General features: G+C 71.8%; 53 protein-coding genes and 2 pseudogenes (1 of these 55 cut by a window edge). 23 read left to right on the top strand and 32 right to left on the bottom strand.

What is annotated here, in order from left to right; translation table 11 throughout:
* The 6 genes from ACWD3C_RS03335 to ACWD3C_RS03310 all read right to left on the bottom strand — a co-directional run.
* Positions 1-349 carry the 5' portion of a succinylglutamate desuccinylase/aspartoacylase family protein gene (locus ACWD3C_RS03335; RefSeq protein WP_451139524.1) on the bottom strand. The gene continues 605 nt to the left of window position 1, outside the view, so 349 of the gene's 954 nt are visible here — the first part of the coding sequence; its start codon is at positions 347-349; the stop codon falls past the left edge of the window.
* Positions 350-420: 71 nt separating this feature from the next.
* Positions 421-1,824, bottom strand: a complete 1,404-nt coding sequence (locus ACWD3C_RS03330; protein WP_451139522.1) for an aminotransferase class III-fold pyridoxal phosphate-dependent enzyme — start codon at positions 1,822-1,824, stop codon at positions 421-423.
* Entirely contained in the window at positions 1,821-2,687 is an 867-nt protein-coding gene (locus ACWD3C_RS03325) for an ABC transporter permease (RefSeq protein WP_451139520.1), read from the bottom strand. The genes ACWD3C_RS03330 and ACWD3C_RS03325 overlap by 4 nt, the downstream gene beginning before the upstream one ends.
* The gene (locus ACWD3C_RS03320; protein WP_451139518.1) at positions 2,684-3,616 is read right to left on the bottom strand and encodes an ABC transporter permease; all 933 of its coding nucleotides are present in this window, start codon (positions 3,614-3,616) and stop codon (positions 2,684-2,686) included. Before ACWD3C_RS03320 ends, ACWD3C_RS03325 begins: the two co-directional genes overlap by 4 nt.
* A 3-nt stretch (positions 3,617-3,619) precedes the next feature.
* Positions 3,620-4,771 (bottom strand): ABC transporter ATP-binding protein, encoded by a 1,152-nt coding sequence (locus tag ACWD3C_RS03315; protein ID WP_451139516.1) that lies wholly within the window; start codon positions 4,769-4,771, stop codon positions 3,620-3,622.
* A complete protein-coding gene (locus tag ACWD3C_RS03310) occupies positions 4,764-5,741 on the bottom strand; it encodes an extracellular solute-binding protein (protein ID WP_451139514.1) in 978 nt (325 codons plus the stop codon). The genes ACWD3C_RS03315 and ACWD3C_RS03310 overlap by 8 nt, the downstream gene beginning before the upstream one ends.
* A 129-nt stretch (positions 5,742-5,870) precedes the next feature.
* On the opposite strand from ACWD3C_RS03310, the gene ACWD3C_RS03305 reads away from it, so the two are divergent.
* Positions 5,871-6,617, top strand: a complete 747-nt coding sequence (locus ACWD3C_RS03305) for an IclR family transcriptional regulator (RefSeq protein WP_451139512.1) — start codon at positions 5,871-5,873, stop codon at positions 6,615-6,617.
* A gap of 159 nt (positions 6,618-6,776) precedes the next feature.
* On the opposite strand, the gene ACWD3C_RS03300 is transcribed toward ACWD3C_RS03305, so the two are convergent.
* From ACWD3C_RS03300 to ACWD3C_RS03290, 3 genes are read right to left on the bottom strand one after another with little or no spacing between them, the layout of a single operon-like run.
* Positions 6,777-8,216 carry an NAD-dependent succinate-semialdehyde dehydrogenase gene (locus tag ACWD3C_RS03300; protein ID WP_451139510.1) on the bottom strand — a complete coding sequence of 480 codons (1,440 nt, stop codon included), beginning with the start codon at positions 8,214-8,216 and terminating at the stop codon, positions 6,777-6,779.
* Entirely contained in the window at positions 8,213-11,107 is a 2,895-nt protein-coding gene (locus tag ACWD3C_RS03295) for an FAD-binding and (Fe-S)-binding domain-containing protein (RefSeq protein WP_451139508.1), read from the bottom strand. The genes ACWD3C_RS03300 and ACWD3C_RS03295 overlap by 4 nt, the downstream gene beginning before the upstream one ends.
* Positions 11,107-12,372, bottom strand: a complete 1,266-nt coding sequence (locus ACWD3C_RS03290; protein WP_451139506.1) for an aspartate aminotransferase family protein — start codon at positions 12,370-12,372, stop codon at positions 11,107-11,109. The genes ACWD3C_RS03295 and ACWD3C_RS03290 overlap by 1 nt, the downstream gene beginning before the upstream one ends.
* Here ACWD3C_RS03290 and ACWD3C_RS03285 point away from each other — a divergent pair.
* From ACWD3C_RS03285 to ACWD3C_RS03260, 6 genes are all read left to right on the top strand, one after another.
* On the top strand, positions 12,371-12,505 hold the full coding sequence (locus tag ACWD3C_RS03285; protein ID WP_451139504.1) for a hypothetical protein: 135 nt from the start codon (positions 12,371-12,373) through the stop codon (positions 12,503-12,505). The genes ACWD3C_RS03290 and ACWD3C_RS03285 overlap by 2 nt on opposite strands.
* 146 nt (positions 12,506-12,651) lie before the next feature.
* A complete protein-coding gene (locus ACWD3C_RS03280; RefSeq protein ID WP_451139502.1) occupies positions 12,652-14,334 on the top strand; it encodes a PucR family transcriptional regulator in 1,683 nt (560 codons plus the stop codon).
* A gap of 100 nt (positions 14,335-14,434) precedes the next feature.
* Entirely contained in the window at positions 14,435-14,788 is a 354-nt protein-coding gene (locus tag ACWD3C_RS03275; protein ID WP_451139500.1) for a transcriptional repressor, read from the top strand.
* Entirely contained in the window at positions 14,700-15,179 is a 480-nt protein-coding gene (locus ACWD3C_RS03270; protein WP_451139498.1) for an ROK family protein, read from the top strand. Before ACWD3C_RS03275 ends, ACWD3C_RS03270 begins: the two co-directional genes overlap by 89 nt.
* 247 nt (positions 15,180-15,426) lie before the next feature.
* Positions 15,427-16,656 carry a PP2C family protein-serine/threonine phosphatase gene (locus tag ACWD3C_RS03265; protein ID WP_451139496.1) on the top strand — a complete coding sequence of 410 codons (1,230 nt, stop codon included), beginning with the start codon at positions 15,427-15,429 and terminating at the stop codon, positions 16,654-16,656.
* Between the two features lie 390 nt (positions 16,657-17,046).
* The gene (locus tag ACWD3C_RS03260) at positions 17,047-17,502 is read left to right on the top strand and encodes a tellurite resistance TerB family protein (RefSeq protein WP_451139494.1); all 456 of its coding nucleotides are present in this window, start codon (positions 17,047-17,049) and stop codon (positions 17,500-17,502) included.
* Between the two features lie 208 nt (positions 17,503-17,710).
* Here ACWD3C_RS03260 and ACWD3C_RS03255 read toward each other — a convergent pair.
* Both ACWD3C_RS03255 and ACWD3C_RS03250 read right to left on the bottom strand, forming a co-directional pair.
* Positions 17,711-18,707, bottom strand: a pseudogene (locus ACWD3C_RS03255) (M56 family metallopeptidase).
* Between the two features lie 6 nt (positions 18,708-18,713).
* The gene (locus ACWD3C_RS03250) at positions 18,714-19,103 is read right to left on the bottom strand and encodes a BlaI/MecI/CopY family transcriptional regulator (RefSeq protein ID WP_451139492.1); all 390 of its coding nucleotides are present in this window, start codon (positions 19,101-19,103) and stop codon (positions 18,714-18,716) included.
* 413 nt (positions 19,104-19,516) lie between these two features.
* Between ACWD3C_RS03250 and ACWD3C_RS03245 the strand changes: the two genes are divergently transcribed.
* From ACWD3C_RS03245 to ACWD3C_RS03235, 3 genes and pseudogenes are all read left to right on the top strand, one after another.
* Positions 19,517-19,882, top strand: a complete 366-nt coding sequence (locus ACWD3C_RS03245) for a hypothetical protein (RefSeq protein WP_451139490.1) — start codon at positions 19,517-19,519, stop codon at positions 19,880-19,882.
* Positions 19,879-20,540, top strand: a pseudogene (locus tag ACWD3C_RS03240) (response regulator transcription factor). Before ACWD3C_RS03245 ends, ACWD3C_RS03240 begins: the two are co-directional and overlap by 4 nt.
* A gap of 61 nt (positions 20,541-20,601) precedes the next feature.
* Positions 20,602-20,889, top strand: coding sequence for a metal-sensitive transcriptional regulator (locus ACWD3C_RS03235; RefSeq protein ID WP_451139488.1), 288 nt, complete (start codon positions 20,602-20,604; stop codon positions 20,887-20,889).
* A gap of 115 nt (positions 20,890-21,004) precedes the next feature.
* Here the strand turns inward: ACWD3C_RS03235 and ACWD3C_RS03230 are convergent, their stop codons facing one another.
* Complete coding sequence (locus ACWD3C_RS03230; RefSeq protein WP_451139486.1) at positions 21,005-21,649, bottom strand: class I SAM-dependent methyltransferase; 645 nt, start codon at positions 21,647-21,649, stop codon at positions 21,005-21,007.
* A gap of 113 nt (positions 21,650-21,762) precedes the next feature.
* On the opposite strand from ACWD3C_RS03230, the gene ACWD3C_RS03225 reads away from it, so the two are divergent.
* From ACWD3C_RS03225 to ACWD3C_RS03205, 5 genes are read left to right on the top strand one after another with little or no spacing between them, the layout of a single operon-like run.
* On the top strand, positions 21,763-22,860 hold the full coding sequence (locus ACWD3C_RS03225; protein WP_451139484.1) for a radical SAM protein: 1,098 nt from the start codon (positions 21,763-21,765) through the stop codon (positions 22,858-22,860).
* Positions 22,861-22,873: 13 nt separating this feature from the next.
* Positions 22,874-23,833, top strand: coding sequence for an Rv1678 family membrane protein (locus ACWD3C_RS03220; RefSeq protein WP_451139482.1), 960 nt, complete (start codon positions 22,874-22,876; stop codon positions 23,831-23,833).
* A 45-nt stretch (positions 23,834-23,878) separates the two neighbouring features.
* Positions 23,879-24,805, top strand: coding sequence for a putative selenate ABC transporter substrate-binding protein (locus ACWD3C_RS03215; protein ID WP_451139480.1), 927 nt, complete (start codon positions 23,879-23,881; stop codon positions 24,803-24,805).
* Positions 24,802-25,548: a phosphonate ABC transporter ATP-binding protein gene (locus ACWD3C_RS03210; RefSeq protein ID WP_451139478.1), complete on the top strand. Its 747-nt coding sequence runs from the start codon at positions 24,802-24,804 to the stop codon at positions 25,546-25,548. Before ACWD3C_RS03215 ends, ACWD3C_RS03210 begins: the two co-directional genes overlap by 4 nt.
* Positions 25,545-27,287 carry a PhnE/PtxC family ABC transporter permease gene (locus ACWD3C_RS03205; RefSeq protein WP_451139476.1) on the top strand — a complete coding sequence of 581 codons (1,743 nt, stop codon included), beginning with the start codon at positions 25,545-25,547 and terminating at the stop codon, positions 27,285-27,287. Before ACWD3C_RS03210 ends, ACWD3C_RS03205 begins: the two co-directional genes overlap by 4 nt.
* 76 nt (positions 27,288-27,363) lie before the next feature.
* On the opposite strand, the gene ACWD3C_RS03200 is transcribed toward ACWD3C_RS03205, so the two are convergent.
* Positions 27,364-27,744 carry a spore germination protein GerW family protein gene (locus ACWD3C_RS03200; protein WP_451139474.1) on the bottom strand — a complete coding sequence of 127 codons (381 nt, stop codon included), beginning with the start codon at positions 27,742-27,744 and terminating at the stop codon, positions 27,364-27,366.
* A gap of 175 nt (positions 27,745-27,919) precedes the next feature.
* Here ACWD3C_RS03200 and ACWD3C_RS03195 point away from each other — a divergent pair, with 175 nt between their 5' ends.
* The 3 genes from ACWD3C_RS03195 to ACWD3C_RS03185 all read left to right on the top strand — a co-directional run bounded on the left by ACWD3C_RS03195 (position 27,920) and on the right by ACWD3C_RS03185 (position 29,671).
* Positions 27,920-28,168 (top strand): twin-arginine translocase TatA/TatE family subunit, encoded by a 249-nt coding sequence (locus ACWD3C_RS03195; RefSeq protein WP_451139472.1) that lies wholly within the window; start codon positions 27,920-27,922, stop codon positions 28,166-28,168.
* A 66-nt stretch (positions 28,169-28,234) separates the two neighbouring features.
* Complete coding sequence (locus ACWD3C_RS03190; protein ID WP_451139470.1) at positions 28,235-28,834, top strand: hypothetical protein; 600 nt, start codon at positions 28,235-28,237, stop codon at positions 28,832-28,834.
* A gap of 90 nt (positions 28,835-28,924) precedes the next feature.
* Entirely contained in the window at positions 28,925-29,671 is a 747-nt protein-coding gene (locus tag ACWD3C_RS03185) for a DUF1775 domain-containing protein (RefSeq protein ID WP_451139468.1), read from the top strand.
* Positions 29,672-29,716: 45 nt separating this feature from the next.
* On the opposite strand, the gene ACWD3C_RS03180 is transcribed toward ACWD3C_RS03185, so the two are convergent.
* The 12 genes from ACWD3C_RS03180 to ACWD3C_RS03125 form a co-directional block, all read right to left on the bottom strand.
* Positions 29,717-30,334 carry a sigma-70 family RNA polymerase sigma factor gene (locus ACWD3C_RS03180; protein ID WP_451139621.1) on the bottom strand — a complete coding sequence of 206 codons (618 nt, stop codon included), beginning with the start codon at positions 30,332-30,334 and terminating at the stop codon, positions 29,717-29,719.
* A gap of 187 nt (positions 30,335-30,521) precedes the next feature.
* The gene (locus ACWD3C_RS03175) at positions 30,522-31,199 is read right to left on the bottom strand and encodes a hypothetical protein (protein ID WP_451139466.1); all 678 of its coding nucleotides are present in this window, start codon (positions 31,197-31,199) and stop codon (positions 30,522-30,524) included.
* Positions 31,200-31,265: 66 nt separating this feature from the next.
* A complete protein-coding gene (locus tag ACWD3C_RS03170; RefSeq protein ID WP_451139464.1) occupies positions 31,266-32,918 on the bottom strand; it encodes a thiamine pyrophosphate-dependent enzyme in 1,653 nt (550 codons plus the stop codon).
* Positions 32,919-32,950: 32 nt separating this feature from the next.
* Positions 32,951-34,228 carry a cation:proton antiporter gene (locus ACWD3C_RS03165; RefSeq protein WP_451139462.1) on the bottom strand — a complete coding sequence of 426 codons (1,278 nt, stop codon included), beginning with the start codon at positions 34,226-34,228 and terminating at the stop codon, positions 32,951-32,953.
* Between the two features lie 15 nt (positions 34,229-34,243).
* Positions 34,244-35,644, bottom strand: coding sequence for a cytochrome P450 (locus tag ACWD3C_RS03160; RefSeq protein WP_451139460.1), 1,401 nt, complete (start codon positions 35,642-35,644; stop codon positions 34,244-34,246).
* On the bottom strand, positions 35,641-36,729 hold the full coding sequence (locus ACWD3C_RS03155) for an alpha-hydroxy acid oxidase (RefSeq protein ID WP_451139619.1): 1,089 nt from the start codon (positions 36,727-36,729) through the stop codon (positions 35,641-35,643). Before ACWD3C_RS03155 ends, ACWD3C_RS03160 begins: the two co-directional genes overlap by 4 nt.
* A 10-nt stretch (positions 36,730-36,739) precedes the next feature.
* Positions 36,740-38,317 carry an NAD(P)-binding domain-containing protein gene (locus ACWD3C_RS03150; protein WP_451139458.1) on the bottom strand — a complete coding sequence of 526 codons (1,578 nt, stop codon included), beginning with the start codon at positions 38,315-38,317 and terminating at the stop codon, positions 36,740-36,742.
* Positions 38,318-38,578: 261 nt separating this feature from the next.
* The gene (locus ACWD3C_RS03145) at positions 38,579-41,266 is read right to left on the bottom strand and encodes an immunoglobulin I-set domain protein (RefSeq protein WP_451139456.1); all 2,688 of its coding nucleotides are present in this window, start codon (positions 41,264-41,266) and stop codon (positions 38,579-38,581) included.
* Between the two features lie 271 nt (positions 41,267-41,537).
* Positions 41,538-42,077 (bottom strand): hypothetical protein, encoded by a 540-nt coding sequence (locus tag ACWD3C_RS03140; RefSeq protein WP_451139454.1) that lies wholly within the window; start codon positions 42,075-42,077, stop codon positions 41,538-41,540.
* Between the two features lie 98 nt (positions 42,078-42,175).
* Positions 42,176-42,715 (bottom strand): hypothetical protein, encoded by a 540-nt coding sequence (locus ACWD3C_RS03135; RefSeq protein WP_451139452.1) that lies wholly within the window; start codon positions 42,713-42,715, stop codon positions 42,176-42,178.
* Positions 42,716-42,934: 219 nt separating this feature from the next.
* The gene (locus ACWD3C_RS03130; protein WP_451139450.1) at positions 42,935-43,927 is read right to left on the bottom strand and encodes an HtaA domain-containing protein; all 993 of its coding nucleotides are present in this window, start codon (positions 43,925-43,927) and stop codon (positions 42,935-42,937) included.
* A gap of 36 nt (positions 43,928-43,963) precedes the next feature.
* Entirely contained in the window at positions 43,964-44,764 is an 801-nt protein-coding gene (locus tag ACWD3C_RS03125) for a hypothetical protein (protein ID WP_451139448.1), read from the bottom strand.
* Positions 44,765-44,866: 102 nt separating this feature from the next.
* Here ACWD3C_RS03125 and ACWD3C_RS03120 point away from each other — a divergent pair, with 102 nt between their 5' ends.
* Positions 44,867-45,940, top strand: a complete 1,074-nt coding sequence (locus tag ACWD3C_RS03120; RefSeq protein WP_451139446.1) for a heme/hemin ABC transporter substrate-binding protein — start codon at positions 44,867-44,869, stop codon at positions 45,938-45,940.
* Between the two features lie 18 nt (positions 45,941-45,958).
* Here the strand turns inward: ACWD3C_RS03120 and ACWD3C_RS03115 are convergent, their stop codons facing one another.
* Positions 45,959-46,669 (bottom strand): alpha/beta fold hydrolase, encoded by a 711-nt coding sequence (locus ACWD3C_RS03115; protein WP_451139444.1) that lies wholly within the window; start codon positions 46,667-46,669, stop codon positions 45,959-45,961.
* Between the two features lie 94 nt (positions 46,670-46,763).
* Here ACWD3C_RS03115 and ACWD3C_RS03110 point away from each other — a divergent pair, with 94 nt between their 5' ends.
* Both ACWD3C_RS03110 and ACWD3C_RS03105 read left to right on the top strand, forming a co-directional pair.
* Positions 46,764-47,660 (top strand): polysaccharide pyruvyl transferase family protein, encoded by an 897-nt coding sequence (locus tag ACWD3C_RS03110; protein ID WP_451139442.1) that lies wholly within the window; start codon positions 46,764-46,766, stop codon positions 47,658-47,660.
* A 144-nt stretch (positions 47,661-47,804) separates the two neighbouring features.
* The gene (locus tag ACWD3C_RS03105; protein WP_451139440.1) at positions 47,805-48,113 is read left to right on the top strand and encodes a DUF3040 domain-containing protein; all 309 of its coding nucleotides are present in this window, start codon (positions 47,805-47,807) and stop codon (positions 48,111-48,113) included.
* 42 nt (positions 48,114-48,155) lie between these two features.
* Here the strand turns inward: ACWD3C_RS03105 and ACWD3C_RS03100 are convergent, their stop codons facing one another.
* From ACWD3C_RS03100 to ACWD3C_RS03085, 4 genes are read right to left on the bottom strand one after another with little or no spacing between them, the layout of a single operon-like run.
* On the bottom strand, positions 48,156-48,782 hold the full coding sequence (locus ACWD3C_RS03100) for a hypothetical protein (RefSeq protein WP_451139438.1): 627 nt from the start codon (positions 48,780-48,782) through the stop codon (positions 48,156-48,158).
* Between the two features lie 5 nt (positions 48,783-48,787).
* Positions 48,788-49,663 carry a carbohydrate ABC transporter permease gene (locus tag ACWD3C_RS03095; RefSeq protein ID WP_451139436.1) on the bottom strand — a complete coding sequence of 292 codons (876 nt, stop codon included), beginning with the start codon at positions 49,661-49,663 and terminating at the stop codon, positions 48,788-48,790.
* Positions 49,660-50,607, bottom strand: a complete 948-nt coding sequence (locus ACWD3C_RS03090) for a carbohydrate ABC transporter permease (RefSeq protein WP_451139434.1) — start codon at positions 50,605-50,607, stop codon at positions 49,660-49,662. The genes ACWD3C_RS03095 and ACWD3C_RS03090 overlap by 4 nt, the downstream gene beginning before the upstream one ends.
* Complete coding sequence (locus ACWD3C_RS03085; protein WP_451139432.1) at positions 50,604-51,914, bottom strand: ABC transporter substrate-binding protein; 1,311 nt, start codon at positions 51,912-51,914, stop codon at positions 50,604-50,606. The genes ACWD3C_RS03090 and ACWD3C_RS03085 overlap by 4 nt, the downstream gene beginning before the upstream one ends.
* Positions 51,915-52,041: 127 nt before the next feature.
* Between ACWD3C_RS03085 and ACWD3C_RS03080 the strand changes: the two genes are divergently transcribed.
* On the top strand, positions 52,042-53,376 hold the full coding sequence (locus tag ACWD3C_RS03080; protein ID WP_451139430.1) for a Gfo/Idh/MocA family protein: 1,335 nt from the start codon (positions 52,042-52,044) through the stop codon (positions 53,374-53,376).
* A gap of 60 nt (positions 53,377-53,436) precedes the next feature.
* A complete protein-coding gene (locus ACWD3C_RS03075) occupies positions 53,437-53,889 on the top strand; it encodes an SRPBCC family protein (RefSeq protein WP_451139428.1) in 453 nt (150 codons plus the stop codon).
* Positions 53,890-53,895: 6 nt separating this feature from the next.
* Here the strand turns inward: ACWD3C_RS03075 and ACWD3C_RS03070 are convergent, their stop codons facing one another.
* Together ACWD3C_RS03070 and ACWD3C_RS03065 are read right to left on the bottom strand one after the other, a co-directional pair.
* Positions 53,896-54,627, bottom strand: coding sequence for a class F sortase (locus ACWD3C_RS03070; protein WP_451139426.1), 732 nt, complete (start codon positions 54,625-54,627; stop codon positions 53,896-53,898).
* 115 nt (positions 54,628-54,742) lie between these two features.
* Positions 54,743-55,111: hypothetical protein (locus ACWD3C_RS03065; protein ID WP_451139424.1), on the bottom strand; the 369-nt coding region annotated here is incomplete at its 5' end.

Raw genomic sequence — 55,111 nt, 5'->3', positions numbered from 1 at the left:
AGTACGAGCCGTCCGCGTCACCCGGGAAGATGCGGTTGAGGTTCAGATAGTCCAGACCGCTCGTGCGGGCTGCCGCCTCGAAAGCGGGGGTGTTCATGCAGGGGATGCCGACGAGGGTGCCGCGCAGCGTGGCTGGGTCGGTCTCGGCGAGGACGCGGCGGATGGCCTCCTGGCCGTCGTACTCGTCGCCGTGCACGCCCGCGTCCACGCACAGCACCGGGCCGTCCTGGGTGCCGTTGACGACGATCAGCGGTATGCCGAGTTCCACGCCGTAGGTGCTGGTGCCGACCGGGATGAGGCCCTGGGCACGCCCGCCGGGGGCGACGGTCAGCGGACCGATGGAGTACATGGGGTGGTTCCTTTCGGAATATTCGAAATGCGTGAGTCGCGGGTACAGCGGGTGGATCACAGGCGGGTGGATCACAGGCGGGCGGACGCCTCGGCGAGGGTCTGCGCGAGGGTGTCGGCGATACGGTCGAGGAGTTGGCGGTCGCTGATCAGCGGAGGCGCGATCTGCACCAGCGGGGCGGCGCGGTTGTAGACACGGGCCAGGAGCCCGGCCTCCCGCAGCCGGCGCGGGATCAGGTCGCCGACGAGTGCCGCTCGCGCGGTGTCGCTGAAACCGCCGCCCTCCAGGTCGCCGACGAGTTCGCAGGCGTAGAAGAATCCGGCTCCCCGGACGTCGCCGACGATCGGCAGGTCGGCGAGGGACGCCATCCGCCCCGCGAGGTGCCCCTGGAGGCCCCGGACGTTCTCCAGGATCCGGTCCCGCTCCATGATCTCCAGGCTGCGCAGGGCGATGGCCGCGCTCAGCGGGTGCCCGGCGAAGGTGTAGCCGTGGTTGAGGACCGCGCCGGGCCGATTGATGACCTCGACAACGCGATTGCTGACCAGAGTTGCCCCCATGGGTGCGTATCCGGCGGTGATGCCCTTGGCGACGGTGACGATGTCCGGGCGGGCGCCGTAGCGGTCGCCGCCGAACCATTCGCCGAGCCGTCCGAAGGCGGTGATCACCTCGTCGGCGACGAGCAGGAGGCCGTAGCGGTCGGCCAGCGCCCGCAGCCCTGCCCAGTAGCCCTCGGGCGGGGTGATGCAGCCACCGCGGTTCTGCACCGGCTCGGCGATGAGCATGGCGACGGTCTCCGGGCCCTCCGCCAGGATCGCGGCCTCCAGCTCGGAGAGCAGGCGGGCGGTGAAGGTGGTGTCGTCGACGTACTCGGGGGCGAGGCCGAAGCGGTTGGTGTTGGACACGAACCGGGTGTCGATGGCCGGGGGGCCGTACGGCTCCTTCAGGCCGGGGTCGTCGGTGAGGGACAGGGCGCCGATGGTCAGGCCGTGGTAGGCGCCGCGCCGGGCGATGGCCTTGGTGCGGCCCGCCTCGCCGCGCAGGGCGTGGTACCTGCGGGCGATCTTCCAGGCGGTCTCCACGGCTTCGGCGCCGCCGCCGGAGAAGAAGGTGTGCTCGATGTCCACGGGGGCGATCCGGGACAGCCGTTCGGCGAGTTCGATGGCCGTCGGGTGCGCGGAGGAGGACCACAGCGGGCTGAAGCACAGCTCGCGCAGCTGCCGTTCGGCGGCCTCGGCGAACTCTGGGGCGTAGGAGTAGCCGAGCTGGCAGCAGTACAGGCCGGACAGGCCGTCGATGTAGCGTCGGCCGTCCGCGTCGTCCACGTACGGGCCCTCGCCGCGCTGGACGACGAAGAGGTTCTCGCCCTCGGGGCCCAGCGAGCCGTTGGGTGTCATGTTCAGGAGCAGGTGGCCGGCCGCGGAGGCGGACAGTTCACCGGCCGGGATGCGGGCGCTGGTGCTGGTGCTGGTGGTCATGAGGTCTCACTTCCGGCGGGGAGGCCCACGGTGGTGTCCGTCGGCAGCAGGCCGTCCTGCTTGCCGGAGCCGCTGAGCCGGCGCACCACGCCGACCAGTGCGAGGGCCACGACGGCGACCGCGATGAGGATCGCGCTGACGGCGGTCACCGACGGGTCGACGTCGAACTGGAGGACGTTGAACACCTGGACCGGCAGGGTCACCGTGTCCACGGAGGACAGGAACTGCGAGATGAAGAACTCGTCGAAGCTGGTGATGAAGGAGAAGATCGCGGCAGCGACCATGCCGGGCATCGCCAGCGGGAAGGTGATACGCCGGGCGACGGTGAGCCGGCTCGAGCCCATGCTGGCCGCCGCGTCCTCCAGCCGTTCGTCGATGCCCTTCAGCGTGGCCATGAGGATCATCACGGCGATCGGTGAGGCCAGCACGGTGTGGCCGAGGGCGATGGCGATCGGGCTGCCGAGCATCGCCGCCGGTTCGAACAAGAGGAACAGTCCGAGGGCGATGACGACCTGGGGGATCACGAGCGGTGCCAGGACGAGTCCGTAGACGGCCGTGCGCAGTGGCAGGTCGCTGCGGACCAGCGCCGTCGCCGCGGTCATGCCCAGCACGAGCGAGAACACGGTGGTCAGCGAGGCGACCAGGGCGCTCAGGGAGAGCGCGGCCGGCCACTTGCTGCCGTCGGCGAACAGCTGCTCGTACCAGCCCAGCGTCCAGGAGTCCGGCGGGAAGGCGCCGAAGGCGTCCTTGCCGAAGGAGGTGACGACGATGAGGATGATCGGCAGGGCGAGGAACAGCAGGGTCAGCGTGGAGAGGACGGTGAGGGTGATCCGCCCCGCCAGGGTCGAGCGGAGCCCGATCATGAGACACCTCGATTCCGTGCGGCCTCGCCGACGGCTTTGGCCAGCCGCAGCAGAAGCAGGCCCGCGAAGGTGAGCAGCAGGAGGATGATGCCCAGCGCGGCGGCGCCGTTCCACTGGTTCTGCTTCATGACCTGCTCGCTGATGAGCGAGGCGACCATGGTCTGCTTCGGGCCGCCCATGAGGGCGGGGGTGAGGTAGTAGCCGAGGCACAGGATGAAGCAGAGGATGCCCGCGTTGACCAGGCCGGGAGCGACCATCGGGAGGTAGACCCGGCGGAAGATCGTCAGCCGTCCCGCGCCCATGCTGGCCGCGGCGGCGAGCAGCCGCCGGTCGATGCCACGCATCACCGCGTACAGCAGCAGCACGGTGTAGGGCAGCATCACCGAGGTGGTGCCGATGACGACCCCGATCTCGTTGTAGAGCAACTGAAAGGGTGCGCCGGGGACGTGCATGCTCGTCAGGGCGTTGTTGATCACGCCGTGCTCACCGAGCAGGATGATCCAGCCGTATGTGCGTACCAGTGCGCTGATGAAGTGCGGGACGATGACGACCAGCATCACCAGCCCCGCCCACAGAGGTTTCAGCCGGGAGACGGCGGCGGCCAGCAGGAAGCCGACCACCAGGCTGAGCAGCGAGGTCTCCGCGGAGATCCGCAGGGTGGTGAGCAGGATCTCCAGGTTGGCCCCGCGCAGCGCGTCGGCGTACCAGTGCAGCGTCCAGCCGCCCTCCTCGCCCTTGAGGCTGAGGAGCAGGGTGCTGAAGATCGGGTAGATGAACAGGACCAGCAGGTAGACGACGACGGGCGCGGCGTTGAACAGCCCGAAGCGGCTACGGCGCTCGGACAGCATCCGGCGCAGCCGGTTCTTCCGTGGTGCGGGTGGGGGTGCGGTGGCGGGCGCCGGGTTCGGCGCCAGTACGGTTCCGGCCATGGCTCACGCCCCGTGTTCCGTGTCGGTGAGACCGTCAGGGAAGACACTGACGTTCTCGGGGTCGGCGGTCAGGCTGACCTGCTCGCCGATGACCGGGGCGCGGCCGGCCGGGAGTTCCAGCCGGACGAGGTCGGTGTCCGCGGCGCCGAGCGGGCGGACGGTGACGCGTACGAGCGTGCCGACGTAGGTGACCGTCTCGACGGTCCCGGTACAGAACCCGTCGTCCGGCGCCCCCAGCCCGAGCCGACCGGGCTGGACCGCGGCCCGTACCCGTGCCCCGTCCGGGGCCGCCTGCGGGCGGGCCTTCAGCAGACCGCCGGTGTCGAGCCGTACGAGGGTGTGGTCCGCCGTGCGCTCCTCCAGGCGGCCGGAGAGGAAGTTGGCGGCGCCGAGGAAGTCGGCGACGAACGGGGTGCGCGGGCGTTCGAAGAGCTCGCGCGGGGTGTCGAACTGGTCGATCCGCCCGTCCCGCATCACCGCGATCCGGTCGGAGAGGACCAGCGCCTCCTCCTGGTCGTGCGTCACATAGATGACGGTCAGGCCGAGTTCCTGCTGGATGCGCTTGATCTCGGTCTGCAGCTGGTCGCGCAGCTTCTTGTCGAGGGCGCCCAGCGGCTCGTCCATGAGGATCACCGGCGGCCGGTAGACCAGCGCCCGGCACAGTGCGACGCGCTGCTGCTGGCCGCCGGACAGCTCACGCGGCCGGCGCCGGGCCATGGCGGACAGTCCGGCCATCTCCAGGGTCTCGCCGACCCGGCGGCGCAGCTCCGCCTTGGGGATGTCGCGCAGTTGCAGCGGGAAGGCGACGTTCTCCCACACCGTCATGTGCGGGAAGAGCAGGTACTGCTGGAAGACGAAGCCGAGGCCGCGCTTCTGCGGGGCGAGCCGGGTCACGTCGCGGGCGCCGACGACGATGCTGCCGGAGTCGGGTTCGCAGAACCCGGCGATCATCATCAGGGTGGTGGTCTTGCCGGAGCCGGAGGACCCCAGGAAGGTGACGAACTCGCCCCCGGCGATCTCCATGGAGACCTCGTCGACGGCGGTGACCCCGTTGTACGTCTTGCGCAGTGCGGTCACCGAGAGGGGCTTTCCGGTGCTGGCGTCCGGCGCCGAGGAGACCATCGGGGGCCCGGATTTCACGTCGGTCTCAGGCATGCGTCCACTCCTGCCAGCGCTTGGACACGGCGTCCTGGTTCTTGATCCACCACTCGACGTCCAGGTCGAAGCCGGACTCCAGGTGCTCGGGGGAGCTGACCAGGTTCGCGGCGGTGGCCGAGGGGAGCTTCTCGTAGGCGGCGGGCACCGACGGGCCCATCGGGTAGATCTCGGCGTAGGCGGCCTGCACCTCGGGGCGCAGCGCGAAGTCGATGAGCTGGTAGGCGGCGTCGAGGTTCGCCGCGCCCTTGGGGATGCCGAGGGCGTTGCTCTGCCGGCGGGCGCCGTTCCACTGGTAGGCGAGCGGGGAGCCGCCCTCGATCAGGGCGTCGAGGCGGCCGTGCCAGACGCTGGAGGCGTCGACCTCCTGGCGGCCCAGGAGTACGCCGGGCAGTGCGCCGGTGTCCCAGAACTTCCGGATGGAGCCCTTGATCTCGCTGAGGGCCTTGAAGGCCCGTTCCACGTCGAGGGGGTAGAGCTGGTCCGGCGGTACGCCGTCGGCGAGGAGGGCGAACTCCAGTTCGGGCAGATCGGCGTCCAGGGCCTGCAGGGCGCGGTTGCCGGGGAACGCCTTGGTGTCCCAGAAGTCCGCCCAGGAGGAAGGTTTCCTCCCGTTGAAGACATCGGTGCGGTACGCCATCACGCTGGCCCAGTAGTTCTTGCCGACCGCGTTGGGGGCGACCAGGTTCTTGGCGATGCCCGCGTTCTGGAAGTTCTTCAGCCGGTCGTAGTCCAGTTCCTCGGTGGCGTCCTGCTGCGCGAAGAGCACGAAGTCGGCCATGGAGTCGTCGATGACGTCGAACTCCGACGCCGACGACGGCGACGCGCTTGCTGGCAGACACGGGGGTTCCTTTCGTCTACCGGGGCCCGGATGTCGGGCGCCCAGTGTGCGGATTCTGCGGTTCCGGATGTGTCGGCGGCTAGGGGCTTGCCTGCTCTGACTTCCCGGAGAGGGAGGGCTTCGGGTCACTTCCCGTGAGTCCGTGCCACATTGTGGAACGTCGTGCTAGAATCTGGCACGAGAATGGCAGTGAGCTTGGAGGGAGTCAAGAGGTGTACACATGGAATTCGCAGAGTTAACGGGGAGAATCCAATGGAAATGAAGAGTGTGACCAGGTCACTGCGGATCCTGGAGGCGGTCGCGCAGCACCAACCGGTGACCGTGGGGGAACTGACCAAGCTCTTCGGGCTGCCCAAGTCGACCGTGCAACGCACGCTGGTCACCCTGAACGAGGCCGGGTGGCTGCGGGCCAACCGCAAGGACACCACCCGCTGGGAGATCGGCGCCCGGGTGCTCGCCGTACGGCCGGCGGCGTTGCAGGGGTCGAGCCTGTTCGCCGCCGCACGGGAGCCCATGATCCGGCTCAGGGACGCGGTGAACGAGACCATCCACCTGTCGGTGCCGGACGCGCTGCAGTGCATGGTCGTCGTGGACCGCGTCGACTGCGATCACGCGGTACGGACGTTCCACACCATCGGCGACACCTCGCCGCTGCACGCCACCGCCACGGGGCGGGCCATCCTGGCCCACCTGCCGAAGGCCGACGTCGACGAGCTCGTCGAGCGTGGGCTGGAGCGGTTCAGCGAGTCCACGCCGACCGATGTCGGCGAACTGCGGGCCGCGCTGGACCGGGTGCGTGCCGACGGCTACTCGGTCAACCTCAACCAGTACCGCCCGGATGTGTGCGCGGTGGCCGCGCCCATCCTGGACGAGGACGGCACGCCGCTCGCCGCGGTGGCCGTCTCGATGCCGGACTCGCGGTTCGACGCCGGCCGGCTGCCCGAGCTGGGGCGCGTTGTCGCCGACACCGCCGAGGAGATCGCGGCGCGGCGCATCAGCGCGTAGGTGCTACCGGCGCACAGATGTTGGCGCGCAGGTGTTACGGGGGGAGCGGCCTTCCGCAGGCCGCTCCCCCCGTGCCCGGCCGGGGGGGGGAGACAGTCGGCCGGGCACGGGGTGGCCCACGCGGTGCGCGATGGGGCGTATGTCAGGGCAGGACACCCGTCATCGCACGGGCACCGCGAGGTACTGGAACTCCAGGAACTCGTCGATCCCGACCCGGCCGCCCTCGCGGCCGAGCCCGGACTGCTTCACACCGCCGAACGGCGCCGCGGGGTTGGAGACGAGCCCGGTGTTGAGCCCGACCATGCCCACTTCCAGCCGCTCGCTGACGCGCAGGGCGCGATCCAGACCCTCGGTGAACAGGTAGCCGACGAGCCCCCAGGGCGTGTCGTTGGCGCGGCGCAGGACCTCGTCCTCGTCGTCGAAGGTGAGGATCGCCGCGACCGGCCCGAAGATCTCCGTCTCCATCAGGCGGCTGCCCGGATCGACGTCCGTCAGCACGGTCGGCGGGTAGAAGCAGCCCGGCCCCTCGGGCGTACGGCCGCCGACGAGCACCCGGGCGCCCCGCTCCACCGCGTCGGCGACCAGCTCCTCGACCTTGGCCCGCCCCGCGGCATCGATCAGCGGACCGACATCGACCCCGTCCCGGGTACCGGGGCCCACGACGAGCGCCCCCATCCGACGGGCGAGGCGCTCGGCGAACTCCTCCGCCACCGACCGGTGGACGAAGAAGCGGTTCGCGGCCGTGCACGCCTCCCCCATGTTGCGCATCTTGGCGAGCATCGCGCCGTCCACGGCCACGTCCAGGCCGGCGTCCTCGAAGACGATGAAGGGCGCGTTGCCGCCCAGCTCCATCGAGGTGCGTACGACGGTGTCGGCGCACTGGGCCAGCAGCAGCCGCCCGACCTGCGTGGAGCCGGTGAAGGACAGCTTGCGGATACGGCCCCCGCGCAGCAGCGGTTCGCACACCTCCCCGGCGCGGGAGGTGGTGACGACGTTCAGCACGCCGTCCGGCAGTCCCGCCTCCTTGAGGATCCCGGCCAGCGCGAGGCTGGACAGCGGGGTCTGCGGGGCGGGCTTCAGCACCATCGTGCAGCCGGCCGCGATCGCCGGGCCGATCTTGCGGGTGCCCATGGCCAGCGGGAAGTTCCACGGGGTGATCAGCAGACAGGGGCCGACGGGGCGGCGGGTGAGCAGCATGCGGTTGCGGCCGTCGGGCAGGGTGCCGTAGCCGCCGTCGACGCGTACGGCCTCCTCGGAGAACCAGCGGAAGAACTCGGCCGCGTACGCCACCTCTCCCCTGGCCTCGGCGAGCGGCTTGCCCATCTCGGAGGTCATCAGGTGGGCGAGTTCGTCGGTGCGGTCGAGGATGATCTCGTGGGCGCGGCGCAGGATCTCGCTGCGCGCCCGGGGTGCCGTACGGGCCCACTCCTCCTGCGCCTGGACGGCGGCTTCCTCCGCGAGGCGGGCTTCCTTCGGGCCCGCGTCGGCGACGTGGCAGAGGATCTCGCCGGTCGCGGGGTCGTCCACGGGCATGGTGGCGCCGTCCGCGGCGTCCACCCAGGCACCGCCGATGAACAACTGCGTCGGTGTGTCGGTCATGAGGTCTCTCCTGGTCGGTCGGCGGCGGGGTCGAGCAGTTCCGCGAGGTGCAGGGCGCGGATGTCCCGGTCACCGGCGAGGTGGTCGATCTGTGTGGCGCAGCTGAAGCCGTCGGCCACGACGACGCTCGGCGTGTCCTGGTCGATGCCGTCGAGGCGGGGTTTCAGGGCCAGGTCGGCGACGGCCATCGAGGTGTCGTAGTGCTGCTTCTCGAAGCCGAAGTTTCCGGCGAGTCCGCAGCAGCCCTCGGCCTCGTCGACCTCGCGCACGCCGAGTTCGCGCAGCAGGTCGCGCGGGCGTTGACCGGCGAAGGCGGCGTACTCGTGGCAGTGGGTCTGCAGCACGACGCTCGTAGGCAGCGGCGGCGGGGTCCAGTCCGGCTCGGCCAGGTCGGTGAGGGCCCCGGTGAGGGTGTGGACGCGGGCCGCGACGCGCCGGGCGGCCTCGGTGCCGAGCAGCTCCGGTACGTCGCGCTTGAGGGCGGCGGCACAGCTGGGCTCGGCGACGATGACGGGCCGGTCGTCGCCGTTGTCGAGGCGAGCGACCGTACGGGCCATGATTCTGCGCGCGATGGACAGCTGGCCGGTGCTGACCCAGGTCAGACCGCAGCACAGACCGTCCTTCGCCGTACAGGGGATTCCGGCGTCGGCGAGCACGCGGCTCGCGGCTCCGGCCACCTCGGGGCGGAAGGCGCGCGCGAAACTGTCGACGAAGAGCAGCGCCTTCGACGGTTCGCCCGTCTTCGCCGCGCGCAGGACCTTGCGCAGGGCACGCCGGGAGGCGAAGGCCGGGACGGTGCGCTTGGTGGTCACGCCTCCGAGGCGGGCGAGCAACGTGCCCACCGGCCCGCGCAGCAGCGCGTTGAGGGGGCGGGCGGCGTATCCGGCGAGGGCGGAGGTCAGGGGCAGCCAGCCCAGCGAGTAGTGGGATCGTGGCCTGAGCCTTCCCTTGTAGTGCTGGTGCAGGAACTCCGCCTTGTAGGTCGCCATGTCGACGCCGACCGGGCAGTCGCTGGAGCACGCCTTGCAGGACAGGCACAGATCCAGCGCGTCCTTGACCTCGGTCGAGCGCCAGCCCTCCTGAACGGTCCCGCCCCGCACCATCTCCTGGAGCAGCCGGGCCCGGCCCCGGGTGGAGTCGTTCTCCTCCCCCGTGGCCCGGTAGCTGGGACACATCACACCGCCCGCGTCGCTGCGACAGCGGCCGACGCCGACGCAGCGGCGCACGGCGCCCGCGAAGCCGTCCTCGTCGTGCGGGAAGGAGAAGAGGGTCTCGACGGGCAGCACGTCAGAGGGCGTGTGCAGCGCCAGATCGGCGTCGAGTCGGGCCGGCGCCACAATGACGCCCGGGTTGAGCAGCCCCTCGGGGTCGAAGGTCTCCTTGAAGTCGGCGAACGCCTGGATCATCCGGTGGCTGTACATGACCTCCAGCAGTTCGCCGCGGGCCCGCCCGTCACCGTGCTCGCCCGACAGCGTTCCCCCGTGCTCGACGACCAGGGCGGCCGCCTCCGCCAGGAACCGGCGGGTGGCAGCCCGCCCGGTGTCCGTGGCGAGGTCGAAGTCGATGCGCACGTGGACACAGCCGGCACCGAAGTGCCCGTAGAGCACCCCGGTCAGCCCGTGGGTGGCCAGCAGCTTACGGAAGTCCCGCAGGTAGGCGGCCAGGTCCTCAGGGGCGACCGCCGCGTCCTCCCAGCCGGGCCAGGATTCCCCGCCGTCGACGAGACGGGCGGCGAGCCCTGCCCCGTCCTCGCGGACCCGCCACAGCGAGCGCCGCTCGGCCGTGCTCTCCACTACTCGTCCGCCGGTCGTCCGGCCCCGGGCCTTGAGCACGTCCAGCAGTTCGGCGGCGCGGGTGTTCACCGCGGCCTGGTCGTCGCCGTCGAGTTCCACGTACAGCCAGGCCCGCCCCTCGGGCAGTCCGGTGACGGAGTCCGGGCCGCGGCGGGCGCGCATGGTGGCGACGATCGCCTCGTCCATGCCCTCCACGGCGGTGGGATTCCAGCACAGGATCTCGGGTACGTCCTCGGCGGCGTCGACGACGTCGTCGTAGCCGAGGGTGAGCAGCGCCGAAGCCGGTGCGGTGGCCACCAGGCGGACCGTCGCGGCGGTGACGACCGCACAGGAGCCCTCGGTGCCGACCAGAGCGCGGGCCATGTCGAAGCCGTGCTCGGGCAGCAGATGGTGCAGCGAAAAGCCGGAGACCTGGCGCGGGATACGGCCCAGCTCGGTGCGGATCGGAGCCAGACTGCCGTCGATCAGCCGCCGTACGTCCGCTTCCAGCCGGGCTACGCGCTTCACGGCGTCCGTGTCGTCCGGGTCGGCGGCGCGCAGTCCGGTGCGGTCGGCGACGGCCCGCACGCCGTCGGCCGTCACGATCTCCAGTGCCTCGATGTGGCCACTGGTGCGACCGTGCCGCACCGATCGGTTGCCGCACGCGTCGTTGCCGATCATCCCGCCGAGGGTGCAGCGGCTGTGCGAGGACGGGTCGGGGCCGAAGGTCAGCCCGTGCGGAGCGGTCGCGCCGCGCAGCGCGTCAAGGATCACTCCCGCCTCGACGCGCGCGGTACGTGACCGCGGGTCGATGTCCAGGATCCGGTTCATGTACCGGGAGAAGTCCAGAACGACACCCGGCCCGATCGCATTGCCCGCCATGCTGGTGCCGCCGCCGCGCGCGGTGACCGGAACGCCCGCCTCCCGGCAGGCCCGTACCACCGCGACCACGTCGACCGCGGTACGGGGGAAGACCACGGCGCGGGGCGGCACGCGGTAGTTGGAGGCGTCGTAGGCAAAGAGGCCGGTGACGCCCGGGCCGGTCTCCACCCGCAGGCCGGGAGCCGTCTCGGCGAGCCGCGCGACCAGCGGCTCCAGGAGTGCGGTGGTGTCCGTCATCACCGCGCCGCTCCTGAAGTGCCGGCCTCCACCGCGGTCGCCCACGCCTGAAGGCCCTCGTCGACCTGCGTCTCGTCGATCACCAGCGCCGGGATCATGCGCACGACCTGGTTCCAGGCCCCGCACAGCAGCAGGAGCAGGCCCTCGTCGACGGCGGCGCGCTGCACTCGGGCGGCGGTCTCCGGGTCGGGGCTGCCGTCCTCGGTGACGAACTCGGTGGCCAGCATCAGCCCCAGGCCCCGCACGTCTCCGATGCCCGGAGTACGGTCCGCCACCGCCTCCAGGCCCTGGCGCAGCCGCGCGCCCATGGCCTCGGCGTTCTCCACGAGCTTCTCGTCCCGTACGACGTCGAGGGTGGCGCAGGCCGCGGCGCACGCGACGGCGTTGGCACCGTACGTGCCGCCCTGCGAACCCGGCCACGCCTTGCGCATCAGCTCCTCGGAGGCGGCGATGCCCGACAGCGGGAAGCCGCTGGCCAGGCCCTTGGCGGTGACGAGGATGTCCGGGGTGACGCCGAAGTGCTCGTGCCCCCAGAAGCGGCCGGTGCGGCCCACGCCGGTCTGCACCTCGTCCAGGATCAGCAGGAAGCCGTGCCGGTCCGCCCGCTCCCTCAGCCCCTCCAGGAAGGCGCGGTTCGCGGGCACGTACCCGCCCTCGCCGAGCACCGGCTCGACGATGACCGCGGCCGTGTCGGCGGGTGAGGAGATCGTCTGGAGGGTGTAGTCAAGTTCCTTGAGGGCAAAGCGGGTGGCCGTCTCCTCGTCCCAGCCGTAGCGGTAGGCCGTCGGGAAGGGGGTGACGACCACTCCGCTCATCAGCGGGGAGAAGCCGGACCGGAAGCGGGTGCCGGAGGTGGTCATGGAGGCGGCGGCCACCGTGCGGCCGTGGAAGCCGCCGTGGCAGACCAGGACATTCGGGCGGCCGGTGGCCTGCCGGGCCAGCCGCAGCGCGGCCTCGACGGCCTCGCTGCCGGAGTTGGTGAAGAACAGGCTGTCCAGTCCGGCCGGCAGCACCTCGCCGAGCTTGTCGACGAGCCGCCGCAAGGGCTGGTGCATGACGGTCGTGTACTGGCCGTGGACGAGTGTGCCCACCTGCTCCTGCGCCGCCGCCACGACCTTGGGGTGGCAGTGTCCGGTGCTGGTGACGCCGATGCCGGCGGTGAAGTCGAGGTAGCGGCGGCCGTCCTCACCGTAGAGGTGGACGCCTTCGCCCCGGGCCGCCACTACGGGAGTGGCCTGGCGAAGGTGCGGCGACAGTGCGGTCATGTTCGTCTCCCGGCCGTATGTCATGGTCTGCGCGATCTGCGTGGGCTGCGTGGGCTGCGTGGGCTGCGTGGGCTGCGTGGGCTGCTCCGGCATCCCGAGCATCCCGGCCGCCCAGGAGCGCGACAACACGTGATGTGTCCAGCGAGGACACGGTGTTCGGACGTTGTGTCAACCACAGGGCCGGAACGCGGCGCTCACCCCGCCCGTCCGCCGGGGTGGTACACCTCTTGCGCAGGTCAGCGGGGCTTGTCACAGTGACCGGGCACGTAGGGAGACACCGTGACCGACAACCATCAGACGGCGCTGCCGCCGGGCGGGGACGACCGGGACGGCGCCGCGCCCGGCCGCGCCCTCACCGTCTCCGACGTCCTGGCCCTCCCCGTCCTGGCCGCGGGACAGCCGCTGGTCGTCACCGGCGCGCCCCTCCTCGACCGGCCGGTGCGCTGGGTCCACATCACCGAGCTGACCGACCCCGCCTCCTTCCTCAAGGGCGGCGAACTCGTCCTGACCACCGGCATGCCCCTGCCCGAGGAGCCGACCGGCGTACGCCGCTACGTCGACGAACTCGCCGACATCGGCGCGGCGGCCCTGGTCATCGAACTGGTCCGCCGCTACCACCGCCCGCCCGCCGCCCTGGTCCACGCCTGCCAGGCCCGCGGCCTCCCTCTCGTCACCCTGGCCAAGGACGTCAACTTCCTGGAGGTCACCCAGGTCGTCCACGCCCTGATCCTCGGCAACCAGGCGGAGGTGATGCGCCGGACCCAGCGCATCCACGAGGCGTTCACCGCCCTGACGCTGCGCGGCGCGGGACCCGAGGACGTCGTACGCGCCGCCGCGGAGATGAGCGGCCGCACGGTCGTCCTGGAGAACCTGGTCCACCAGGCACTGGTCTGCGAGCCCTCCGGCGACACGGTCGAAGTGGCGCTCACCGACTGGGAACAGCGCTCCCGAGCGACCCCGCCCGCCGACCACACGGCCGTCTCCGGCCCCGACGGCTGGCTCGTGGCACCCGTGGAGTATCAGGGCGAACGCTGGGGCCGGGTGGCCATGCTCCCCGGCCCGCCCGGCCCGCCCGGCCCGCCCGGCCCGACCGATCCCCAGTCCTTCGGCCCCGAGGACGTCACGGTCCTGGAGAGAACCGCGATGGCCCTCACCATCGCCCGCCTCATCCATCCCACACCCTGGGAACGCACCGCACACCGCAACGTCCTGCGCGACCTCGCCGAACAGCGCCACCGCTCCCCCGCGGACACCGACGCCCGGGTGGCCGCGCTGGGCCTGCCCACGAAAGACTCACGCTTCGTCGCCGTGCTGACAGACGCACCTCACGAGGACGACACCACGAAGGCCGAAGCCCTCCTCTCCAAGGAGCTCAGCACGAAGGGAACACAGGCCCTCGTCGGCCTCCTCGGACCAACCCGCCTCGGCATCCTTCTGTCCCTGCGCCCCGACCAGCCGTGGCGGCCCGTGGCCGAGCACCTGAGCCGCACCACGCTGGACCTGGTACCAGGGGCGACGGTGAGCGTCGGCGGCGAAACCACGGATCTCCCGGGCGTCGCCCGTTCCTTCCGCGAGGCGATCCGAGTCGCCGAAGCGACCGAACCCGGCCAACCGCTCCCCGCTGGACGCTCCTACCATGAGCGGTCCGACATCGGCCTGCGCCGCCTCCTCTTCGCGCTCCGCGAAGACACCAGGATCCAGGACTACGCCGAACGGCAGCTCGGCCGACTCGTCGACCACGACACCAGCCACGGCGCCGACTTGCTGACCACCCTGCGCCACTACCTGGACGCGGCCGGCAACAAGACCCTGGCCGCCCGTCACGGCGGCCTGTCCCGGGAGACCGTCTACCAACGCCTTCGCACCATCGAGCGGATACTCGACTGCGACCTCGAATCCGGCGAACAACGCACCGAACTCCATGTGGCCCTCACGGCGCTCGATGTCCTGCGGGTCCGCTGAACCGGTCTTCGACACGCCTGACACGCCATAAGAAATGGATTTCATTTTCATCTAGACTGTGGGTGCCGATTCGGCAAGCGCTGATGGAGGGTGATCTGCCGTGGGCGGCCGGACGACCCGGCAACGGAGGGCGGTCCTGCGTGCACTCGCGGACTGTCAGGACTTCGTGTCGGCCCAGGAGTTGCACGCTCTGCTGGTCGCCGACGCCCATGCGATCGGTCTGACGACCGTCTACCGGGCTCTGCGGGCCTCGTCACCGCGGGCGGTGACGTGTATCGCGGTGCCGACGGAGCCGCGGGCGACATCGGCCACACCCGGGCCGTCGGCGGCGGCACCGTCCTGTGCGCCTGGGCAACGTCGGCTGCGTGGGAGCGCTGGCCTCCCACCGGGCCGTCCTCCGCAGCCTGGGCATCCCCGAGTCGACCGACGGCGACCCGCTGCACGGCACCCGTGAGCTCGCCCGGCGCATCGCCGACAGTGACCGGACCGCGCTGCACGCCGTCCGCCAGGCGGCCACGGAGATCGGCGAGGCGGCGGCCATGCTGGTCCACATGTTGAACCCGCGCACCGTGGTGCCGGCCGGCCCGCTCAGCGAACTCCGCGACGACCTCGTCTCCGCCGTACGCGCCGCGGTCCACCAGCGCGCCCTCCCGCCGGCCACCCGGAAGCTGACCATCACCGCCACCCGGCTCAAAGGCGCTTCCGGCCTCCACGGCGGCGTCGCCCTCGCCGCCCGGGACTTCTTCAGCCCGGCGGGCATCGCGCGGCTGCTGGCCGGGGAGCCGGGGGCGGGCGGTTGGTCGGGGCTGCGAACCGCTTGGGCCGGGCGGGAGTTCGGGGAGTAAGGGTCGCTGCTCCGGGAGCGTCGCGTGGGGAGAAGCGTCACGTGGGGAGGGGAAGCGACTGTGCGGCCAGGTGCGGCTTTGGGCCGCTCGACGCCGCGAACGCCGCGGGCGCGGCAGCCGACGGCCTCGCTCATGTCGGCGATGTGGGGTCTGCCGAGCCCCTGAGTGAGCAGTGCCCGGGCCCCGTGGCGGGTTCGCTCCTATCGTGGAACGACACAGTGACGCTCGGCGCCGAGGCAGGCAGCACATGGGGAAACCGCAGATCGACTATGCGGCGGTCTTCCGTGCCCTGCCCGGCATGGTGGCCCTGCTCACCCCTGACCTGGTGTACGCCGACGCCAACGACGACTTCCTGCGGCTGGCCGGGCGCGCCCGCGAGCAGCTGCTGGGCCGCTACATCTTCGACGTCTTCCCCGAGAACCCCAACGATCCGGCCGCGGCCGGCATGCGGGAGACCCGGGAGTCGATGCTCCGGGTGGCGGCCACCGGCGAGCGCGACACCATGGCCCTGCTCCGCTACGACATCGAGGATCCCGAGCGGCCCGGCCACTGGGAGGAACACTATTGGAGCCCGGTCAACGCACCTGTCATCGGACCCGACGGTCAGGTCGTGCTGATCGTGCACCGGGTGGAGGAGGTCACCGAACTCATCCGCGCCCGCGGCGGCCCGAGCGGCGACAGCCGGGCCCGTGTGCTGGAGGCCGAGCTCTACACCCGCGCCCGCGAACTGCACGAGATCAACGAACGGCTGCGCAAGGCGCACACCCACGAACGCGAGGTCGCCCTGGCCCTGCAGGCGGCGATGCTGCCCGCCCCCAGACCCCTCGGCCATCACCAGGCGGCCGTGCGCTACCAACCCGCCATCGGCGCCCTGAACGTGTGCGGCGACTGGTACGACCTGGTCGAACTGTCCGGCGAGAGCCTCGCGGTAGCCGTCGGTGACGTCGTCGGCCACGGCCTGGCGGCCGCCTGCGCGATGGGACAGCTGCGCAGCGCCCTGAGCGCGGCCGCCCGCGTCGCCGACGGCCCGGCCCAGGCCCTGGAGGCCCTCGACATGTACGCCCGTTCCGTCGACGGCGCCGAGTCGACCACCGTCGTGACAACCTTCATCGACTGGGACGACCACACCATCACCTACAGCTGCGCCGGCCATCCGCCGCCTGCCCTGCTCCACCCCGAGGGCACCGTGACCTTCCTGGACCGGGCCACCGACCCGCCGCTCGGCGCCCGGCCCGGACACGTGCACCGTCCCCAGGCCCGCACGCCCTTCACAGCGGGCGCCACCCTCGTCCTGTACACCGACGGCCTGATCGAACGCCGCACCGAGGACATCGACACCGGTCTCGCCCGCCTCGCCGCCTCCCTCGAACGCCACCGGCACGCCGACCCCGAGCCCCTGGCCGACACCCTCCTGGCCGATCTTCTTCCCCCGGCCGGCAACGCCGACGACACCGCCCTGATCGTCCTCCGCCTGTGACTCGCGTCCACGCATCGTGGTCGTGACGGTGGCCCGCAGCCTGCCCGGCACGGTGAGTGACCACCGCGAACTCGACGACGAAGAGAGCACTGCCGACGGGGCCGCCCCGTGCGGGGGCGCGCACGAGGCGGCCCGTGCCGGGCCGACCAGCGGGCGAGCGCGACCAGTTCCCCGGGACCAGCTCGCACGCCGTCTACGGCCACGTCGGCCACTACGGACACGACGAGCACCACCACGACGGCCACCGCTCCGGCCCCGGCCGGAAGTCACCGGAGCTTACTGGAACTTATACGCCGAGCCGATAGTTTCTACGTTGCTGTAGATATTGATGGAGCATCGGACCGCCGACCGGGCGGACCGGCCTTCGACCGACGATCGTATGGAGTTCTCATGGCCCTGTGGGACCGCCTCAAGGAGTCCGCATCGACGATGCAGACCCAACTCACGGCGAAGAAGAACGACCTCAAGAGCGGCGCCTTCCGCGACGCGAGCATGGCGATGTGCGCCCTCGTCGCAGCCGCCGACGGCACCATCGACCCGTCCGAACGCCGACGTGTGGCCCAGCTGATCGCCACCAACGAGGTCCTGCAGAACTTCGACGCCGTGGACCTGCAGCGCCGCTTCGACGACAACCTCGACAAGCTGACCGCCGACTTCGACTTCGGCAAGGTCAGTGTGTTGCAGGAGATCGCCAAGGCGAAGAAGAAGCCCGCCGAGGCGCGTGCCGTCGTCCAGATCGGCATCGTCATCGGCGGCGCGGACGGCGACTTCGACAAGACCGAGCAGGCCGTCGTCCGCGAGGCCTGCTTCACCCTCGACCTGCCGCCGCACGAGTTCGACCTCTGATCGCCCGACGACGCTCGTGCCGGGCGCCCCTCGGTGACGGGGCCCGGCACGCCGTCGTCTTCGGGGAAGCCGAATCGGTGACCTGGACACCGGGTGGTCCTCCGCGCGCACGGGGCATCCACGACGACACCGGGTTCCTCCCTCGGTGACGGCGGCTGCCGCGCCCGCCATGGTGCCGTGATGCCGGCCGTCACTCGGAGGCGCGTCCTCACAGGGGCGTCGCCGCGTGCAGGACGAGCACCATCGTCACCGCGGAGTTCGCGGACGACAGCGCGGACGCCGCAGGTCCCCGCGGCCGCGCCCCAGGCGGCCAGGCCCACGCCGGTGAACACCGACGGCCAGCTGCGCATCGTGGGCACGGGCCCGAGCAGGGCGGCGACCCGGTGCGGCACCGGGCCCGGCGCGGCGAGGCCCGCGATGGGGGTACCTCCCGCTCGAGCGAAGCCGAGAGTGGGGGAGGGTACCGGGGTGCCGCGGGAGACGAGGGCCGCCTTGCCGATCGCGCACGCCACGACCCTGCGGCTGCCGACGGCCTGCGCGGCCTCCTCGTCCGCCCACCGCTCCCCCGTGTACGACACCGCCGTACGCAGCGGTCGCAGGAACGGGTTGGCGCGTGCGGCCAGTTGGACGGCGAGCAGGAACCGGTGGTGCCGGGCGGCGAGGTGGGCGCGCTCGTGGGCGAACAGGGCGCGCCGCTCGGCCGGTTCGAGGCAGGAGAGCAGGGCGGTGGTCACCACCACCCGGTCCCGTCGCCCGCCGGGGAGGGCGCAGGCGTACGGCTCCTCGTCGGGCAGTACGGCCACCTCCGTGCCGGGCAGGCCGGCCAGTGCCCGGTGGGCGCGGCGGCGGACCCGCCGGTGCCGCCAGAGTGTGCGGCCGCAGGCCAGCAGCACCACGAGGAGCGCCGGGATGGCAGCCTTGCCGGCGACCTCGTCGTAGGGCAAGGCCTCGCGCACCTCGGGGTCGGACCAGGCATCGGGCTGGGGGTCCCCCGGGACGAAGTCTGGGGGAGGGGTGCCGGGGAGTTGCGCGGTGCCGACGACCATCAGCAGCCCCAGGCACACGGTGCTGCACACCGCCATCACCGCGGCCAGCCCGGTCAGGAGCCGGGTCGCGGTCCGCGAGTGCAGCCGCTGCTCGGCCAGGCGCGCGACCGGCCACGCCGTCAACGGCAGGACCAGCGGCAGAAAGACGAACACCCCCATGAGGACTCAGTCTTCCCCTTCGCCCTCGGCCCGACCCAGCAGTTCGCGCAGCAGCCGCTCGTCGTCCGGTTCCAGGGAGGTGACGAAGCTGGCCAGTACCGCCTCCCGGTCGCTCTCGGCATCGAGCACCTTGCGCATCTTGCGCGCGGCCAGGCCCGCCTGGTCCGAGGCGGGGGTCCACGCGAAGGACCGGCCGGCGCGCTCGCGGGTCACCGCGCCCTTGGCCAGCAGCCGGGTCAGGATCGTGATCACCGTCGTATAGGCAAGGTCGCCGCCCAGCCGCTCCTGGACCCATCCCGCGCTCGCCGGGCCGTCCGCCTCGCGCAGGGCCGACAGGACGAGCGCCTCCAGTTCACCCTGCCCCCGCCGCCGGGGACGCTGCCGCTGGTCCGTCACGCCCTGCCTCCCTTCCGCCGACCCCGAATTCATGGGCGGTCCATCGTACGGACGCCCCACAGCCGACCACGCAACCGCGACCGCAGCCGCGACCGGTGCTCCGCTGCCCCTCGCCACGACATCTACATGATTGTAGAAGCCAGGCTGCCCGGACAGGTTCCTCCGTGCCGCACCGACGGCAACGACACTGATCGGATACCGCATTCTCTTCGGCAACTCCCGTGACTGACCGGCCACTTCACCGGGGGCGCCTCCATCCGCGTCGCATGGACGGTTCCTTACGGCGAGCAAACGGGCAACGATCTACGCTTCTGGCGCTCCTGTCGATTCCCGACCGGCCCGCCGCGGGGAGCCCCCATCCGTGCCCGCCATCGCCACCGCAAACCGTCACCACAGTCCTGCGCCGGCCGTCCGTGTCGGCGCGGCAGCTGCCCCACCTGGCGTTCCTCCTGGCCGCCATCGGCACCCTCGTACGACTCGTCGAGCTGAACAGCCGTCTGTGCTGGACCGTCGCGCCACCCATCGCGACGCTGGTCCTGCTGTACGTGGCCGGGCTGGCCCGCTGGGACCGGCTCGGCGAGGTGGGCCGGCCGGCCTGGTTCGGGACGCTTCTGGTGCTGTGGACCTGGGTCGCCTGGATCATCCCCGCTCCGCTCGCCACCGGATACGCGTGGTTGTCCGTACCGCTGGCCGTCCTCGCCCTGCGGATGCCCGGCACTCGCGTCGAAGTGGCGCTGCCCGCCGAAGACATCGCCAGAGTGGCGGCCGGCCTGCGATGAGCGACGCCGCGGGCTCGCCGGCCCGGGTCCTGATCGTGGACGACCACGCCGTCGTCCGGGCCGGGCTGCGCGCCCTCCTCGACGGCGAGCCCGGGTTGGACACCGTCGGCGAGACCGGCGACGGGACGGACGCCGTCCGCCTGGTGGAGCGGCTCCGGCCCGACGTGGTGCTGATGGACCTGAGGCTGACGGACGCCGATCCGCCGGCGGGCGGCGTCGACGGCACCCGAGGCGACCCGCAGGATCGTGGCCGCCGCCACGGGTGCACGGGTCGTCATGCTCACGAGCTACGGTGCGCAGAGCGACGTCCTGCGAGCCGTGGAGGCGGGCGCCCGCGGTTACGTCCTCAAAGCGGGCCCGCCCGAGGAACTGTTCCGCGCCGTACGCGCCGCGGCGGCCGGAGGCACGGGACTGGCACCGGAAGCGGCGGCACGCGGTCGGACCGGAACCGGTGCTGAGCGAGCGCGAGATCGAGGTCGTACGACTCCTGGCGCGCGGGCACAGCAACCGGGCCATCGCCGCCGCCCTGTTCCTCGCCGAGGCGACCGTCAAGACCCACCTCGTACGGATCTACCGCAAACTCGGCACCGAGAACCGCGTCGGCACGGTCAACGAAGCCGTCCGGCTCGGACTGATCGCACTCGACACCCGAACGTGACTCCGCGTCTTCCCGAACCGGGACGTACAGTACCCCTAGGGGTATTTTTCGAGGAGTGGTCGTGGAACTGGATCTCGCGGGTGCGGACCTGAAGGCCGTGCTGAACCGGCTGCGCCGAGCGCAGGGCCAGATCTCCGGCGTGATCCGGATGATCGAGGAGGGGCGCGACTGCGAGGAGGTCGTGACACAGCTCGCCGCCGCCTCCCGCGCCCTCGACCGCGCCGGCTTCGCCATCATCGCCACCGGCCTGCAACAGTGCGTGGCCGACGTCGAGTCCGGTCTCCGGGACGGCGAGGACAGCGAGCAGATGCGCGCCCGGCTGGAGAAGCTGTTCCTGTCGCTGGCGTGAGGCGCCGGAGTGAAGCGCCGGCGTGAGGGCCGCGCGCGGTCGGCCGGTTCGCGGGCCCCGGCCGGCCGACTCCCGCATGCTTCTTTGCTTCCGCCCGGTCAGGGGCTGGTTTCGCTCAACGGCGTCGCATCAGAACCGCCGTGAACTGCTGGGAGGTGCCCCACGGAGTGAGGTGGTCCTCGCCGGCGGTGTCGACGAGTTCGTAGCCGGGGAACTGGTCGGCGAGTTCGGCGTGGGTGTAGCGGACGATCGGCAGTCCGCTGCACGTGGTCGGGCCGTCCGGGCCGAACGTCGCCACGACGAGCCAGCCGCCCGCGCGCAGCGAGCGGTTCAACGAGGCGAGATAGTCGTCGCGTTCCTCGGGTTCGATGAGGAAGTGGTAGACGGCCCGGTCGTGCCAGAGCGCGTACTCGCGTCCCATGCGCAGGTCGAGCACGTCGGCCACGGTGAGGACGACGTCCGCGCCCGCCGGACCGAGCCGGTCGCGGACGGTCTGCAGGGCGGTGGCCGACAGGTCGACCGCCGACAGGTCGCGGTAGCCGCGCTCGACGAGGTGGTCCACCAGTGTCGACCAGCCGGCGCCCACGTCGATGATCGGCTCGTCGGTGCCGAGTCCGGTCTTGTCGACCAGGCCCAGGGAGAGGTCCGGGACCGACTGCCACCAGGAGACCCCGTCGATGTCCTTGCTGTGATGGACCCCTTCCCAGAACTCCGTCCGGGTCGCTGAGTCCTCGGGGCGCGCTGCGTCGTGCTCGGTCATGACTCCGACAGTAGACCCGGTGGGTCGGCCTCGGCAGCACAGCACGGCTCCGTCATGGTTCCGTAAGGACCGACCTACCCCATATCGCGCCTGGTCGTCGCTACTGTGACGCCATGGTCGAACTGACAGATTCCGATCGGGTGCCGAATCCTCTCGGCGAAGTCCAAGCCCTGATCGACGGTGGTGACATGGACTGCGGCAGCGGTCTGCTGCTGCTGATCACCCGTGCGATGAGGCGACTCGATCCCGGGCAGCTGCTCGGGGTGCGCAGCGCGGAGGCGAGCGTCGTCACCGATCTGCCTGTCTGGGCCGACCTGGTGGGGCATGACGTCGTCACCGAGATCGCCGAGTCGGCCGAGGGCCCGTGGTGGTTCGCCGTGCGCAAGGCGGGCAAGTCCGCCGAGGCGGTCACGGTCTTCAGCCAGGGCGAGCGGACGCCCGTGGGCCACCGGCTGTGGATCTACACCAACTTCGACTGCAACCTCGCCTGTGCCTACTGCTGCGCCGAGTCCTCCCCGAAGGCCGCGGCCCGGCGCTTCGACGCGGCCCTCGCCGCCACGGTGTTCGAGGAGTTCACGGCCCAGGGCGGACGCGAGGTGTTCCTCACCGGCGGCGAGCCCTTCATGCACCCCGAGCTCGGTGACCTGGTCGCGGCGGCCGCCGGTCTGGAGCGCACCGTACTGACCAACGGGATGATCTTCGCGAGGGGCACGCGGCGGAAGACCCTGGAGAACCTGGACCGCGACGTCGTACTCCAGATCAGCCTGGACTCGGCCACCCCCGAACTGCACGACCGGCAGCGGGGCGCGGGCTCGTGGTCGCGGGCGCTGGACGGCATCACGCTGGCCCGTTCGCTCGGGTTCCGGGTGCGGGTGGCCGCCACGCTGTACGACGAGGACCCGAAGGGCGCCGACGCGCTGCACCGGCGCCTCGACGACGCCGGGATCGCCGTACCGGACCGCATCATCCGGCCTGTGGCCCAGGAAGGCTTCGCCGACCAGGGCGTGCACGTCTCCCTCGACAGCCTGGAGCCGGAGCCGACGCTCACCGTGGACGGCGCCTGGTGGCACCCGGTGGCGGTCACCAACCCGCATCTGCGGATCGCCGACGCCCCCCTGCCGTTGAGCGAGGTCTTCGGCGTGGTGCGGGACACTCTCTCCGTCCAGGACGCCGCCGCGCGGTCGGGACGTGAGGTCTTCCGCTGTGCCTGAGGGAGGACATGGGATGAACCGGACGAAGGGGACCCGGATGGGCGCCATGGCTTCGGGGGCGGCTCTTCTGCGCTGGCTCTTCGCACCCGCGACCGACGACGTCCGCCGCGAACAGGCCGTCGCCGCGAGCTTCCTGCGCGTTCTGCTCGGTCTGATGTGGCTCTACAACGTGGCGTGGAAGCGTCCCCCGAACTTCGGGGAGGACTCCGGCACGGGGCTCTACAAGTTCACGGCCTTCGCCGTGAGTCACCCGGTGTTCCCGCCGTACAGCTGGATCGTGGAGCACGCCGTGCTGCCCAACATCACGGTCTTCGGCTGGGTGGTACTGGTCGTCGAGACCGCCCTCGCGGTGATGCTGGTGACCGGTGCCTGGGTGCGGTTGGCCGGGGCTCTCGGTGTGGCCCAGTCCGTGGCCATCGCCCTCTCGGTCGCCTACGCCCCGCACGAATGGCCGTGGGCGTACTGGCTGATGATCGGCGCCCATGTCGTGATCCTGTTCTCCTCGGCCGGGCGGGTCTTCGCCGTCGACGCGGTGCGGTCCGGCGTGGGCTCCGCCAGGCCCCTCGGTCTGGTGTGGGGCGCGATCACGGTCGTCGCCGGCGCCGTAGCCGTGCTGGGCACGGCCGGGGACGATCCCCTCGCCGCGCGCGGCTACGCCCTGGGGTCCTCCGATCCGTCGATCAGCCTCGGCGCGTACAACCTCGTCGGTGGCCTGGTGCTGGTGGTGGTGGGCGTGCTGGTGCTGGTGGCCGCCCGCGGCGGAATCGTCCTCCTCGGCCGGGCGGCGGCACTCGTCGCCGTGGTGGCCGCGCTGTCCCTGCACGCCCAGATCGGCTTCACCGATCCGTTCCTGGGCGGCAACGCGGCCTCGGCGGCCTTCCTGCTGTCCGTCGCCGTGGTCGCCGCGACGGCCGGCGGCGCTCCGGTCCGGGCTCCGGGCCAGGCTCAGGACCAGGCATCACCGCGCGGCTGAGCCCCCTCCCCCCGATCAACACCCGGCCAGGAACAAGGAAGTGTCATGCCTGTACGACCGATGACCCGTCGCTCGCTGCTTCTCGGCGCCGGAGCGACGCTCATGCTCAGCGCCTGCGGCAGCGGGGGCGGAAGTGGGAGCGGGAGCGGGTCGGGTGCACGACGGCTCGGAATCTCCGCCATCCCCGATCAGGACCCCGAGTTGCTCAACCGGCTCTATCCCGCCGTGGCCGAGCGGTTCGCCGACGCGACCGGGCTGGAGGTCGCCTACCGCCCCGTCACCGATTACACCGCCGTGGTGCGGGCCTTCGAGATCGGCGACATCCACGTGGCCTGGATGGGCGGGCTGACCGGTGTCCAGGCACGCGCACGCGTGGAGGGCGCCACCGCCCTCGCGCAGCGTGACATCGACGCCGACTTCCGCAGCCTCTTCATCGCCCACGCCGACTCCGGTCTGCGGCCGTTCGACGGCGTGGACGGATTGCGCGACCTCGCGGGGCACACCCTCACCTTCGGCAGCGAGACGTCCACCTCCGGGCGGCTCATGCCCGAGTACTTCATGCGGCAGGCCGGACTGAAGCAGAGCGGTCTGCGCGGGTCACCGGGCTTCTCCGGCTCCCACGACGCCACCATCGAGGCCGTCGCCCAGGGCAGCTTCGAGGTCGGGGCCGTCAACAAGCAGGTCTGGGACGCCACCGTGGCGGCGGACGAGGTCGACCTGAGCAAGGTGACCGTGCTGTGGCGCACACCCGGCTACGCCGACTACCACTGGCTGGCACGACCGGATCTCGACGACACCTTCGGCGCCGGCACCGAACAGAAGGTGCTGGACCTGCTCCTGGGCCTCGACGGTCAGAACGCCGAGGACGCCGAACTGCTCAAGCTCTTCGGCGCCGAGTCGTTCGTTCGGACCGAGAACTCCGCCTACGACCGGATCGAGGACGTGGCCCGCGACTTGGGGCTGCTGAAGTGAGCGGCTCCTCGCCCGTGATCCGGCTCAGCGGCGTGGGCCACCGGTTCGGCTCGCACGAGGTGCTGCGCGAGCTGGACCTCACCGTCCGTTCCGGGGAACGCGTGGCCGTTCTCGGCACCAGCGGCGCGGGCAAGAGCACGCTCCTGGCCCTGCTCAACGGTTCGCTGGAGCCGACCACGGGCAGCGTGGAGGTATTCGACGAGAACCCCGCGCGCCTGACCGCCCCCCAGCGGCGGCGGCTTCAGCAACGTATCGGCTCGGTGAGCCAGGACCTCGCCCTGATCGAGCAGGTCCGGGTGGTGCACAACGTCAACGCGGGCAGGCTCGGCCGGTGGAGCACCGCCCGCGCGCTGGCCTCGCTGGTCTGGCCCCGCTCGCTCGACGTGGTCCGGGACGCGCTCGACCGGGTGGACCTGGGCTGGGCGCTCCACGAACGCACCGAACGCCTGTCCGGCGGCGAGCGACAGCGCGTCGCGATCGCCCGGCTCCTGGTGCAGGCGCCGGAACTGGTGGTGGCCGACGAGCCCGTCTCCAGCCTCGACCCGGTGCGCGCCGCCGGGATTCTCGGCCTGCTCGGCGCCTCGCCGACCGTGCACGCACTCGTGGTCAGCCTGCATCAGCCGGCCCTCGCCCGGGAGCACTGCACGCGTGTGGTGGGCCTGCGCCGGGGCAGGATCGTCCTCGACAGCCCGGCCGCCGACGTCAGTGACACGGCCCTGCACGACCTCTACGAGCTCGTATGACAGTCGAACTCGACGCCCCGCCCTCACCAGCGACCAAGACCGCCCCCGGGCGCAAGCCGATCAGCGCGCGGAGGGTGCTGATCCGCAGGCTCACGGCGCTGGCGGCGCTGGCCGCACTGCTGATCTGGGCCGTTCGGCGTGCCGTCCCCTCGGGCGGTGAGCTGGTCAACCAGGGCGGTCTGGCCCTGCTCGACGACCTCGCGGCGACCGCGCTTCACCCCTCCCTCGAAGCCGGTTTCCTCCAGGTGGTGCTGGAGGCGACGGCGACGACGCTGGCCCTGGCGCTGCTCGGTACGGCGGGGGCGCTGGTGCTGGGTCTGGTCGGCGGCCTGGTTCTCAGCGATGTGGCGTGGAGCGGTTCGCTGCCCTGGCCGGTACGCGCGGGGCGGCTGGTACTGCGCGGCGCGCTGGTGGCCGTGCGCTCGGTCCACGAGCTGGTGTGGGCGCTGTTCTTCGTCAGCGTGCTCGGCCTCGACCCGCTCGTGGCCGTCCTGGCGCTCGCCCTGCCCTTCGGCGCGCAGAGCGCCCAGGTCTTCGGGGAGACCTTCGACTCCGTGCCCGACGCGCCGTTGCGCGCGCTCCGGGCCGCCGGCGCCAAACGCGGCTCCGCGCTGGCCTACGCCCTGCTCCCCGGCACGGCCCCGCTCCTTCTGTCGTACTCCTTCTACCGCTTCGAGTGCGCCCTGCGTTCCGCGGTCGTGCTCGGGGTCGCCGGTGTCGGAGGGCTGGGGTTCGAGCTCACGGTGAGCCTGCAGTCGCGCAACTGGGGCGAGATCTGGACGCTTGTCGCGGCGCTGCTGGCGCTCGCGGGGGTGGTCGAGCTGTGGAGCAACCGCGTCCGTTCCGATGTCGCGGTGGTGACCTGCGCCGACTGGTCGGTCGGGCAGGAGCGCTCCCGCGACGCGGGCCGGTCGCCGCGTGGCCTGTCCCGCGCGACCCGCTGGTCCCTGATCCTGCTGGTGCCCGCGATCGCGGCCGCCTGGTGGTGGGTCGGCCTCTCGCCCGCCGGGCTCGTCTCGACCCGTACGCAGGACCTCGCCGGCCGGCTGCTCCAGGATCTGTGGCCTCCCGCGCTCCCCGAGGGCGGCTGGCGGATTCTGGTCGGCGCCTCCCTCGACACCGTGACCATGGCCGTCCTCGCCATGGTGATGGCCGTCGTGATCACCATGGTCGTGGGCCCCTGGGCGGCCCGCCCCCGCGCCGACCGGCGCGGTACGGCGGACCGGGGCCGGACGGCCGTCTGGGCCTGGGGCCGAAGGGCCGTCTGGTGGACGGCCCGGCTGCTGCTCCTGGTGCTGCGGTCGATCCCCCCGACGGTGTGGGCCATCATCGCGCTCCTGGGTCTCTTCCCGGGAATCCTGCCCGGGGCCCTGGCGCTGGGGCTCTACACCGGCGGCATCCTCGGCCGGCTGGTCGCCGAGGCCTGGGAGACCATGGACCTCGGGCCCCGGGACTCGCTGCGCAACGCCGGCGTTCCCCGCGTGGTCTCGGCCGTGGCGTCCATGGCACCGCCGTCCGCGAACCACCTGATCACGTACACGCTGTACCGGTTCGAGATCTGCGTACGCGACACCGCCATCGTCGGCGTCGTCGGCGCGGCCGGCCTGGGCCGGCTGCTCAGTGAGCGCCTCGCGGCCTTCGACTTCTCCGTGGTCACCAGCGTCCTGCTGGCGTCACTGCTGGTCAGTCTCGCCGTCGAGATACTCGGCCGCCGACTGCGACGCACGCTTCGCGCCTGAGCCCGGCCCGGGGCGACCGCGACCGATCCGCCCGCCCCGGGTCACCGTCCCTTCGGCCGATCCGCCCACCCCCGGGTCATCGTCCCCTCGGCCTCGTCGCCCGCCTCGGCGTCCCGCGCCGGGCCAGAGCGGCACGCAGGAGCCTCGGCGCGAGGGTTCCCGCCAGCAGCCCCGCGAGCGGGAGGACGATGTCCGTCCAGGGGTCGCGGATCGGCTTGTACGTGGCGGTGCCGTCCCGTATCTCGATGAAGCCGAGCGGCTGGGCGCCCGCCCCTCCCCCGCCGCCTCCTCCGTCTCCCGTCTTGGCGGCGCCGGTCTCCCGCCCGGCTCCGCCGCCGAAGCCGATCCGGGCGACGGGGATGACGGTGATGCCGTCGCGGGTGACCGGTTCTCCGAAGACGGCGGCCGCGATCGCCACCGCCCGCGGCCAGGTCCCCGACCTGACGCAGGCAGCCACCGCCCCTCCGACGTCGACCGCGCGGTCGGCGCCATCGCCAAAGCGGTCTGAACCGGGCGAGGACATCACGACGGTGTCGAACACATTCGCAGGCAGCGGAGCTTCGACGTACGCTCGCCCCCACCGTCCCCCGCGTCCCCCGCGCCCCCCGGGTCAAGGAAGAAGACAGCACCACATGTTCGGACTGAGCGAACTCACCCTCATTCTCATCGTCCTCGTCGTCGCCATCGGCGCCAAGAAGCTCCCCGAACTGGTCCGGTCCGCGGGCAAGTCGGCCCGGATCCTCAAGGCCGAGTCCCGCGCCATGGAGGACGAGGAGACCGGCACCGCGCCCCGAGTCATCCAGGGTGAGATCGTCACGCGGGAAAACAACAAGGACGGCAGCAAGGACGACGGCAAGGACAGCGACAACAGGCAGGCCTAGGACGAGGCTCACTCTTTCCGGATCGTCCTGCCGGTGAGCCGCGCGGTGCCCCATGATGGGCGGGCCATGACCGACCGCCGTACGACATCGCCGCCCGCGCCGCTTCCCGTACTGCGGGCCGCCGTGTTCGCGGGCGTCGGTACGGTGCTGGGGCTGAGCGCGCACCATCTGGCCGCCCCGGGCCCCGTGCCCTGGCGGCACGCCGTGGTGGCCGCCGGGCTGTTCCTCACCGTCGGGCTCGCCGGTGCGCGTCGGCCTCGGCGGCCGGCGACGGTGGTGGCGACGTGCGGTGCCGCGCAGGCCGGGCTGCACCTGTGGCTGACGGCCTCGGCCCGGCCGTCCGCGCACGCTCAGCACGCCATGGCCGGCCACGAACCGCCGCCCGCGATGACCGCGCTGCACGCCGTGGCCGCCGTACTCGTCGCCGTCCTGCTGCACCGGGCCGACGTGGCGTGCTGGTCGCTGAGCCGGGGACTGACCTCGGCGGCCGAGGCCGTACGGGCGCGGCTCGCCACGGCGTGGACCCTGCTGGGCGGCCGGCCCGCGCTCACGGTGCGGTGGGTGCGCGGTCCCGTGCGGCGGGCGGAGGAGCCGCCACTCAAGGGGACGCTGCTCGCGTACGTGGTCGTACGGAGAGGGCCTCCGGGGGCTCGGCACGTCAACTGACCCCGCCGGAGCTGCGGTTCGGCCGCTCCGCGTCTTCTCGTGCCTCGCCCGGAGACGTACGTCTCCCCTGCCCTCAGAAGGTTCCCTGTCATGACTGCTCCGAAGAAGCACAGCACCGCACGACGCCTGTCGCGGCTGTCGCTCGCCACCGCCGCGACCGCCGCCCTCGTCCTCCTCACCGCCGGCCCGGCCGCCGCCCACGTCGAGGTCGAGTCCGACAACGCCCGGGCCCTCGCCCAGGACGCCGAGATCACCTTCGACGCGGAGTCGGAGTCGGCCACGGCCGGGATCACCGAGCTGCGCGTGATCCTTCCCGAGGGCATCACGCCCGCCGACGTGACGTACGGCGAGGGGCCCTCGGGCTGGACGTTCGCGGCGACCGACGACGGTTACACCGTCAAGGGCCCGGCGGTGAAGGCCGGCGAGGACGTCGAGCACTCGGTCGTCGTACGGCAGTTGCCCGACGCGGAGGAACTGGTCTTCAAGACGCTCCAGACCTACGACGACGGGCGGGTCGACCGCTGGATAGAGCTGGCCGAGTCGGGCGGCGGCGACGGACACGGCCACGGCAACACCGCCCCGGTCCTCGAACTCAGGGCCGCGGCCCCCGGCGCGCAGCCGGTCAGCCCCTCGCCGACCGAGACGCCCGGGGCCGCCTCGCCCTCACCGACCGCGGCACAGACGCCCGCGCCCTCCGCCTCCCCCGCCGCCGAGGCGACAGAGAACGGCGACAGCGGGCTGTCCGCCGGTGCCTGGGTCGGCATCGGTGCCGCCGTGCTCGTCGTGGCCGGCGCGGCGGTGTATCTGATACGGCGACAGGGTGGCGCGTCGGCGTAGCGACGGGCCCCGCCCCAGCGGAGGCGGGGCCGTTCGGCCGGGGGCTCAGGCGGCCAGTGGAGCAGGCCGCTCCTCCGCCTGGGCGAGCAGGTCCACGAGGGTCGCGCGGGCGCGGGCCACTCGGGAGCGGACCGTTCCCACGGGGCAGTCGCTCACCGCCGCCGCCTCCTCGTACGGCAGGTCCAGGAGCTGGGTGAGGACGAAGGCCTCGCGCCGCTCGTCGGGGAGCGCGGCCAGCAGGTCCAGGAGCGCGATGCCGTCGTCGAAGCCGGGCAGACCGCGCGGCTGGGCACGCTCGACCGCCAGCTGCCAGTCGTCCACATCGGCAGGGCGCGGGCGGGCGGCGGCGTACCGGAGGCTGTCGACCACCGCCCGGCGTGCGATGGCCAGCAGCCAGGTGCGGGCCGAGGAGCGGCCCTCGAACCGGTGCAGGCTGCCGAGCGCCCGCAGGAACGTGTCCTGGGCGAGGTCGTCGACGGCCTGCGGATCGGCGCAGAGGTGGGCGACGTACCGCTGGACGTCGCGGTGCAGGGCACGGACGAAGTGCTCGACGGCGTCCGGGTCGCCGCCGCGCGCGGCCAGCGCCCACGCGGTCGTCGAGTCGTCGGCCGACGTCGTGTGATGCCTTCTCGCGTGCGAGGCGGGCAGGGCAGGAGTGATGATCACCTGGTGTCCTTCTCGGATCATCCGGAGGCGGACGCGCGCCCGTGGCGTGAAGGCACGGAACAGGCGGCGGTCCGCGGTCCGGTGAGTGGGCGACACGGCCGTACGGGCAACGCCTGCGCGGGCGTACCGGGCGTACGGCCGGGGCCCGAGGCGCGCAGGGGCTGCCTCGGGTTACCGGCTGTCCTCAGACGACAGCGGTGCCCACGGGCGGACCCCGCAAGACGATCGCGTGGACGAGAAGGAGGAGGCGCGGCGCCCGGTCCGCACGGCGGCTGCGTACGCGGATCCGGGGGCGGTGCGGCGGGGCGGGCGGCGTGAGCGGCAGCCGCAGCGGCGCGGCCAGCCATCCGGCCACGGCCCGCAGGATACGGAACGCGGCGCGCTCCCCGTGGGCGAGCCACAGACCGCACAGCAGCGCCGCCAGCAGGTGGGCGGCGAGCATGCCGGTCGATGACGAGCCGCCGCCCACGAGGTGCTCGGCGTGGTCCACGTGGCTCATGCCCGAGTGCCCCGAGTGCCCTGAGTGTTCCAAGTGCCCGGTGCGCCCCGCCTGCCCCGTGTACGGGGAGTCCATGCCGGACCTCATGGCCGCGGAGGCCGAGCTCCCCGCCGACTGTGCCAGCGAGAACGACGTGTGCAGAGCCGTCTGCACGACGACCACGACCGACACGATCAGCGGCAGCCCGCGTTCACGGCCCGCCAGGCACCAGCCCGCCGCGCCGGTCACGACGGTTCCGGCCGCCAGCGTCCACAGGGGGACATGGCTGCCGGACATCAGGACGTGGCCCAGGGCGGCGAGCAGCACACAGACGGCCGCGAACACCGCGGTCCGTACCGTGCGAGCACACCACCCTGCCGTCATCGCGCCCCATCCTGGCATCCGGATACCGGTCGTCGGACAGGGGTACGGAAAATCTCCCGCCGACGCTCAGTCCCGTACCGAGCCCGGCGCGCCTCCCAGCAGCAACGGCCACACGCTGGGCATCTCCCCCACCGGGACCTCGATCAGCGACGGCCCGGTCTCACCGAGCGCCTCCTTCAGGGCCCCGGCGAGTCCGCCCGGTGTCCCGGCCCGGACGGCGGGCACGCCGAAGGACTCCGCGAGCCGTACGAAGTCGGGGCTGGCGAGGTCGCTGCCGATGTAGCGGCCCTCGAACTCGTCGGCCTGGATGCGGCGGACGTTGCCGTAGGCGTTGTCGTTGAAGACCACGGCGACCACCCCGATGCCGTACTTCCGCGCGGTCGCCAGCTCCTGCACGTTGAAGCAGAAGCCGCCGTCGCCGTTCACGGAGACGACCGCGCGGTCCGGGTTGCCCACCTTGACGCCGAGTGCCGTGGGGTAGCCGTAGCCGAGGGTGCCCTGGTAGCCGGGGGTGAGGAAGGTGCCGGGATGGTGGACGGGGTAGCCGACGGCGGCCAGGTAGCCGACCTGGGTCAGCTCGTTGACGAGGAACCCGTCGTCCGGGATCGCCTCGCGCAGTGCCTGGACGTACGACCACTGCGGCTGGACGCCCTCCACCTTGCGCACGCACCCCGCTCGTACGGCGGTGAGGTCGTCCGCCTGCCAGTCGTTCGGCGCCGGGGATGTCCGCAGCTCGGCCGCGATCGCCTCCAGTGCCGTGCGGGCGTCCGCGCACAGGGTGAGTTCGGCGCGGCGGGGCGCACCGAGGTCGGCGGGGTCGGCGTTGACGAGGATCACGGTCGCGCCGGGGGCGGTCGGCAGGGCCGTACCCCTGGGAGACAGGAAGCGGCTGCCCACGACGAGGACCACGTCCGCCTCGGGGAGGAGGCGGGGAGCGGCCAGGCTGGGGAACGCGAGCCGGTGGTGTGCCGGGACCGCGCCGCCCGCGTTGCGGCTGAGCACCACCGGGGCGTCGAGCCGCTCGGCCAGGGCGGTCAGGGCTTGCCCGGCGCGGGCGGCGAGCGTACCGCCGCCCGCGTAGATCAGTGGCCGGCGCGCGGAGCGGAGGACGGCGGCGATCTCCGTGACGGTCTCCGTGACATCCGGTGCCTCGGGGACCCCCTCGGCCTCCGGCTCCTCGTAGCCTCCCTCCGCCCGCGTCGCCAGTACATCCGCCGGAATCGTGAGCGCCACCGGGCGGGGGCGCCCGGCGCGGGACTGCCGTATGGCCTGGTGTACGAGGGCGGGGATGGCCCCGGGGGTCTCGGCGCGCGCCGACCACTTGGTGACGGAGGTCAGCATGCCGTCCTGGTCGGGCAGTTCGTGGAGCATGCCGAGGGCCCGGCCGGAGAGCGGCGAGGGGATGTCGGCGGCCACGCAGAGGAGCGGGGACGAGCAGGCGTACCCGGTGGCGACGGCGGGCAGGGCGCCGAGCACGCCGGGGCCGGGGACGACCAGGCAGACGCCGGGGCGGTCCGTGGTGCGGGCGTAGGCCTCCGCCATGTGGGCCGCGCCCTGTTCATGGCGGGCGGCCACGTACTCGATGGGGCCCCCGGCCGCCCGGGAGCGGGCCAACGCGTCCAAGACGTGGTCGAGTTGGACTCCGGGGACACCGAAGACATGGGTGACGCCCTCGCGTTCCAGCTGTCGCACGAGGGCCTCCGCGCCCGTCTGTGCCATGCCGTTTGTCATGTCATGCGTCATGTCGTGTGTCATGTGGGCACCGCCTCCACTTCTTCCTCTGTTCGTGGCTCCTGCGACGCCCGCGTCCTGGCGTCCCGGCGGTCGAGCCAGCTCAGCAGGGGCGCGGTCATCACGGTCGTCACCAGGGCCACGAGCACCAGCGCGGAGAACAGCGCCTCGGTGACGATCCCGGCGGCCAGGCCGATGTTCAGGGCGATCAGCTGCATGAGTCCGCGGGCGTTCATCAGGGCACCGACCCGCAGCGCCACCGACTGCGGCTCGCGGCGCAGGCGGGCCGCCGCCCAGCAGCCGCCGAACTTGCCGGCCACGGCGAGGACGACGGCGGCGACACCGAAGGCCATGACGGCGGGGTCGGCGAACACGTCGAACCGGGTGTTGAGCCCGGAGTAGGTGAAGAACATGGGGACGAAGACGACCTGGGTGCCGGACTGGGTGGTCCGCACCACGCGCTCGGCGGCCTCGCCTCGGGGCATGGCCATGCCGACGCAGAAGGCCCCGAACACCGCGTACAGGTCGATGATGTCGGTGAACCAGGCGGCCCCGAACAGCACGGCGACCGTGCCCAGGAGCCGGGTCTCCTCGCCCAGGCCTGGCCTGCCCACGATCCAGGCGAGCAGCCGACGGCCGACCAGCAGCAGTACGGCCACGAAGACCAGCGAGCCGCCTACGGCGGTCAGCACATGGCTCACCTCGCCCGAGGCCACGCTGAGCACCCCCGCCAGCAGGATCCAGGCGACGGCGTCGTCGGTGGCCCCGGAGGCGAGGGACAGCGAGCCGAAGCGGGAGCCGGCCAGCCCGCGTTCGGTGATGATGCGGGCCAGCATGGGGAACGCGGTGATCGCCAGGGCCACCCCGACGAACGCCGCCGTCACCCACACGGAGACCCCGTCGACGTAGAGGTCGACGTGCCCGTGGGCCGCGACGGTCAGGCCCGCGCCGAGCAGCACCGGGATCAGCACACCCGCCGAGGAGACGGCCACGGCGGTGCCGGCCAGCTGCCGCCCGGCATGCGCCCGGAACTCGTACCCGGCGTGGAACATCAGCGCCACCAGGCCGATCTGCCCGGCCACGTAGAGCACCGGCTTCAGATCGGGCGGGAAGACCGCGGCGGACAGGCCGGGGGCGAGCAGGCCGAACAGTGAGGGGCCGAGCAGGACCCCGGCGATCATCTCGCCGACGACCGGCGGCTGGCCGAAGCGGGACGCGACCGCCACGACCAGGCGGCAGGTCAGCAGGATCACGACGACGGCGGCGAAGAAGGCAGGGGCGAGCTCCATGGGAGTCATGGACGCGGCTCCCCCTCACCGGCTGCCGACGACGGACCGGGCGGGGCCGCCGGGCGAGGCGGAGAAGTAGTTCCGGCACAGGCCCTGGCGGCGGGCGTCCCACACCATGTAGGTGCCGAGGACGAGCTGGGTGAGACTGCGCGGGATGGCCGCCCAGTGGTCGCCGAGCCGCATGGCGGCCAGGCGCAGCCGCCGCCGGGCCGGGCGCGGGCCGGCCGCGCCGGAGTGCGGGACCAGCAGGCAGGGGCCGCGGTTGGGCAGCGAGCGGGTGTGCTCGGCGGACGACTCCAGCCGGTACCGGCGCAGCGTCTCCTCGGCCGCGACCCGCATGGTCAGTACGGCGAAACCGCGGGCCGGGCAGGGCCGGTTGGCGGTCACGCCGAAGGGGATGTACGTGGTGGGCCTGGTCTCCTTCGACAGCCACCGGTCGGGGTCGAAGTCCTCGGCCGCCGTGCTGGACCGCTGGTACTCGGGGTAGTTGAACAACAGGACCGAGCCCTGCGGAATGGTGGGTTTCCCTTCGCGGGGGATGTCCCCCGTGGTGATGCGGTGGGCCACTCCGAACAGCGGGAAGTGCTGGAGGGTCTCGTTGATGACCCGGTCCAGATAGTCGGTGTCCTCCTCTCCGTGGCGCAGCCGGTCCTGCACGTCCTGGTGGGTGGCGAGGGCGAGCAGCAGATGGGCCATCGCCTCCGACATCTGCACGACGGCCGTGTTGAAGAAGGTGCCCTGGAGGTAGTACGCCTTCTCCCGTTCGGTGAGCAGCGCGGGCAGCGGGACGGGCGGCGGGTCGTTCGCGAGGCGGTCGCTGAGGTAGGCGGTGAGGCGGGCCCGCCGGCCCATGTGCCGCAGGCCGGTGCACTTCAGGGCGCTGACCACGTCGTCGGCGTTGCCCGTGATGAGGTCCCGGGCGGCACGGGGGCAGGGCTCACGGAAGACGACCTCGTAGTAGACCTCGGCCCACACCGGCATCATCAGGTCGCGCAGCCGGACGCGGTGCGCGCTGTCGGCGCCGCCGAGTTCGCCGAGCACGCGCCGGGTGCAGCGGCCGACCAGCTCCTCCCATTCGGCGCGGGACAGCCCGGCCAGGATCTGCCGGGTCGTGCGGGCGACGTCGTCGTAGCGGGGGCCGGGCTCCAGGTGCTCCTGGTGCACCTCGGGGCCCGGGGAGAGCCAGTACCAGAACAGGTCGGAGAGAGCCGCGCCCTTGCTGCGCCCGCCGGCGGCCGGGTGACCGTAGACCTTCTTGAACTCGTCGGCGGGTACCTCGTGGCCGGGTGCGGTGATGCCCTCCTCCCCGTTGACGCGGGCGAAGATGGCGACCCGTAGCGCGATCACGGCGCGGGGCAGCCAGTAGGGCAGGCTCACCGCCAGAGCCAGGACGGCCGCCGCGACGAGCCATCCGGTGGCGCTCACGAGAGGGCTCCCCAGGTGGGCGTACGGACGAGAGCGGGCGTCAGGTCGTCGAGCGCGGACGCCCCGCACAACGCCATGGCGTCCTCGAACTCCTCGCGCAGCAGCTCCAGCAGCCGTCGTACGCCCTTCTCGCCGCCCTCGGCCAGGGCCCACATCACCGGGCGGCCGACGCCGACCGCGCGGGCGCCGAGGGCCAGGGCCTTGACCACGTCGGTGCCCCGCCGGATGCCGCCGTCGAGCACGATCGGGATGCGGCCCGCGACCGCGGCGGCCATCTCGGGGAGCATCTCCAACGTGGCCGGTACGGTGTCGAGTTGGCGTCCGCCGTGGTTGGACAGCAGCAGCCCGTCGACTCCGTGGTGCACGGCGAGCCGGGCGTCCTCGGGGTGCAGGACGCCCTTGAGGAGGATCGGCAGCTCGGTGATCGAGCGCAGCCAGGTGATGTGTTCCCAGGACAGCTCCGGGGACATGGCGATCTGGCGTACGTGGCCGCGCTCGCCGTCGCGCAGGTCGACCAGGTTCTCGCAGCGCAGGCCGGGCGGCAGGTCGTGGAAGCTGTTGCGCCGGTTGCGTTCGCTGGCGCCCAGCACCGGGGAGTCGACGGTGATGACGAGGGCGGTGCAGCCGGCGTCGGTGGCCCGGCGCACGAGGGCCTCGGTGATCTCCAGGTCGGGCTGGATGTAGAGCTGGAACCACAGCGGTGCGGGGTCGGAGTCGTGCACGGCGCCGCGGGCCGCGTCGGCGATCTCGCCCACCGCGACCGTCGACGCCATGCTGACGATCATGATGGCTCCGGCGGCCGCGGCGGCCCGCGCGGTGGCCAGCTCCCCTTCCGCGTCGACCAGTTTGTGGAAGGCGGTCGGCGAGAGCATGATCGGCATGCCGGCGTGGCTGCCGAGCAGGGAGACGTCCAGGTCCCCCACCCTGCTGCCGCGCAGCACACGCGGCAGCAGTTGGAGCCGGCTGAAGGCCGCCTCGTTGGCCCGTACGGTGATCTCGTCGCGGGCGCCGCCGGCGATGAAGTCGGAGTAGACGGGGTCGATCTTGTCGCGGGCGGCTGCTTCGAAGTCCTTCACGGACAGCATCACGGCCGCGTCACCGCCCCAGGTCGGCGGTCTGGCGGTCGAGTTCGCGGGCGAGGAAGTCCGCGAGCGGGGCCGTGTGTACCTCGGGGTTGTCCCACTCGTTTTCGAGGTTCTCGGCCATGTGGTGGGTGCCCAGCAGCTCACCGGCGCGGAAGTGGCGGATCACCGGGTGGAGATAGGCCGCGTCGAAGGCCCCCTCCACGGAGTTCTGCGAGGGGCGCCGCACGGTGATGTCGAAGGGGTCGACCTTGTCGTGGTCGGGTCCGTACTCCAGGGTGACGGTGAAGTAGTCGGCGCCGGAGGCGAGTTCGCTGTCGTGGGTGTAGGCGACCGGGACTTCCTCGTGGTAGCGGGCCGTTTCGCCGGGTGCGGTGACGACCACGTCGCCGAGCACGCCGAACTGCTGCCAGAGCGCCGAGGTCCGGTTGACGCGCTCCACGACGGCGTCCGCGAGGGCGGAGGGGTCCGGGTCGACCGGCCGGTGGGGCCAGGGTGTGTCGTGGTGGCGTTCGTCGAGGATGCGGCTGAGGGCGCGTACGGCGTAGCGGAAGCCGTGGATGAAGCCGCCGGTGGACTTCTTGAAGTCGCGCTGCTGCATGAGGGTGCCGGCGAAGTACAGGCCGGGCACGTTCACGGACTCGTAGGCGGGGCTGAGCGCGGCGAAGCGGTCGTTGATGACCAGCTCGGGGCGGCAGTCGGGGGCGAACACCGAGGCGTCGAAGCGGAATCCGGTGCAGACGATCACCCGGTCGTAGCGCAGCTCCTTCACCACCTCGTCGGCGCGGGAGAAGCTGAAGCGGACGCGGTAGCCGTCGTCGCCCTTGTCGATGGCCAGGACATCGCCGTCCAGCAGGGCGTTCTGCGACTTGAGCTGGTAGGTGTCGAGGAAGTTGTTGTTGACGGCGCGCAGATGACCGACGTAGTGCGTGTTCCACGCCAGGCGGATGGAGTGCGGTCCGGCGACGTGGATGGTGGCGGCCGTCTCGACGAGGTTGTCGGCGGTCTCCAGCGCGGAGTTGCCCTTGCCGAGGATCAGCACGCGCTGGTCGGTGAAGTCGTCGGGGTCCACGGAGACGACGGAGTAGTCCTCCGCGGTGTCGATGCCGGGGATGTCGGGGGTGTTGGGCCGGGTCAGCCCGGTGGCCATGACCAGGCGCCGGGCGTGGTGTTCCCGGCCGTGCTGGTCGGTGGCGGTGAAGCCGTCGGGGCCGCGCCGGACGTTCACCACCCGGGTGTCGTAGGCGATGTCCAGCTTGAACGATTCGGCGAAGTCGGCGAGATAGCGCACGAGATCGTCGGCGTGCGGGAAGTAGCGCTTGCTGTACCGGGTGAACAGCAGCTCGGGGTCCGGGGACAGCAGGGAGTTCCAGTCCATCCGGAGGTTGAGCTCGGGGTCCGAGGTGCCGTTGTGGACCTTGTTGATGGATATCAGCGTGCGATGGCGCGGGAAGGTGCGGAAGAAAGTGCCCGGCGTACTGCCGCTTTCCAGGATCCGGTAGCTGTGACCGGCGGTCTGCAGCAGCTGCCCGAGCTGGAGTCCGGCGGGGCCGCCGCCGACGACGAGGTAGTCGAGGGAACCGTTGTGCACAGTGCCTGCCTTCCGATGGGGGGTGTGGGGGCTGAAGGCGCATTGAGCATGAGCGATTTTTGCGGTCAAGTGACCTGCACTGAAAGGGACTCGATGATTCCGACAGGAACTCGACAGACTTCTATTGAAACCTCAACAAGCACACTAGTAACCGCTGTCCCTCACAACAACAGCGAGAACTCGCCATCGCCGGACCCTCCCCGGCAACAGACCGGCGGGGCAGCCTAGTCGGCTGCCCCGCCGATTTCGGGCAGGTGTCGGCTACGCCACCGAGCCCGCCTGCCCACGTCGGTAGGCGACCACGCCCGCCGCGGCGAGCAGCGCCGCCACCGCGGCCAGGCTCAGGACGGTGACGCCGGTGGAGGCGAGGCTGCCGTCCGTGCCGCCGGTCGCGCCGGTGCCGCCCGTACCGCCCGTACCGCTGCCGCCGCCGGTGGTGGTGGTGCCGCCGTCGGAGCCGCCCGACGAACTCCCACCGCTGGAGCCACCGCCGGCCCCGCCGCTGGAGCCGCCGTTCGAGCCGCCGTCGCCGTCATCGGTGTCCACCGGGTCCTGGCCGACGAACGCCACCGGGACCTTGACGTCCTGGGTGCGGTCGCCGGAGAGGGTGTGGTCGGCGCGGGTGGCCACGACACAGGTGACCTGGAAGCAGTCGGTGTACTCGTCCTTGGCGTCGATGGTGATCTCGGCCTCGAAGCGGCCGCCCTCGTCGTACGGAACGGCCAGGTCCTCACCGTAGTCCGGCGGGTTGGAGGAGATCCACACTGAGGAGTGCGAGCCGCCGGTCATGTCGACGCCGCCGATGCACGGGCTGGGCAGTTCGCCCTCGCCGTTGTCGACGCACAGGGCGACATAGATGCCTTTCTCCTCGTCGTAGCCGGAACCGGTGACCTTCAGGGTCTGGTCCTCGGTGGCGAGGTTGTTGACCGGGGTGACGGTGAGCTTCTGGCCCTCGGGGCCGGTGACCGTCTTCGTGCCGGAGGGCTCGGTGTCCTCGTCGCCGCCCCCACCGGTGCCGCCGTCGCCCCCGCCGCCGGGCGCGGTGACCGTGAGGGTGATCGGCGATGTGCGGGTGGTACCGACGGGGTTGGTGAACTCGGCGCGGTACTGGTAGCCGTCGTGCGACGCCCTCGCGGTGAACCCGTAGGTGTTCTGGGTGGCCCCCTCGACCGTGGACCAGGTCTGCCCGCCGTCGGGACTCACCTGCCAGCGCACGGCCGGTTCGGGCGTGCCCTCGGCCGCGGCGACGAAGGTGACCTGACTTCCCGGGGCGACGGACTGGTCGGTGGGAGCCTGGGTGACCTTCGGGGACATGCGGAGGTCGAGCTTGGCGATCTTGCCCTCGGCCGGGCTGCCCACGTAGACGGAGGTGCCGCCCGGGGTCACGGCGACGGAGGCCTCCCCGATCTGGGAGTGGTTGCCCTCCAGTTCCGCCGGTTCGGCGGCCTCCTCGAAGGTGGTGGCGTCGTACACGCCGAGGGAGCTGGTGTGGTCGCCGCCGTTGCTGGTGTCGCCGTTGTCCTGCCAGACGACGTAGGCCCGGCCGGTGGTGGTGTCGAAGGCGACGTCCACGGCCTCGTCCGGCCCCTCGATGGTGGTGAGGAGCCCCGCGTCCTTGTCGTGGACGCGCACGGAGTTCCCGCTGCCCACCCAGACGTTGCCGGTGGCGGGGTCGGCCGCGACGAACGCGACGGACGCGGCGGGGAGTTCGGCACTCGCGGTGACGGTGAAGGAGCCGGTGTCGACACGGTGCAGCTGCCCGGCGGTGCCGTCGGCGGCCCAGGCGACACCGCGGGCCGTGTCGACGCCGAGCTCGAAGCGGCCCTCCAGGGTGAGGTCGCGCCTGACGGCGCCGGTGGCGGTCTCGACCTCGGAGAGGGCCGCGCCCTGGGCGACCAGGACGGTGGACGCCTCGGTGCCCGGACCGGCCCCGGTGACCGTGGAGCCGGTGAGCCAGATTCCGGCGGCATCCTCGTCCCCGTCCTTGGCGGTGCCGATGCCGCGCAACGGGTAGTGGAAGACGACACCGTCACCGGCGAGCGGCGCGATGATCCGCGGGACGTTGCGCGGGGCCAGTACGCCGGTGGAGCTCGGGGCCCGGCTGATGTGGCTGAGCACCGTGCCGTCGCCGGCGTCGAGGGCCCACAGGCCGCGCTCGTCGACGTCTCCCGTCTCGGTGAAGTCCTCGGAGCCCACGTAGAGCTTTCCGGAGTCGGGGTGCAGCAGGAGGTCCTTGACCTCGCCGGCCGCCAGGAACTCGGCCGACCTGACATAGCTGACGGTGCCGGGGGGCACGTCCACGCCGTCTCCGTCGCCGCCGTCACCGGGGTCCTGGCCCTCGAAGGTGACGGGGATGCGGACGTCCTGGGAACGGTCGCCGCCTGCGCGGTGGTCGACGCGGGTGATGACGGAGCAGGCGACCTTGGCGCAGTCGAGGCTGTTGTCCTTCGCCGTGATGCCGAGTTCCACGTCGAAGGTGCCGCCGTCGCCGTAGGTGATGGCGAGCGTGCCCTCGTTGGGGTCGCCCTCGGGGACGATCCACTTCGAGGCGCTGCCGCTGCCGGTCTCGTCGGCGCCGCCGAGGCACGGGGTGGGGACGCGGTTGTCGCCGTTGTCCTTGCAGAGGGCGACGTAGATGCCCTTGGTCTCGTCGTAGCCCTCGCCGGTGACCCGGAGCATCTCGCCGTCGGGGTCCAGGTTGGCGGAAGCGGAGACCGTGAGCTTCTGGCCCTCCTTGCCGAGCGCCGTCTTCGGTGTGTCGGCTGCCTGCGCGGCCGAGCCGACCGCGACGGCCACGGCGGACGCGCCCACCAGGGCGGCCGCGGCCAGCAGTGCCGGGCCCGCCAGGCGTCTGCGTCCAGGGCCTGTTCTGAGTTCCCCGTCGTCCGCGCGGAGCGCGGGCGCAGCGGCGGTCGGTGCGTGCGATCGGCATGCGGTGTCGCAGGTCATGCGGCGGAGCCACCTGTCCTGCGGCGCCGTGCGGCATGGGGGTCCCCCCGCTCGAGCGAAGCCGAGAGTGGGGGAGTGCGTGCCGGGCGTCGGGGCGCAGGCGGGGAACTCAGAACAGGCCCTGGGGTGCGGGGGGACCGCGCGGTCCGGCTGCTGCCGGTCCGTCATGTCGTCTGCCATGGAGCGTTTCCTTAACTGTCGGGTGCACCCGACGCCCCGGACACGCCGGGAGCCGGGCCCCACGGGTGGAGGGGCCCGGCCTGACGGGTGGTTACTGGAAGGAGATCGGGACGTGGACGTCGTACGTGCGGTCGCTGGTGTCGGTGTGGTCGGCGCGCGTGACGACGGCGCACTCGACGTCCTCACCGCACACGCTGCCGTCGTCGAGGGTCGCCTTGACGAAGATGTCGACGTCGAAGGTGCCGCCCGTGCCGAAGGGGGAGCTGTTCGCCACGGTGCCGCCGCCCAGGTTGGACACCCAGTGGGAGGAGCCGGTGGTACCGGACTCGTCCTGGCCGCCCAGGCAGGGGGTGGGCCGCTGCTCGCCCGGGGCGCCCTCGACCGCGCACAGCGCGACGTAGACGCCCTGGCCGGTGTTGTAGCCGGCGCCCGAGACGGTGATGACCTGGCCGGACGCGGTGGCCGAGTCCGGAGCGGTCAGCGACAGGTTGTAGGTGGTGCCGCCGTCGACGATCGTGCGGGTCGACGTGGCGGCCGAGGCGGAGGTCGCCAGGCCCAGCGTCAGCGCGGCGGACGCGGCGACGGCGAGCCCGGCGCGGGCCGCGGTTCGGGCGGAGGGGAGGAGCTTCATGGTGGGGGGCCTTTCTCGGTGCCGGTGCGGGGCACGGGCCGGCCCTCAGGCCGGCCCGTCAAACCTCTGGGAACTACGGCGAGTTGGAGCTACGACGTTTACTGGAAGGTGATCGGCACGTGGACGTCGTACTTGCGGTCGTTGGTGTCGAAGTGGTCGGCGCGCGTGACGACGGCGCACTCGACGTCCTCACCGCACACGCTGCCGTCGTCGAGGGTCGCCTGGACGTAGATATTTACGTCGAAGGTGCCACCCGTGCCGAACTGGGAGCTGTTGGCGAACCAGCCGCCGAAGGTGTTGTTGACCCAGTGCGAGGCACCGGTCTCGCCGGTCTCGTCCTGGCCGCCGAGGCAGGGGGTGGGCTTGGTGGCGCCCTGGGCGCCGTCGACCACGCACAGGCTGACGTAGATGCCCTGGCCGGTGTTGAAGCCGGAGCCCGTGACGTTGATGACCTGGCCCGCGGCGGACGCCGTGTCCGGGGCGGTCACCGACAGGTTGTAGGTGGTGCCGCCGTCGACAATCGTGCGGGTCGACGTGGCGGCCGAGGCCGAGGTGGCCAGGCCCAGCGTCAGCGCGCCCGCGGCGGCGACGGCGAGGCCCGCGCGGGCGGCGGTACGGACGGACAGCGGTGCTCTCATGGTCGTGGGAGACCTTTCTGATCGGCCGATCGGCTCCACGCGGAGCCATCCGGACTTAGGTAAGGCAAACCTAAATATGAACGAAGTTCAGTTGTCAAGGGAGGGCAAAGGGGAGTCAACTACCTGTCAACTCCCTGTGAAAGAACGGGAGTTGGGCCCATCGACAGGTGCGGAAGCGGGCATGCCGAGGAGCGGGTCGGCGACGACCCGCTCCTCGACTCAGGAACGCTCTACGGCGAACTCCGCGACGGCCCGACGGTCACCGGTCACGGTGTACAGCTCGACCGCGTGCTCGCCCTCGACCGCCGTGGTGTAGACGGGAAACGCCCGGGACACGCGGCCGGAGGCGTCGGCCTTCGCCTGGTAGCGGGTGTCGTCGTCGATCGCGACGAGGACGACCTCGCCCGGCTCGAACCCCTCACCCGTGACCCGCTGTTCGCCGCCCGCGACGACGGTCGGGTGCTCCGCGACGGCGGCCGGCGCCGTCTCACCGGCGGCTTTCGGCGGCTCGGGCGTCACGGCCTCCGAGGACTCCGAAGACTCCGGGGACTCCACGGGCGGTTTCGGCGCGCTCGGCTCCGTACCGCTGTCACCCTCCGGCGGCTCCGGCTCCGGCTCCGCCGCGCCGGTCCCCGTGCCCACCGTCACGTCGAGCGGGGCGAGTTCGCCGCCCTCCTCGTACGACCGGCCGGTCCAGGCGGCGAACAGTTCGGCACCCTCGGCGGTCAGGGAGGCGCGCAGACCGGTCCAGGTCACCCCCGCGCCCCGCACGACCGGCGCGGTGGCGCCCTCGCGGACTTCGGCAAGGTCCAGGGAGTGGGTACGGCCCCCGAGTTCCGCCCGCGCGCGGAGCGTTCCGGTGCCGTCGTCCAGCGTCAGGCGCAGTGCGCCGAGGGTGAGGGTGTCTCCGGCGGCGGTGAGCCGGACCGCTCCCCCGAAGCCGACGGTGGCGTCACCGGCGGCCGGGTCCACGGTGCCGTCGGACACGGGCAGCCAACTGCGGCCTCCGGTCCCGTCGACGGCCGGTTTCCCGGCGCTCACGGACACATCCGCGCCGGACAGGACTCCGGTGGCGGCCACGGCCCAGCCGGCGTAGCCGCCCGACACCTCCCGCGCGGAGTCCGCGCCGTCCTGGGCACTCGCCGGTGCCTGGCAGAGCAGAGCGATCACCGCTCCCCCCGCCGTCACCACGGCACCCGGTCTCTTCCTCATCTCGCAGTCCTCCCCTGACTCGCTTGTGACAGGTGATCAGTGCGCGTCCGCCGTGCCGTCGCCCGCCCGTGCGGTACGACGCTTTCGGGCCCACAGCCACGCGGTACCGCCGGCCGCCACCAGGCCCGCGGCGGTGATCCCGAGCGGCAGGGCGACGTCGCTGCCCGTGCTGGCCAGCGGGTCGTCGGACGTGGTCCCCGAACCGCCCGTCGTCGAACCGGTGGTCGAACCTGTCGTCGAACCGGCCGTCGAGCCCGTGCCGGAGCTCGCGGTCGCGGACGGCTCGGCGCTGTTGCCGCCGCCGTCCCCGAAGGTCACCGGGATACGGACGGTCTGGCTCTGGTCGCCGCCGCGGGTGTGGTCGTTGCGGGTGATCACGGAGCAGGTCACGCCGGACTCGGCGCAGTCGGTGTTGGCGTCCTTGGAACGCACCTTGATCTGCACGGAGAACGAGCCGTTGTGCCCGCTGCCCTCGTACGGCTGGGCCAGCCCCTCGCCGTACGACGGCGGGTTGGACGAGATCCACACGGAGGAACCCGACTCGCCGGACATGTCGACCCCGCCGATGCAGGGTGTGGGCGTCTTGCCCGCGCCGTTGTCCACGCAGAACGCGACGTAGATGCCCTTCTCCGCGTTGTAGCCGGAGCCGGTGACGGTCACCGTCTCGCCCGCCGGGTCGAGGCCGGAGGCTTTGGAAACGGAGAGTTTCTGGTCCTCTGGGCCGGTGGCCGAACCGCCCGCCGCGACCGCGGGGCCCGTCCCGACCACCGTCAGGGCGAGGGCCGCGACGCCCACGACCGGGCCGAGTCTCCAGCCTCGTACGCCTCTTGCCGGCATCACATCACATCCCAACCATCGGTAACCCAGGTAAGGCTAACCTAATACGGTCGGCATGTGTCACCAACTGAACAGACCACTCACCAAGACGGAGGCCGAGCGATGCGCATCCCCGGAAGACACCGATTCCCCTTGCCCCGGAACGGAGTTGTCGCGCTCGTGCTCGCGTTCCTGACCCTGGGAACAGTGGCCGGGTGCGCGGAGGGCACCGGCGCCGCCCCGGCGGCGGGCGCGTCGGCGTCCTCGGGGTCCTCGGTGAGCGCGAGCGTGCGCGCGGCCGCGGCGGAGAAGCAGTTGGCGAGGAACTCCATCGTTCCGCTCGACGGTGAGGCGCCCACGCCGAAGCTGCCCGTCACGGTCGACTCCTCCGACGGCCGCCGGGTCACCGTCGAGGACGCCTCCCGCATCCTGCCGCTCAACGGCGGGGTGGCGGAGATCGTCTTCACGCTCGGCCTCGGCGACCGGGTCGTGGGCCGGGACATCACGGCCACCTTCGAGGAGGCCGAGGATCTGCCCCAGGTCACCAGGGCGCACGACGTGAGCGCGGAGAGCGTCCTCTCCCTCGACCCCACGGTCGTGCTCGCCGACACCGACACCGGTCCCAGCGAGGCCATCGGGCAGATCCGTGACGCCGGAATCCCCGTCGTCGTCCTCGACCCGGCCACCGAACTGGCCGATGTCGCCACCCGCACCACCCGCATCGCCGAGGCCCTCGGCGTCCCCGCGGCAGGAAAGGCCCTCAACCAGCGCATCGCCGACGAACTCGACGCGGCCCGCGCGGGCGTGCCCGAGGGCAGCAGGCCGAAGGTCGCCTTCCTGTACATGCGGGGCAGCGCCGCCGTCTACCTCATCGGCGGCAAGGGCTCCGGCGCCGACTCGCTCATCGAGGCCGCCGGAGCCGTCGACGCGGGCACCGCCTCCGGCCTCGACAAGCCCTTCACCCCCATCACCAGCGAGGCCCTCGTCAAGGCCCAGCCCGACGTCATCCTGATGATGACCAAGGGCCTCGAATCGGTCGGCGGCATCGACGGCCTGGTCGACATCCCCGGCATCCGCGAGACCCCGGCCGGCCTGGACCGCCGCGTCGTCGACCTGGAGGACGGGGTGCTGCTCGGCTACGGGCCGCGCACCCCGCTGGTGATCGACATCCTGGTGGACCGGATCCACGCGAAGTAGGGCGCGGGGCGCCCGGGTTCAGGCCTGGGCGCCCTCCTGGCTCTCGGCGAGGAGAATCCGGGCCAGCTCCCGGGGCTGGGAGAACATCGGCCAGTGCCCCGTGTCCATCTCGGCCGGCCGCCACCGCTCGCTCTTCAGCAACTCGGCGACGTCGCCCGCCGGTTCGGGGCCGTCCAGCAGACACTTGATGTACGTCGCCGGGAGCTCGCCGAGCGGCCGCGACAGCACGGCCGGCTCTATGAGCGAGGCGCCCGGGTGCGGTGTCGAACCGCCCACGATGCGCGCGATCTGCTCGTCGGTGAGCCCCTGTCCGGCGCAGTCGTCCGCGCCCAGGGGTGCCCAGAAGCCGTCGTTCTCGGCCATGGACGCCCCGACCGTCGCCTTCCCGTCCGCCCACGAGTCGACGAACGCCTCCCCGTCGGCGGGAACGCTGGAGTCGACGAACACGACCCGCGCCAGCCGCTCCCCGATCCGCTCGGCGGCCTGCCCCACCGGAATCCCCGAGTAACTGTGCCCGACCAGCACGACGTCCCGCAGATCGCGTCGCTCGACCTCGTCGACGATGTCCCGCACATGCGTCTCCTGCCCGGCCGGCACCCCCCGCTTCTCGGCCAGCCCGGACAACGTCACCGGATACGCCCCCTGCCCGGCCTCCCGCAGCTCCACCACCACCTCCTCCCACGCCCACGCACCCAGCCACGCCCCTGCCACCAACACGAAGTTCGCCATGCCGCAGAACGTAACGCAGGGGTCTGACAACGCCCCGGTACCGCCCACTGCCGACAGGTATGGCCTGGTGAGGACGGGGTACTCGGCAGCCGCTGTGCGACAGAGGATTCTGCTGACGGGTTGGTTCAGTTTCCGCGAGGGCGAGGCCACCGCCGGGGACGTACTGGCGCTACGGCGCGTGGAGGACGTACTCGGGCACGCGGGGCTGGCGTACGACGTGGTGTGGAGCCCCGGGTTCCGGCCGGGGGCGCTGCACCTGGACCGGGTGCGGCCCAGGGCGTACTCGCATCTCGTGTTCGTGTGCGGGCCGCTGCACGGGGAGCAGATCGTCGAACTGCACCGGCGGTTCCGGCACTGTGTGCGGATCGCCGTCGGCGTCTCCGTGATCGATCCCGACGATCCCGCCGTGACCGGGTTCCACCGGGTGCTGCCACGGGACGCCCCGGCCGCCGAGCCCGTGGAGGACCTCGCCGCCCGGGCTCCGGAGGCCGACACCGCCCCCGTCGTCGGTGTGATCCTCACGCAGGGACAGCACGAGTACGGAGCCCGGCGCCGCCATCGTGAGGTCGCGGACGAGGTGACCCGGTGGCTGGTCGGCAAGGACTGCGCGCGGCTCCCTCTGGATACACGGCTCGACGCCCACGACTGGCACGTGAGCGCGACCCCGGGTCAACTCCAGTCCATTCTCGCCCGGTTGGACCTCGTCGTCACGGACCGGCTGCACGGGCTCGTCCTCGGGCTGCGGGCCGGGGTACCCGTACTCGCCGTCGATCCCGTGGCGGGCGGCGCCCGACTGACCGCGCAGGCACGGACGTGCGGGTGGCCCGCCCTCCTCAGGGCCGAGGAGATGGACGTACGGAGCCTGGAGCGCTGGTGGGACTGGTGCCTGACACCGGCGGGACGGGAGACCGCCGGACGGATTCGGGCCGAGTTCACGGAGGGGGCCGTGCCCGACAGCGCGGACGGGCTGGTCGCGGCACTGCACCGATGAGAACGGATGCACAGGAGAACGGATGAGCAAGTGAACGGGTGAACGGGTCATCCGTACGCGCACCCCGCACCCGCGCGCGTTAGTCCCCGCGCCCCACGGGCACCCGGAACAGTCGAAGACCACCGGCCTCGGAAGGGAGCGACAGTGACGACCGGCCGACTCCCCGCACACGAGCAGCGCATCCTGGACGAGCTGGAGGCCTCCCTGCGCCGGGACCGCCGCCTCGACCGCCAACTGCGCACCCTGCGCCCGCGGCGCCGCCCGAACCTGGCCCCGATCGCCGCGTACCGCCCGCGCGGCCTCACCGTCGCGCTCTGGCTCGCCCTCTCCGTCACCCTCATGGTCGCCGGAATCCTCACCTCCGAGCCCGCCGTCATCTGGGCCTTCGCCGCCGTGTGGCCGCTGACGCTGTACGGGCTGTTCCGGCTGCTGTGCCGGTGGTCGGAGCCGTAGGGGTTCACCCGGGAGGCCGGGGCACACGCCCTGTGCCCGCCGTCACTCGGACGTCGGCGCGCGAATACCCCACCCCCCGTCCCGTACATCGACGGCCGTGAGCGCCAGGGCCAGCGGCCCCGGTGCCAGAAACGCCAGCGGCAGCAGCATCCAGGCACACAGCGCGGCGGTGGCCACCGCGAGCAGCACCAGCCCGCTGCCGCCCACGTCCCGTACCGCGTCACCCGCCGCACCCCGCACCGCGGCGGGCCAGTGGGTGAGCGACTCGGGGCGGGCGCAGGCGCGCAGGCCGACGACAGCGGCGCCGGCACTGATCACCAGCGCGACGACCGCGAAGGCGGGACCGCCGGGCAGCCCGGCGCCGGCGAGCGCCAGGTCGGCAGCGACGAGCAGCGCACCCGCCAGTGCGACGGCCCCGGCGGCCAGGTCGCCCACCCGCAGCCGCCGCCTGAGCAGCCCGAAGTACCGTCCGGCCGTGGCCGGGCGGTCCTCCCGTATCCCCCGCAGCACCGCGCAAGCCGTGGACAGCGCGGCGGGCACGGTCACCAGCGGCAGACAGGCCACGGCCGTGGCGAACCCGATGCTCAGGACGTCCGCGAAGAGCGTCATCCGCGGGCCGAAGATCTCGCCCGGCTCCCGTGTGTCCCGGCCCTCCCGGGTGGTGCGCATCCCGCTCACCCCTTGACCCCGGAGCTGGCCATGCCCTCGACGAGGAACCGCTGGAAGGCGAGGAAGAACAGCACGATCGGCAGAAGGGCGATCACGGACATCGCGAACATCGGCCCGAACGCCGACTGGCTGGACGCGTCCACGAACGCCCGCAGCGCCAGCGTGAGCGTGAACTTCTCGGGCGAGAAGAGATAGATCAGCTGGGTGAAGAAGTCGTTCCAGGTCCAGATGAAGGTGAAGATCGCGGTGGTGATCAGCGCGGGGCGCGTCAGGGGCAGGATGACGCTGAAGAAGCTGCGGAACGGCCCGCATCCGTCGATCCGCGCAGCCTCCTCCAGCTCCCTCGGCAGTCCGCGCATGAACTGCACGATGAGGAAGACGAAGAAGGCCTCCGTGGCGAGGAACTTGGGCAGGATCAGCGGCCAGTAGGTGTTCACCATGCCGAGCTGGTTGAAGATGATGTACTGCGGGATCAGCACCGCGTGATGCGGCAGCATTATCGTGGCGATCATGAACGCGAAGAGCGGCCCGCGGAAGCGGAAGCGCAGCCGGGCGAAGGCGTACGCGGCGAGCGAGCACGACAGCACGTTGCCGACGACGGCGCCGCCCGCGATCAGCAGGGAGTTGCTCAGCAGGCGGGCCACGGAGACGTCGTTGACCCCCTCCAGCGCGGTGTCGTAGTTGGACCACTCCAGTCGGCTGGGCAGCAGGTCGAGACTGGCGATCACCTCGCTCGCGGGCTTGAGCGAGGTCGCGAGCAGCCAGGCCAGCGGATAGAGCATGACGAGGAGCGCGGCCAGACAGCCGATGTGCAGCGCGACCCGCCGTCGGTCGACGGGCTTGCGGGCAGCGGGAGTCGAGGCGGTTGTGGTGGCGGTCATCGGGCTCCCCCCTCGGAGTCGGCGGCGTAGAAGACCCAGGAGCGCGAGGTGCGGAACAGTACGGCGGTGACCGCGCCGATGACGATCAGCAGCACCCAGGCCATGGCTGAGGCGTAGCCCATGTGGGAGGCGACGAAGCCCCGGTCGTAGAGGTAGAGCGTGTAGACGAGCGTGGAGTCGGCGGGTCCGCCCTTGCCGGCGCTGATCGCGAAGGCGGGCGTGAAGACCTGGAAGGCCTGGATGGTCTGGAGTACGACGTTGAAGAAGATCACCGGCGAGAGCATGGGCACGGTGATGGACAGGAACTGACGCCACCGGCTCGCCCCGTCGACCTCGGCGGCCTCGTACAACTCCCCCGGGATCTGCTGGAGTCCGGCCAGGAAGATGACCATCGGCGCCCCGAACTGCCACACCGTCAGCAGCGCGACGGCGAGCAGCGCCCAGCCGGGCTTGTTGACCCAGCCGCCGGTGCCGAGGAGGTTGTCGACCGTGCCGCCGTCGTTGAAGATCGCCCGCCACACCAGGGCGATGGACATCGAGGCGCCGAGGAGGGAGGGGGCGTAGAAGGCGGAGCGGTAGAATGCCTTGCCCCGCTTCATGCCCTTGAGTGCGAGGGCGACGACGAGGGCGAGTCCCAGTTGGAGGGGTACGGCGATGACGACGTACGTCAGGGTCGTGACGACCGACCGCCAGTAGCGGGGGTCCTCGGTGAACATCTGGGTGTAGTTGCGCAGGCCCACCCAGTTGGGCGCGTTGAACAAGTCGTAGTCGGTGAAGGAGAGATAGAGGGAGACGGCCATGGGGAGGAGGGTGAGCCCGCAGGCTCCGAGCACCCAGGGCGAGAGGAACACCCAGGCGGCGCCCTCGCGTCGGCGCCGGGGCGGTTTCCTCGCGGTGGCGGCCGGGCCGGGCCGTACGGCTGTCGGCGTCTGCGTGGTGGTCATGGCCTCAGCTCCGCCTTCGCCTCGGTGATGTAGTTCTCGGCCGCCTCGCGGGGCGACATCCGCTCGTACGACACCTGGTCGTAGTCGCGCTGGAAGGTGGTCTGCAGGGCGCTGTCGCCCGAAGGGGGCGCCTGGGGCGGGGCGTTGAGCTTGCCTTCGACGGTGGCCTGGTAGTCGTAGATGGTCTTGTCGAAGTCCTTGAGGTCGGAGGCGATCTCCTCCTGGACCGACTCGTTGACCGGGATGCCGCGGGTGGCACCGAGGATCTTGGCGGCCTCCCTGTCGTTGAGCATGAAGTCGATGAGCTGGGCGGCCTGTTCGGGATGGTCGGTGTCGGCGGCGATGCCCATGAACATCGAGGGCTTGAAGTACTGGCCGGGGGTGCCGTCCTCGTTCGAGGGCATCGGGGCGAGCGAGATCCCGCCGGGGACGAGGGCGAGGAAACCGCTCGCCGGGGCGTCCCAGTTCATGTCGGAGAGGGCCATGCCCCGGCCGAGCGGGGTGTTCTCGACCGTGCCGTCGAGCTGGGTGGTCTGCTCGGCGGGCGAGACGGCGCCCTCGCGCCGCAGCTCGTCCGTGAAGGTCCACCAGCGGGTCAAGTCGTCGGCGGTGAAGCCGAGTTGTCGGTCCTCGGTGTAGAGGGACTTGCCCTGGCCGCGCAGCCAGATCTCGAAGGAGTCCTCGCTCCACCCGGGGTCGGTGCCGCCGGGCTTGCCGGTCTTCTCGGCCAGCTCCCGCATGGCGTCGGCCCAGTCGCTCCAGGTCCAGCCGGCCTCGGGCAGTTCGACTCCGGCGGCCTTCCACTGCTGGGTGTCGTACACCATGGTCTCGGTGCCACGGCCCTGCGGGACGGCGTAGAGCGTGCCGTCGACCTTGCCGGTGGCGAGCAGCCCGGCGTCGAACTCGCTCGTGTCCAGGGCGGCTTGCTGCTCGCCGAGGTCGAGGAGCACTCCCCCGGTGGCGTACTGGTCGATCATCCGGTAGTCCAGCTGCATGACGTCGGGGGCGTCACCGCCGGCGGCCTGGGTGGCCAACTTCTGCTTGTAGGTGTCGTATCCGGAGAACGAGGTCTGTACGTCGACCCCCGGGTGCGTCTCCTCGAAGAGGTCGACGGCCCGCTGGGTCCGCTCCGCTCTGTCCGGGTTGCCCCACCAGGTGTAGCGCAGCACGACCTTGCCTCCCGTTCCGCCTGACTCGTCCGAGCCGGAGCAGCCGGTGGCGGTGAGGGCCACGCAGAGCGCGATCACGGCGGCCGTCATGGGCGACTCACGGAACCAAGCAGCCCTCTTCGTCCTGTTTCCGGGCATGGGGGGTCACCTCTCCTCAGTGGCGTCACTCGCTCTAGCTAGAAAGCGCTTGCACCCTCTGCGACCCTAGGGAAGGTCCGGATGTCACAACAAGACCCCCGCACCGCCTCGGAACGAAAGGCTCCGCATGACCACCGTTCCTGCACATCGTCGCCGCTGTGCCGTCGTGGGACTGGGTGCCCGGGCCCGCCTCTACACCGAGGCACTGACCGGCCCGTACGCGGACCGGATGGACCTGGTGGGCCTCTGCGACGTCAACGCCCACCGCATGGCCGTCCACAATGCCTGGATCGCGGCCGACCAGCCGGGCCGAACTCCTGTACCGGCGTACGCGGCCGAGGACTTCGACGAGATGCTCCGCCGCGAACGCGTCGACCTGGTGGTGGTGTGCGGCGTGGACCGCACCCACGACGAGTACATCGTGCGCGCGCTGGAAGCGGGCTGCGAGGTGGTGACCGAGAAACCGATGACCACGGACGCGGACCGCGCCCGCCACATCCTGGACGCCCGGCGACGCACCGGCCACGAAGTCCGGGTCGCCTTCAACTACCGCTACAACCCGGTCCATTCGGCCGTACGGGAGCTCATCGCCTCCGGGGAGATCGGCGAGATCGGCTCCGTCCACTTCGAGTGGCTGCTCGACCTGCGCCACGGCGCCGACTACTTCCGCCGCTGGCACCGCGACAAGGCCGACTCCGGTGGGCTGACGGTCCACAAGTCGACCCACCACTTCGACCTCGTCAACTGGTGGCTCGGCACACGGCCCGAGACCGTCTTCGCCCAGGGCGGTCTCTTCTTCTACGGCGACGAGGCGGGCCGGCGCCGCGGTCTGGCCCGGGACTACGACCGCGCCCACGGCTCCGCGGCCGCCGAGGGCGACCCCTTCGCCCTACGCCTGGCGGACTCGCCCGTCCTGCGGGCCCTGTACCTGGACGCCGAGCACGAGGACGGCTACCACCGGGACCGGAACGTCTTCGGCCCCGGGGTGACGATCGAGGACGACATGGCGGTCCTGGTGCGGTACGCCTCCGGGGCCACCCTGACGTACCACCTCACGGCGTACGCGCCCTGGGAGGGTTACCGGATCGCCTTCAACGGCAGCGAGGGGCGGATCGAGCTGCTGGTGGAGGAGTCGACATGGACGCGTCCCGATGTGCGGACGGAGGGTGCGGGCCCGGTGCTGCACGGCGCGGAACCCGGTGACGCGGCCGGGCGGACAGAGCTGCTGGTACGCCGCTTCTGGGAGCGGCCGCGCGAGGTGAAGGTCGCGACCGGTGAGGGCGGGCACGGCGGCGGAGACGTACGGATGCTGGCCGACCTGTTCGGCGAGCGCGTGCCCGACGAACTGGGGCGGGCGGCGGACGCGGTGGACGGCGCGCGGTCGCTGGTGACGGGGCTGGCGGCGAACCGGTCGTTCGAGACGGGAATGCCGGTGGTGGTGCGGGAGCTGCTGGACGTCTGAGCCCGCCGACGGTGGCTCGGCCGACGAGAGGCGCCACCGACGTCTGTCTACGATCCCCTCGTGGTCCTCTTCCGTCTGGAACGCGTCACCCCGCTCCCCGTCGACCAGGCCTGGCACCGGCTCACGGACTGGCCGCGCCACGCCGACGTGGTCCCGCTGACCCGGATCACCGTGCGCACCCCACCACCCACCCGCGTCGGCACCACGTTCGTGGCCCATTCGGGAATCGGCCCGTTCTCCTTCGACGACCCCATGGAAGTGGTCGTCTGGCACCCTCCGACGGAGCACACCCCGACCGCCCTGTGCCGCCTGGCCAAGCGGGGCGGCTTCATCACGGGGTGGGCGGAGATCGAGGTGTGTCCGTACGGCGACGGGGGCTCCCGCGTCGTCTGGCGCGAGGACATCGCGGTGCGCCCCGTGCCCCGTTTCTTCGACCGGCCGCTGAGACAGGCGGCGCGCTGGATGTTCGGCCGGGCGGTGGACGGCCTGCTGCGACGAGGGCCGACACCGTAAGGGCTCTCAGGCGAGGTGGGCGAAGACCACCAGGTTCTCGGTGTAGTCCCTGGCCGCGCGGTCGTAGTCCCCCGCGCAGGTGATGAGCCGTACCTGCGCTTGCGGAGTGTCGGCGTACACACGCTGATCGGGGAAGTTGTCCTTGTCGAACGTCTCCACGCTGTCGACGACGAAGGTGGCCCTGCGCCCGTCGGCTCTCACCACGTGGAACCGGTCTCCCTCTTCCAATTCGCTGAGCTCCGCGAACACTGCCGGGGACGTCGCCGTGTCGACATGCCCGGCGATGATCGAGGTGCCCGCCTCACCGGGAGAGGCCCCCTCGGTGTGCCAGCCGACAAGGTTGACGTCGTCGGCCGGAGGGGCTTCGAGCTGCCCGGACCGGCCGATGGCGAGGTCGGTGAAGGGCGCGTCGACGGAGATCTTCGGGATGAGCAGGCGGGTCGGCCTGGACCTCGGCAAATACTTTCCCGCCTGGTGCGTGGCAGACGAGGCGGGTGAGGGTGACGTGGCGGGTGAGGGCGACGTGGCGACCGGCGGAGCGTGCGCCGCGCGCCCGGCGTCGGACGACTCGTCACGGCCGCCGACCAGGATCAACACCACGGCCAGGACAGCCGCACTCCACACCATCGTCGCGCCCGCGCGGATGCGCCGCTTCGAGGTCTCGGGGCCGGTACCGGTATCGGTCTTGGCATCGGTGTTGGTATCGGTATTGGTATCGGATGGAGGACTGGCTGCCATGGACACCACCTCACTCAAGTCACGGCAGCGGGACGGACACATCAAGCGGGAGGGTCGGCCGGGCCGCCGCGCGGCATGAAGGCGGCGGCCCGGCTGCTATGACGCCAGGCATCGGTCAGACCGCGCCTTCGGACGCCTTCTTGCGCCGCAACGCGTACATTCCGGTGCCGGCCACCGCCAGAGCGGCCAGCCCGCCTGCGGTGACGCCCGGCGCGGCGAGCGCGCCGCCTCCGGTGTGCATCCCGCCGCGCGGCTTGTCGTGGCCGGACTGCCAGTCCTTGTCGTGGTCGGACTGCCAGACCTTGTCGTGGTCCCTGTCCTTGCGGGTCTCCTCGTCGTGCTTGGGGTCCTTCTTGGTGTCCCAGTCGTCCCCGTTCACCGCGGTCAGGGCTCCGCCACCCGTGTGCATCCCGCCACGGGGGGAGTCCTTGCGGTCCTTGTCGTGCTCCTTACGGTCCTTGCCGAGCTCCTTGCCGTCCTTCGC

Source organism: Streptomyces sp. NPDC002845 (assembly GCF_053591955.1).
Note: the sequence above shows the minus strand (reverse complement) of the source record. Positions and strands in the feature narration are given on the sequence as shown.

Excerpts from the sequence above, each read along its gene's own strand:
- ACWD3C_RS03330 (WP_451139522.1), bottom strand. The coding sequence starts at position 1,824 with ATGACCACCAGCACCAGCACCAGCGCCCGCATCCCGGCCGGTGAACTG.
- ACWD3C_RS03325 (WP_451139520.1), bottom strand. The coding sequence starts at position 2,687 with ATGATCGGGCTCCGCTCGACCCTGGCGGGGCGGATCACCCTCACCGTC.
- ACWD3C_RS03320 (WP_451139518.1), bottom strand. The coding sequence starts at position 3,616 with ATGGCCGGAACCGTACTGGCGCCGAACCCGGCGCCCGCCACCGCACCC.
- ACWD3C_RS03315 (WP_451139516.1), bottom strand. The coding sequence starts at position 4,771 with ATGCCTGAGACCGACGTGAAATCCGGGCCCCCGATGGTCTCCTCGGCG.
- ACWD3C_RS03305 (WP_451139512.1), top strand. The coding sequence starts at position 5,871 with ATGAAGAGTGTGACCAGGTCACTGCGGATCCTGGAGGCGGTCGCGCAG.
- ACWD3C_RS03300 (WP_451139510.1), bottom strand. The coding sequence starts at position 8,216 with ATGACCGACACACCGACGCAGTTGTTCATCGGCGGTGCCTGGGTGGAC.
- ACWD3C_RS03295 (WP_451139508.1), bottom strand. The coding sequence starts at position 11,107 with ATGACGGACACCACCGCACTCCTGGAGCCGCTGGTCGCGCGGCTCGCC.
- ACWD3C_RS03285 (WP_451139504.1), top strand. The coding sequence starts at position 12,371 with ATGTTCGTCTCCCGGCCGTATGTCATGGTCTGCGCGATCTGCGTGGGC.
- ACWD3C_RS03290 (WP_451139506.1), bottom strand. The coding sequence starts at position 12,372 with ATGACCGCACTGTCGCCGCACCTTCGCCAGGCCACTCCCGTAGTGGCG.
- ACWD3C_RS03265 (WP_451139496.1), top strand. The coding sequence starts at position 15,427 with ATGGGGAAACCGCAGATCGACTATGCGGCGGTCTTCCGTGCCCTGCCC.
- ACWD3C_RS03260 (WP_451139494.1), top strand. The coding sequence starts at position 17,047 with ATGGCCCTGTGGGACCGCCTCAAGGAGTCCGCATCGACGATGCAGACC.
- ACWD3C_RS03230 (WP_451139486.1), bottom strand. The coding sequence starts at position 21,649 with ATGACCGAGCACGACGCAGCGCGCCCCGAGGACTCAGCGACCCGGACG.
- ACWD3C_RS03225 (WP_451139484.1), top strand. The coding sequence starts at position 21,763 with ATGGTCGAACTGACAGATTCCGATCGGGTGCCGAATCCTCTCGGCGAA.
- ACWD3C_RS03220 (WP_451139482.1), top strand. The coding sequence starts at position 22,874 with ATGAACCGGACGAAGGGGACCCGGATGGGCGCCATGGCTTCGGGGGCG.
- ACWD3C_RS03215 (WP_451139480.1), top strand. The coding sequence starts at position 23,879 with ATGCCTGTACGACCGATGACCCGTCGCTCGCTGCTTCTCGGCGCCGGA.
- ACWD3C_RS03205 (WP_451139476.1), top strand. The coding sequence starts at position 25,545 with ATGACAGTCGAACTCGACGCCCCGCCCTCACCAGCGACCAAGACCGCC.
- ACWD3C_RS03195 (WP_451139472.1), top strand. The coding sequence starts at position 27,920 with ATGTTCGGACTGAGCGAACTCACCCTCATTCTCATCGTCCTCGTCGTC.
- ACWD3C_RS03190 (WP_451139470.1), top strand. The coding sequence starts at position 28,235 with ATGACCGACCGCCGTACGACATCGCCGCCCGCGCCGCTTCCCGTACTG.
- ACWD3C_RS03185 (WP_451139468.1), top strand. The coding sequence starts at position 28,925 with ATGACTGCTCCGAAGAAGCACAGCACCGCACGACGCCTGTCGCGGCTG.
- ACWD3C_RS03175 (WP_451139466.1), bottom strand. The coding sequence starts at position 31,199 with ATGACGGCAGGGTGGTGTGCTCGCACGGTACGGACCGCGGTGTTCGCG.
- ACWD3C_RS03170 (WP_451139464.1), bottom strand. The coding sequence starts at position 32,918 with ATGGCACAGACGGGCGCGGAGGCCCTCGTGCGACAGCTGGAACGCGAG.
- ACWD3C_RS03165 (WP_451139462.1), bottom strand. The coding sequence starts at position 34,228 with ATGACTCCCATGGAGCTCGCCCCTGCCTTCTTCGCCGCCGTCGTCGTG.
- ACWD3C_RS03155 (WP_451139619.1), bottom strand. The coding sequence starts at position 36,729 with ATGCTGTCCGTGAAGGACTTCGAAGCAGCCGCCCGCGACAAGATCGAC.
- ACWD3C_RS03145 (WP_451139456.1), bottom strand. The coding sequence starts at position 41,266 with ATGACCTGCGACACCGCATGCCGATCGCACGCACCGACCGCCGCTGCG.
- ACWD3C_RS03140 (WP_451139454.1), bottom strand. The coding sequence starts at position 42,077 with ATGAAGCTCCTCCCCTCCGCCCGAACCGCGGCCCGCGCCGGGCTCGCC.
- ACWD3C_RS03135 (WP_451139452.1), bottom strand. The coding sequence starts at position 42,715 with ATGAGAGCACCGCTGTCCGTCCGTACCGCCGCCCGCGCGGGCCTCGCC.
- ACWD3C_RS03130 (WP_451139450.1), bottom strand. The coding sequence starts at position 43,927 with ATGAGGAAGAGACCGGGTGCCGTGGTGACGGCGGGGGGAGCGGTGATC.
- ACWD3C_RS03125 (WP_451139448.1), bottom strand. The coding sequence starts at position 44,764 with ATGCCGGCAAGAGGCGTACGAGGCTGGAGACTCGGCCCGGTCGTGGGC.
- ACWD3C_RS03120 (WP_451139446.1), top strand. The coding sequence starts at position 44,867 with ATGCGCATCCCCGGAAGACACCGATTCCCCTTGCCCCGGAACGGAGTT.
- ACWD3C_RS03115 (WP_451139444.1), bottom strand. The coding sequence starts at position 46,669 with ATGGCGAACTTCGTGTTGGTGGCAGGGGCGTGGCTGGGTGCGTGGGCG.
- ACWD3C_RS03100 (WP_451139438.1), bottom strand. The coding sequence starts at position 48,782 with ATGCGCACCACCCGGGAGGGCCGGGACACACGGGAGCCGGGCGAGATC.
- ACWD3C_RS03095 (WP_451139436.1), bottom strand. The coding sequence starts at position 49,663 with ATGACCGCCACCACAACCGCCTCGACTCCCGCTGCCCGCAAGCCCGTC.
- ACWD3C_RS03090 (WP_451139434.1), bottom strand. The coding sequence starts at position 50,607 with ATGACCACCACGCAGACGCCGACAGCCGTACGGCCCGGCCCGGCCGCC.
- ACWD3C_RS03085 (WP_451139432.1), bottom strand. The coding sequence starts at position 51,914 with ATGCCCGGAAACAGGACGAAGAGGGCTGCTTGGTTCCGTGAGTCGCCC.
- ACWD3C_RS03080 (WP_451139430.1), top strand. The coding sequence starts at position 52,042 with ATGACCACCGTTCCTGCACATCGTCGCCGCTGTGCCGTCGTGGGACTG.
- ACWD3C_RS03070 (WP_451139426.1), bottom strand. The coding sequence starts at position 54,627 with ATGGCAGCCAGTCCTCCATCCGATACCAATACCGATACCAACACCGAT.